General features: G+C 38.0%; 54 protein-coding genes, 2 tRNA genes and 2 rRNA genes. 57 read left to right on the top strand and 1 reads right to left on the bottom strand.

Annotation, left to right across the window (positions count from 1 at the left end; genetic code table 11):
- The 10 genes from rrf to rsmI form a co-directional block, all read left to right on the top strand.
- Positions 1-94, top strand: a 5S ribosomal RNA gene (rrf, locus tag HNQ85_RS16585); the annotation flags it as partial.
- Between the two features lie 243 nt (positions 95-337).
- The gene (locus HNQ85_RS16580) at positions 338-541 is read left to right on the top strand and encodes a sigma factor G inhibitor Gin (protein WP_181538823.1); all 204 of its coding nucleotides are present in this window, start codon (positions 338-340) and stop codon (positions 539-541) included.
- 74 nt (positions 542-615) lie between these two features.
- Positions 616-2,052: an aminotransferase class I/II-fold pyridoxal phosphate-dependent enzyme gene (locus HNQ85_RS16575; protein ID WP_181538822.1), complete on the top strand. Its 1,437-nt coding sequence runs from the start codon at positions 616-618 to the stop codon at positions 2,050-2,052.
- 39 nt (positions 2,053-2,091) lie between these two features.
- Positions 2,092-2,721 carry a dTMP kinase gene (tmk, locus tag HNQ85_RS16570; RefSeq protein ID WP_181538821.1) on the top strand — a complete coding sequence of 210 codons (630 nt, stop codon included), beginning with the start codon at positions 2,092-2,094 and terminating at the stop codon, positions 2,719-2,721.
- Positions 2,722-2,806: 85 nt separating this feature from the next.
- On the top strand, positions 2,807-3,808 hold the full coding sequence (holB, locus tag HNQ85_RS16565) for a DNA polymerase III subunit delta' (protein WP_181538827.1): 1,002 nt from the start codon (positions 2,807-2,809) through the stop codon (positions 3,806-3,808).
- Between the two features lie 3 nt (positions 3,809-3,811).
- Entirely contained in the window at positions 3,812-4,639 is an 828-nt protein-coding gene (locus tag HNQ85_RS16560) for a PSP1 domain-containing protein (RefSeq protein WP_181538820.1), read from the top strand.
- Between the two features lie 13 nt (positions 4,640-4,652).
- Complete coding sequence (yabA, locus tag HNQ85_RS16555) at positions 4,653-5,021, top strand: DNA replication initiation control protein YabA (RefSeq protein ID WP_181538819.1); 369 nt, start codon at positions 4,653-4,655, stop codon at positions 5,019-5,021.
- A gap of 75 nt (positions 5,022-5,096) precedes the next feature.
- Complete coding sequence (locus HNQ85_RS16550) at positions 5,097-5,837, top strand: tRNA1(Val) (adenine(37)-N6)-methyltransferase (protein WP_181538818.1); 741 nt, start codon at positions 5,097-5,099, stop codon at positions 5,835-5,837.
- Entirely contained in the window at positions 5,827-6,108 is a 282-nt protein-coding gene (locus HNQ85_RS16545; protein ID WP_181538817.1) for a GIY-YIG nuclease family protein, read from the top strand. The genes HNQ85_RS16550 and HNQ85_RS16545 overlap by 11 nt, the downstream gene beginning before the upstream one ends.
- Positions 6,083-6,958, top strand: a complete 876-nt coding sequence (gene rsmI / locus HNQ85_RS16540) for a 16S rRNA (cytidine(1402)-2'-O)-methyltransferase (protein ID WP_181538816.1) — start codon at positions 6,083-6,085, stop codon at positions 6,956-6,958. The genes HNQ85_RS16545 and rsmI overlap by 26 nt, the downstream gene beginning before the upstream one ends.
- 35 nt (positions 6,959-6,993) lie before the next feature.
- Here the strand turns inward: rsmI and HNQ85_RS16535 are convergent, their stop codons facing one another.
- On the bottom strand, positions 6,994-7,278 hold the full coding sequence (locus HNQ85_RS16535; RefSeq protein WP_181538815.1) for an AbrB/MazE/SpoVT family DNA-binding domain-containing protein: 285 nt from the start codon (positions 7,276-7,278) through the stop codon (positions 6,994-6,996).
- A gap of 496 nt (positions 7,279-7,774) precedes the next feature.
- Here HNQ85_RS16535 and metG point away from each other — a divergent pair, with 496 nt between their 5' ends.
- The 47 genes from metG to HNQ85_RS16300 form a co-directional block, all read left to right on the top strand.
- On the top strand, positions 7,775-9,724 hold the full coding sequence (gene metG / locus HNQ85_RS16530; RefSeq protein WP_181538814.1) for a methionine--tRNA ligase: 1,950 nt from the start codon (positions 7,775-7,777) through the stop codon (positions 9,722-9,724).
- A 245-nt stretch (positions 9,725-9,969) separates the two neighbouring features.
- Positions 9,970-10,740: a TatD family hydrolase gene (locus HNQ85_RS16525; RefSeq protein WP_181538813.1), complete on the top strand. Its 771-nt coding sequence runs from the start codon at positions 9,970-9,972 to the stop codon at positions 10,738-10,740.
- 235 nt (positions 10,741-10,975) lie between these two features.
- Positions 10,976-12,169, top strand: coding sequence for a G5 and 3D domain-containing protein (locus HNQ85_RS16520; RefSeq protein WP_181538812.1), 1,194 nt, complete (start codon positions 10,976-10,978; stop codon positions 12,167-12,169).
- Between the two features lie 120 nt (positions 12,170-12,289).
- Positions 12,290-12,853 carry a ribonuclease M5 gene (gene rnmV / locus HNQ85_RS16515; RefSeq protein ID WP_181538811.1) on the top strand — a complete coding sequence of 188 codons (564 nt, stop codon included), beginning with the start codon at positions 12,290-12,292 and terminating at the stop codon, positions 12,851-12,853.
- The gene (gene rsmA, locus HNQ85_RS16510; protein ID WP_181538810.1) at positions 12,846-13,730 is read left to right on the top strand and encodes a 16S rRNA (adenine(1518)-N(6)/adenine(1519)-N(6))-dimethyltransferase RsmA; all 885 of its coding nucleotides are present in this window, start codon (positions 12,846-12,848) and stop codon (positions 13,728-13,730) included. Before rnmV ends, rsmA begins: the two co-directional genes overlap by 8 nt.
- A 286-nt stretch (positions 13,731-14,016) precedes the next feature.
- Positions 14,017-14,907: a sporulation peptidase YabG gene (yabG, locus tag HNQ85_RS16505; RefSeq protein ID WP_181538809.1), complete on the top strand. Its 891-nt coding sequence runs from the start codon at positions 14,017-14,019 to the stop codon at positions 14,905-14,907.
- Between the two features lie 187 nt (positions 14,908-15,094).
- The gene (veg, locus tag HNQ85_RS16500; RefSeq protein ID WP_181538808.1) at positions 15,095-15,358 is read left to right on the top strand and encodes a biofilm formation stimulator Veg; all 264 of its coding nucleotides are present in this window, start codon (positions 15,095-15,097) and stop codon (positions 15,356-15,358) included.
- Positions 15,359-15,462: 104 nt separating this feature from the next.
- Positions 15,463-15,642, top strand: a complete 180-nt coding sequence (locus tag HNQ85_RS16495) for a small, acid-soluble spore protein, alpha/beta type (RefSeq protein ID WP_181538807.1) — start codon at positions 15,463-15,465, stop codon at positions 15,640-15,642.
- Between the two features lie 260 nt (positions 15,643-15,902).
- Positions 15,903-16,772: a 4-(cytidine 5'-diphospho)-2-C-methyl-D-erythritol kinase gene (gene ispE / locus HNQ85_RS16490; RefSeq protein WP_181538806.1), complete on the top strand. Its 870-nt coding sequence runs from the start codon at positions 15,903-15,905 to the stop codon at positions 16,770-16,772.
- Positions 16,773-16,827: 55 nt separating this feature from the next.
- A complete protein-coding gene (gene purR, locus HNQ85_RS16485; RefSeq protein WP_181538805.1) occupies positions 16,828-17,652 on the top strand; it encodes a pur operon repressor in 825 nt (274 codons plus the stop codon).
- Positions 17,653-17,685: 33 nt separating this feature from the next.
- Positions 17,686-18,060, top strand: a complete 375-nt coding sequence (gene ridA, locus HNQ85_RS16480) for a 2-iminobutanoate/2-iminopropanoate deaminase (RefSeq protein ID WP_181538804.1) — start codon at positions 17,686-17,688, stop codon at positions 18,058-18,060.
- Between the two features lie 127 nt (positions 18,061-18,187).
- Positions 18,188-18,478: a septation regulator SpoVG gene (gene spoVG, locus HNQ85_RS16475; protein ID WP_044895797.1), complete on the top strand. Its 291-nt coding sequence runs from the start codon at positions 18,188-18,190 to the stop codon at positions 18,476-18,478.
- Between the two features lie 190 nt (positions 18,479-18,668).
- Positions 18,669-20,048, top strand: a complete 1,380-nt coding sequence (glmU, locus tag HNQ85_RS16470; protein WP_181538826.1) for a bifunctional UDP-N-acetylglucosamine diphosphorylase/glucosamine-1-phosphate N-acetyltransferase GlmU — start codon at positions 18,669-18,671, stop codon at positions 20,046-20,048.
- A gap of 12 nt (positions 20,049-20,060) precedes the next feature.
- Positions 20,061-21,011, top strand: a complete 951-nt coding sequence (locus HNQ85_RS16465; RefSeq protein WP_181538803.1) for a ribose-phosphate diphosphokinase — start codon at positions 20,061-20,063, stop codon at positions 21,009-21,011.
- A gap of 74 nt (positions 21,012-21,085) precedes the next feature.
- Entirely contained in the window at positions 21,086-21,712 is a 627-nt protein-coding gene (locus tag HNQ85_RS16460; RefSeq protein ID WP_181538802.1) for a 50S ribosomal protein L25/general stress protein Ctc, read from the top strand.
- A 162-nt stretch (positions 21,713-21,874) separates the two neighbouring features.
- Positions 21,875-22,432 (top strand): aminoacyl-tRNA hydrolase, encoded by a 558-nt coding sequence (gene pth / locus HNQ85_RS16455; protein WP_181538801.1) that lies wholly within the window; start codon positions 21,875-21,877, stop codon positions 22,430-22,432.
- A 74-nt stretch (positions 22,433-22,506) separates the two neighbouring features.
- Entirely contained in the window at positions 22,507-22,737 is a 231-nt protein-coding gene (locus tag HNQ85_RS16450) for an anti-sigma-F factor Fin family protein (protein WP_181538800.1), read from the top strand.
- Between the two features lie 62 nt (positions 22,738-22,799).
- A complete protein-coding gene (gene mfd, locus HNQ85_RS16445; RefSeq protein WP_181538799.1) occupies positions 22,800-26,336 on the top strand; it encodes a transcription-repair coupling factor in 3,537 nt (1,178 codons plus the stop codon).
- Positions 26,337-26,529: 193 nt separating this feature from the next.
- Positions 26,530-27,066, top strand: coding sequence for a stage V sporulation protein T (spoVT, locus tag HNQ85_RS16440; RefSeq protein WP_181538798.1), 537 nt, complete (start codon positions 26,530-26,532; stop codon positions 27,064-27,066).
- Between the two features lie 276 nt (positions 27,067-27,342).
- A complete protein-coding gene (locus HNQ85_RS16435; protein ID WP_181538797.1) occupies positions 27,343-28,956 on the top strand; it encodes a putative polysaccharide biosynthesis protein in 1,614 nt (537 codons plus the stop codon).
- Between the two features lie 6 nt (positions 28,957-28,962).
- Positions 28,963-30,423 (top strand): bifunctional methyltransferase/pyrophosphohydrolase YabN, encoded by a 1,461-nt coding sequence (gene yabN / locus HNQ85_RS16430; protein WP_181538796.1) that lies wholly within the window; start codon positions 28,963-28,965, stop codon positions 30,421-30,423.
- Between the two features lie 12 nt (positions 30,424-30,435).
- Positions 30,436-30,702 (top strand): RNA-binding S4 domain-containing protein, encoded by a 267-nt coding sequence (locus tag HNQ85_RS16425; protein WP_181538795.1) that lies wholly within the window; start codon positions 30,436-30,438, stop codon positions 30,700-30,702.
- 99 nt (positions 30,703-30,801) lie between these two features.
- Complete coding sequence (yabP, locus tag HNQ85_RS16420; RefSeq protein WP_181538794.1) at positions 30,802-31,107, top strand: sporulation protein YabP; 306 nt, start codon at positions 30,802-30,804, stop codon at positions 31,105-31,107.
- Positions 31,104-31,736 (top strand): spore cortex biosynthesis protein YabQ, encoded by a 633-nt coding sequence (gene yabQ, locus HNQ85_RS16415; protein ID WP_181538793.1) that lies wholly within the window; start codon positions 31,104-31,106, stop codon positions 31,734-31,736. Before yabP ends, yabQ begins: the two co-directional genes overlap by 4 nt.
- Before the next feature lie 15 nt (positions 31,737-31,751).
- Positions 31,752-32,123, top strand: coding sequence for an FtsB family cell division protein (locus HNQ85_RS16410; protein WP_181538792.1), 372 nt, complete (start codon positions 31,752-31,754; stop codon positions 32,121-32,123).
- 89 nt (positions 32,124-32,212) lie between these two features.
- Positions 32,213-32,611: a S1 domain-containing RNA-binding protein gene (locus tag HNQ85_RS16405; protein ID WP_181538791.1), complete on the top strand. Its 399-nt coding sequence runs from the start codon at positions 32,213-32,215 to the stop codon at positions 32,609-32,611.
- A gap of 148 nt (positions 32,612-32,759) precedes the next feature.
- Positions 32,760-32,836 (top strand) — tRNA-Met (locus HNQ85_RS16400).
- A gap of 12 nt (positions 32,837-32,848) precedes the next feature.
- A tRNA-Glu gene (locus tag HNQ85_RS16395) sits at positions 32,849-32,920 on the top strand.
- A 171-nt stretch (positions 32,921-33,091) separates the two neighbouring features.
- Positions 33,092-35,563 carry a stage II sporulation protein E gene (spoIIE, locus tag HNQ85_RS16390; protein WP_181538790.1) on the top strand — a complete coding sequence of 824 codons (2,472 nt, stop codon included), beginning with the start codon at positions 33,092-33,094 and terminating at the stop codon, positions 35,561-35,563.
- A gap of 63 nt (positions 35,564-35,626) precedes the next feature.
- Entirely contained in the window at positions 35,627-36,364 is a 738-nt protein-coding gene (locus tag HNQ85_RS16385) for a VWA domain-containing protein (RefSeq protein WP_181538789.1), read from the top strand.
- Positions 36,330-37,307 carry a protein kinase domain-containing protein gene (locus HNQ85_RS16380; protein WP_181538788.1) on the top strand — a complete coding sequence of 326 codons (978 nt, stop codon included), beginning with the start codon at positions 36,330-36,332 and terminating at the stop codon, positions 37,305-37,307. Before HNQ85_RS16385 ends, HNQ85_RS16380 begins: the two co-directional genes overlap by 35 nt.
- An 86-nt stretch (positions 37,308-37,393) precedes the next feature.
- Complete coding sequence (gene tilS / locus HNQ85_RS16375; protein WP_181538787.1) at positions 37,394-38,779, top strand: tRNA lysidine(34) synthetase TilS; 1,386 nt, start codon at positions 37,394-37,396, stop codon at positions 38,777-38,779.
- 21 nt (positions 38,780-38,800) lie between these two features.
- Entirely contained in the window at positions 38,801-39,346 is a 546-nt protein-coding gene (gene hpt / locus HNQ85_RS16370) for a hypoxanthine phosphoribosyltransferase (protein WP_181538786.1), read from the top strand.
- Positions 39,347-39,452: 106 nt separating this feature from the next.
- Positions 39,453-41,351, top strand: coding sequence for an ATP-dependent zinc metalloprotease FtsH (gene ftsH / locus HNQ85_RS16365; protein ID WP_181538785.1), 1,899 nt, complete (start codon positions 39,453-39,455; stop codon positions 41,349-41,351).
- A gap of 209 nt (positions 41,352-41,560) precedes the next feature.
- Positions 41,561-42,346, top strand: a complete 786-nt coding sequence (locus HNQ85_RS16360) for a type III pantothenate kinase (protein ID WP_181538784.1) — start codon at positions 41,561-41,563, stop codon at positions 42,344-42,346.
- 9 nt (positions 42,347-42,355) lie between these two features.
- A complete protein-coding gene (gene hslO, locus HNQ85_RS16355) occupies positions 42,356-43,246 on the top strand; it encodes an Hsp33 family molecular chaperone HslO (RefSeq protein ID WP_181538783.1) in 891 nt (296 codons plus the stop codon).
- A gap of 87 nt (positions 43,247-43,333) precedes the next feature.
- The gene (gene cysK / locus HNQ85_RS16350; RefSeq protein WP_181538782.1) at positions 43,334-44,260 is read left to right on the top strand and encodes a cysteine synthase A; all 927 of its coding nucleotides are present in this window, start codon (positions 43,334-43,336) and stop codon (positions 44,258-44,260) included.
- Between the two features lie 179 nt (positions 44,261-44,439).
- Positions 44,440-45,864 (top strand): anthranilate synthase component I family protein, encoded by a 1,425-nt coding sequence (locus tag HNQ85_RS16345; RefSeq protein WP_181538825.1) that lies wholly within the window; start codon positions 44,440-44,442, stop codon positions 45,862-45,864.
- Positions 45,865-45,871: 7 nt separating this feature from the next.
- A complete protein-coding gene (gene pabA, locus HNQ85_RS16340; protein WP_181538781.1) occupies positions 45,872-46,450 on the top strand; it encodes an aminodeoxychorismate/anthranilate synthase component II in 579 nt (192 codons plus the stop codon).
- Positions 46,451-46,452: 2 nt separating this feature from the next.
- A complete protein-coding gene (pabC, locus tag HNQ85_RS16335) occupies positions 46,453-47,325 on the top strand; it encodes an aminodeoxychorismate lyase (RefSeq protein ID WP_181538824.1) in 873 nt (290 codons plus the stop codon).
- Complete coding sequence (gene folP / locus HNQ85_RS16330; RefSeq protein ID WP_181538780.1) at positions 47,325-48,164, top strand: dihydropteroate synthase; 840 nt, start codon at positions 47,325-47,327, stop codon at positions 48,162-48,164. The genes pabC and folP overlap by 1 nt, the downstream gene beginning before the upstream one ends.
- Positions 48,157-48,516 (top strand): dihydroneopterin aldolase, encoded by a 360-nt coding sequence (folB, locus tag HNQ85_RS16325; protein WP_343046569.1) that lies wholly within the window; start codon positions 48,157-48,159, stop codon positions 48,514-48,516. The genes folP and folB overlap by 8 nt, the downstream gene beginning before the upstream one ends.
- Complete coding sequence (gene folK, locus HNQ85_RS16320; protein ID WP_181538778.1) at positions 48,517-49,044, top strand: 2-amino-4-hydroxy-6-hydroxymethyldihydropteridine diphosphokinase; 528 nt, start codon at positions 48,517-48,519, stop codon at positions 49,042-49,044.
- Complete coding sequence (locus tag HNQ85_RS16315) at positions 48,996-49,211, top strand: helix-turn-helix domain-containing protein (protein ID WP_181538777.1); 216 nt, start codon at positions 48,996-48,998, stop codon at positions 49,209-49,211. Before folK ends, HNQ85_RS16315 begins: the two co-directional genes overlap by 49 nt.
- A gap of 27 nt (positions 49,212-49,238) precedes the next feature.
- Positions 49,239-50,240 carry a tRNA dihydrouridine synthase DusB gene (dusB, locus tag HNQ85_RS16310; RefSeq protein WP_181538776.1) on the top strand — a complete coding sequence of 334 codons (1,002 nt, stop codon included), beginning with the start codon at positions 49,239-49,241 and terminating at the stop codon, positions 50,238-50,240.
- 78 nt (positions 50,241-50,318) lie between these two features.
- The gene (gene lysS / locus HNQ85_RS16305; RefSeq protein ID WP_181538775.1) at positions 50,319-51,803 is read left to right on the top strand and encodes a lysine--tRNA ligase; all 1,485 of its coding nucleotides are present in this window, start codon (positions 50,319-50,321) and stop codon (positions 51,801-51,803) included.
- Between the two features lie 352 nt (positions 51,804-52,155).
- Positions 52,156-52,248, top strand: a 16S ribosomal RNA gene (locus tag HNQ85_RS16300); the annotation flags it as partial.

The raw sequence follows: 52,248 nt of genomic DNA, 5'->3' as shown, positions 1-52,248 counted from the left end.
CACACCCGTTCCCATCCCGAACACGGAAGTTAAGCTCTCCAGCGCCGATGGTAGTTGGGGCCAGCGCCCCTGCGAGAGTAGGACGTTGCCAGGCGAATGAAAAAACAGAGGTTAAAACGATTTCGTTTTAACCTCTGTTTTTTTTCTCACTCTATCATTCTTGTTCTAACTGTTCCGTTCGTAAGAACTCCATGTAAAGGGGCGGATACTGGGGAATAGAAGTGCTATTTGTTTATTAATAATAAAGATGGGCAAACACGGACGTAAGATCAAAAACATATTTTATGAGTATATAAACTTAAAAATTTGGAAAATATGATGGGTGGGAGGTGGAGAAATGCATTCGTCTACAACTAATCGATTCGTTGAGGAGACATGCATCATATGTGAGCAGCCGAAATTGAAAGGGATTCATTTATATACAAAATTTATTTGTTCTGATTGTGAAAAAGATATGATACAAACGGATACAGATAACCCAAAATATCGTTTTTATTTACAGCAACTAAAAAAAATTAGAAACAAAGAGATATATTCATGATGCATAAGGTCCTGCCATTAAGGACCTTTTTATTTTAATATATTAATTGAAAAATAAACGAAGGATGAGAAAATATGAATAGACAACAAAAGACACCTTTATACACAGCTTTAAAACATCACTCTTTATCAAATCCCGTTTCATTTCATGTTCCTGGTCATAAATATGGAACAGTGTTTACAGACATGGGGAAAGAAGACTACAATTGCTTATTACATATAGATGTAACCGAGCTGAACGGTTTAGATGATTTGCATCAACCAGAATCCATTATTGCCGAAGCACAAATGTTAGCGGCTGAATTTTTTGGAGTACAAAAAACATTTTTTTTAGTGAATGGTTCAACTTCTGGAAATTTGGCAATGATTTTTGCTGTTTGTGAAGAAAATAAGAAAGTAATTGTCCAGCGAAATTGTCATAAATCCATTATTAATGGATTGCAGCTAGTTGGTGCGGAGCCTATTTTTATTTCTCCAGAATTTGATCGTGATGTTTGTGTCGCTTCATATATTTCTTATAATACTGTTAAAGAAACATTAGAGCGTCATCCAGATGCCACTGCTTTAATTTTAACGAATCCAAATTACTATGGAATGGCTATCGATCTAACGGAAATTGTCAAATTAGCCCATTCTTATCGCATACCTGTCCTCGTTGATGAGGCACATGGGGCTCATTTTGCTTTAGGAACTCCTTTTCCGAAAACGGCAGTTGCGTGCGGTGCCGATCTAGTCGTTCAATCGGCACATAAAACATTGCCAGCAATGACAATGGGTTCTTATTTGCATTTTAACAGCGAACTAGTAGATGAAGAGAAGGTAAAGTATTTTTTACAAGTTTTCCAATCTAGCAGCCCTTCATATCCGATTATGGCATCGCTAGATTTAGCGAGAAACTATTTAGCTAACTTATCGCGGGAAGATATAAATCAGATTAGTGAAGAAATTGAGTGTTTTAAAGGATTGTTAAAAGAGATAGAGTGTATTACAGTAGTAGAATCAACAGATCCGGTTGTTGCAACAGATTTATTGAAAATAACAGTGCAGACAAGAAGCCCTTTATCTGGCTATCAATTACAGTCGTTGTTGGAAAAAGAGGGAATATTTACGGAATTAGCTGATCCTTTTAATGTACTCTTTGTTTATCCTTTGGCGTTATTAAAAAATTTAGGAGAGGTAAGTAAAAAAATAAAACGGGCTTTACGAGGAATTCAATATGATCCGGATTATATCAATTTATTGCTACCATATGCTTTGCCAATAGTTTCTCAGTCATATTCCTATAAAAAGTTGAAAAATCTACCTACAAGAGTTGTCTCTTTAGAAAAGGCAGAAGGATTGGTAGCTGCGGAAATGCTCATTCCTTATCCGCCAGGGATTCCGATTTTATTTATAGGAGAAATGATTACGAAAGAACATATTGAGCTAATTAACTATCTAAAGAATAGCGGTTCCCGATTCCAAGGGGGAAAACTTTTGTCGTTTAATCAATTAGAAGTATTTGAAATGTGAAAGTATTGTTAGTTTAGAGCTGAAGGGAGATTTGTAATTATGACAGGCTACTTTTTTTCATTTGAAGGACCGGATGGAGCGGGGAAAACAACGATTATACAATTAGTAGAGAAATTTTTAACTGAACAAGGCTTTGAAGTTATTTCAACTCGCGAACCGGGAGGAATTGAAATCGCTGAGAAGATCCGGGCTGTTATTTTAAATCCTGAGCATAAAAGCATGGATGCGCGCACAGAGGCACTGCTTTATGCTGCGGCGAGAAGACAGCATTTAGTCGAAAGAGTCGTACCAGCGCTTAACGAGGGAAAAATTGTTTTATGTGATCGTTTCATTGATAGCTCTCTTGCTTATCAAGGATTTGCAAGGGGATTAGGTATAGACGAGGTGTTAGCGATTAATGAGTTTGCAATTAGCGGATGCATGCCTTTATTAACCATTTATTTTGATTTGGATCCAAAAATTGGTTTAGAGCGGATTAATAAAAATAAATTGCGCGAAATCAATCGGCTTGATATGGAAAGTTTTTCATTTCATTATAAAGTTCGTGAAGGGTATTTGCAGTTAGTGAAGCGGTTTAAAGATAGAATTATTCAAGTTGATGCCAATCGAACTATTAATGAGGTATTTGAAGAAACAGTAAAGATTATTATGCAAAGAATTCAATCCTAGCTAGGAAGAAGAGATTCTTCCATTAAACATAAAATGATGAGCAAATGAAAACGTGTTAAAATAAAGAATAAATGATAAGAGAGTGATGAGAGTGTCTATTGTTTGGGAGCAACTTGAACAATATCAGCCTACGGTGTTAAAAATGATTGCAAAGATCGTTCAAAAAGGACGGGTTGCTCACGCTTATTTATTTGAAGGACAACGCGGTACCGGAAAGAAAGATGTCAGCATTTTATTTGCAAAGAGTTTATTTTGTATAAATCGTAACGGATATAAGCCTTGCAATGACTGTATCAATTGCCGAAGAATTGACTCTGGGAACCATCCGGATGTTCATATTATTGAGCCGGATGGTCAATCGATTAAGAAAGCGCAGATCGAAGCTTTACAAGCAGAGTTTTCAAAGACAGGTGTCGAATCTAACAAAAAGCTTTATATTATTGAACATGCTGATCGGATGACGGTTAATGCAGCGAATAGCTTATTGAAGTTTTTAGAGGAACCTAACTCCGAAACAGTGGCTATTCTATTAACTGAACAGTATCATCGTATGTTGAACACCATTGTTTCTCGATGCCAAGTTTTATCTTTCAAACCACTGCCACCAAACGCCATTGCGGATTATTTGAAAGAGCAACATATCCCATCTCACTTTGCACTCCTTGCTGCTTATGTCACTAACAATCGAGAACATGCTCTCGAACTAAGTCGAGATGATTGGTTTGCACAAGCCCGAAAAATAGTGTTACAATTATATGAAGCGTTGCACAAAAATTATTTGCAAGCCCTTTTTATTGTTCAGGAACAATGGATTCAACATTTTGTGGAAAAGCAACAAATAGATTTGGGATTAGACTTGTTATTATATCTTTATAAAGATTTAATATATATTCAATTAGGGGAAACGGAAAAAGTGGTTTATAAGGACCAGATTAGTTATTTAAATCAATTAGCTCTTACTTTGTCACAGAAGCGGATTGCAGAAAATATGACGGCAATTTTACAAGCAAAAGCACGTTTAAATACAAATATGAATCCACAGCTTTTGATGGAGCAATTAGTGTTAAAATTGCAGGAGGGGGATTGACGTTTGTATGATGTAGTCGGTGTCCGCTTCAAAAAGGCGGGGAAAATTTATTATTTTGATCCAGGGGATTTAACGATTCCTAACGGTGAATATGTCATTGTTGAAACGGTTCGAGGAATTGAGTACGGAAAGGTAGTTATTAATAAAAAGCAAGTTGATGAAAATGATGTTGTTTTGCCATTAAAAAAAGTCATTCGTATTGCCGAACCGAAAGACAAACTCATTGTGGAAGAGAACAAAAAAGCAGCTCAAGAAGCATACGAAATTTGTTTAAAAAAGGTTGAAGAACACGGCCTCGATATGAAGCTTGTCGATGTAGAATATACATTTGACCGCAATAAAGTTATTTTTTATTTCACGGCTGATGGTCGAGTTGATTTTAGGGAGTTAGTTAAAGATTTAGCAGCTATTTTCCGTACTCGTATTGAATTACGGCAAATTGGTGTGCGCGATGAAGCAAAAATGTTAGGCGGTATTGGCCCTTGCGGACGAATGCTTTGTTGTTCTACATTTTTAGGAGACTTTGATCCTGTATCAATAAAAATGGCGAAAGACCAAAATTTATCTTTAAATCCGACGAAAATTTCTGGTCTTTGTGGTCGGTTAATGTGTTGTTTAAAATATGAAAATGATGAGTACGAAACTGCGAAAGAACAGCTTCCAGATCTCGGTGAATATATTGAAACTCCGCATGGGCTTGGAAGAGTAGTTGGTTTGAATATTTTAGAGAGAGTTTTACAAGTGGAATTGACAGAGCGTGAGCGTGTGGTGGAATACACAATTGATGAATTAATTAAAGAAGGAGTCCTATCGATTCAAGCCACAGATTAATGAGGTGGATTACGTGGATAAGAAAGAGATATTTCAATCGGTAGCAAGTATGGAAGAACAAATTAGTCATTTGTATCGCCAGCTTGGTGAGCTGAAAGAACATCTTGCGCAGCTGCTTGAGGAGAATCAACATTTACAAATTGAAAATGAGCATTTACGCCGTCGGCTTGAACAAACTTTGGGAGAAACGAAGGCATCAAAAAGAAAAGGAAAAAATAGCAAAAATAAGAAGGAAAAAAAGCAAGTAGATATTGGAGAAGGATACGATAATCTGGCGCGCCTTTATCAAGAAGGATTTCACATTTGTCATGTTCACTATGGAAGTGTAAGAAAAGAAGGAGATTGTTTGTTTTGTTTATCTTTTTTAAATAAAAATAATTAACAGTTTCTATAGCCTTTCCAAAGCGGGAGAGGCTCTTTTCTTGAATGGAGAATCTAAGCAGAGAGGTTATCGGAAATGGTTGAATTGTATAATGATGAGCGACTTGATTATCTTTTAGGTGAGGACTTGCGTATTATTCAAAGTCCGTCAGTATTTGCTTTTTCACTAGATGCTGTACTGTTGGCTAATTTCGCTTATATGCCGATTCAAAAAGGAAACATCGTTGATTTATGTACGGGAAATGGAGTCATTCCATTGTTGTTGAGCAAGAGGACAAAGGGGAATATTATTGGTATTGAAATCCAAGAAAGAATTTATAGTATGGCAAAAAGAAGTGTCGAATACAACAATCTTGAAAAACAAATTGAAATTATTCACGGAGATATAAAGGATGCACCTCGTCAGTTAGGCTATAGTAAATACGATGTCGTAACTTGTAATCCACCATATTTTCCGACACCGAGCGCAGAAGAAATTAACAAAAACGAACATTTGGCCATTGCACGCCATGAGATTTATTGTACATTAGAAGATGTGATTAGAATTAGCAGCCAATTGTTGAAGCAAGGCGGAAAAGCGGCATTTGTTCATCGGCCGGGGCGTTTGCTTGATATTGTTACATTAATGCGGCAATATCGATTAGAGCCAAAGCGGCTTCGTTTTGTCTATCCAAAATTAGGAAGAGAAGCTAATACGATCTTAATTGAAGGAATAAAAGATGGCAACCCGGATTTAAAAGTCTTGCCACCGCTTATTGTGTATAATGACAATAATGAATATACGGAGGAAATAAAGCGAATTCTTTATGGAGAATGATTACTATTTCTACATTGTTGAATGTTCTGACGGTAGTTACTATGCTGGATATACAAATAACTTAACGGCACGCATTCGCAAGCATAATGAAGGAAAAGGAGCTAAATATACAAGAAGTCGTACTCCAGTAAAGCTAATATTTTCTAGGAAATATCAAACGAAGCGAGAGGCATTACAAGCAGAGTATCGTTTTAAACAATTATCACGAAAAGAAAAGGAAGAATTTATTAAAAAGGAGCAAAAAGATGTTTTCGCAGCAGAAAAGCTTTGAAGAAAATCACGTTACCGGGAAGCTTTATATTGTCCCTACCCCAATTGGAAATTTAGAAGATATTACATTTCGTGCTTTGCGCGTGTTGAAAGAAGTTGATGTAATTGCAGCAGAAGATACAAGACAGACAAAAAAATTATTGAATCACTTTGAAATTGCAACGCCAGTTGTCAGCTATCATGAACATAACAAAATGACGAGCGGAAAAAAAATTATGGAATGGTTACTTGAAGGGAAACAGATTGCATTAGTAAGCGATGCAGGGATACCAGCTATTTCTGACCCTGGCTATGAGCTAGTTGTCGATGCAATAAGAGCAAACTGTATCGTTATTCCTCTTCCAGGAGCAAATGCTGCATTAACTGCATTGATTGCTTCTGGATTGCCAACAGAGCACTTTTACTTTTTTGGTTTTCTTAATCGTAATAAAAAGGAAAAAAGAAAGCAGTTGGAGTCGTTAGTACACATTCGTGATACAATGATTTTTTACGAAGCGCCTCACCGTTTAAAAGAAACGTTGGAAATGATGTATGAAGTTTTAGGAAATAGACGAGCGGTTTTATCTCGTGAGTTAACAAAACGATTTGAAGAATTCATTCGTGGTGATATTGAAAGCATTTTACAATGGACAAAAGAAAACGAAATTCGTGGCGAATTTTGTGTTCTTGTCGAAGGGACAAGAGAAGAAAGTCAAAGTAAAGAAGAATGGTGGCAAAACTTTTCGCTCATTGAACATGTGGATTATTATATAAACGAAAAACAATTAACGTCAAAGGAAGCGATTAAACAAACTGCAAGGGACAGAAACATGACTAAGCGTGAAGTATATCAGGAATATCATGGAAAATAAAAAAGTTTCTCTAGAAAAAATCTAGAGAAACTTTTTTATTTTGTTGATTGTAAATGAGTTTGAATTTCTTTAAGAAGCTGTTCAGCACCTTCACGGCTTAAAATGATTTTGCCGTCAGCCAACTTAAGGTTATCATCAGAAACTTCGCCAGTTACTTGACATGCCATATTTGGTTTATATTTCTTTAAAATAATAAGATCATCATCAACATAAATTTCTAATGCATCTTTTTCATTAATACCTAATGTACGACGTAATTCAATAGGAATAACAACGCGACCTAATTCGTCAACTTTACGAACAATCCCTGTAGATTTCATATAATAATCTCCTCTCTATGATAATTTGTTATTTTTTTCGTCAATATTCGACAAAACTTCATGGATTAATCATATCAATCTTTCCATTAAACGTCAATCCTTTTATATGTAAAATTTTAAAAAAATGTATATTGGTATCCAAAAACTATTGATATAAAAGGCTTTTTCATTAAGCACTAAATAAAAATTGTTATACCAATTCTATCTTTTTTTCAAATCGATAAAAGTATTATAGTGATAATTCGACAAAAATCGGCTAATTTTCGACGTGTTTTGCATTTTTCTACACATCCCCTTATAATATTCGTACAAAAATGAATCATTATGTCTCAAAACAAACAAATTGACAGTAGAAATCATTTTTATGTATATTTTGTTAAAATAAGAGAAATAGATGTTTTTATAAGACGAAAAAAATATGTAAAATAGTAATATAATCGCTCTCGTCCTTTGGGCGAGGGCTTTTCTTCTAATTTAAAATAGAGGAGGGAAAATCATGGAGAAACAAAGAAAAACATTTTATCTTACCACACCTATTTATTATCCAAGTGGAAAATTACATATTGGCCATGCATACACGACGGTAGCTGGTGATGCAATGGCCCGCTATAAGCGTCTTCGTGGTTATGATGTAATGTATTTGACAGGAACGGATGAGCATGGTCAAAAAATTCAACGAAAAGCAGAGGAAAAAGGTGTTACTCCGCAAGAGTATGTTGACGAAATTGTCGCTGGTATTCAAGAGCTATGGAAAAAACTCGATATTTCTTACGATGATTTCATTCGTACAACGCAAGAGCGACATAAAGAAGTTGTCGAAAAAATTTTCGCGCGTCTCCTTGAGCAAGGTGATATTTATTTAGATGAGTATGAAGGCTGGTATTGTACGCCATGTGAGTCTTTCTATACAGAGAGACAGATTGTAGACGGAAATTGTCCTGACTGCGGTCGTCCTGTTGAAAAAGTAAAAGAAGAATCTTACTTTTTCCGAATGGGCAAATATGTTGAGCGTTTGCTCCAATATTACGAAGAGAATCCAGAGTTCATTCAGCCGGAATCCCGCAAAAATGAAATGATTAATAATTTTATAAAACCTGGATTAGAAGATTTAGCCGTGTCTCGTACAACATTCGACTGGGGTATTAAAGTTCCAGGAGATCCGAAACATGTAATTTATGTATGGATTGATGCTTTAACGAACTATATTACAGCATTAGGATACGGCACAGAAAATGATGAAAAATACTTAAAATATTGGCCGGCAGATGTGCATTTGGTCGGAAAAGAAATTGTTCGCTTCCATACGATTTATTGGCCGATTATGTTAATGGCTTTAGGTCTGCCGCTTCCGAAAAAGGTATTTGCTCATGGCTGGTTGTTAATGAAAGACGGTAAAATGTCGAAATCAAAGGGGAATGTTGTCGACCCAGTAACGTTAATTGATCGCTACGGTTTAGATGCGTTGCGTTACTACTTGCTTCGCGAAGTACCGTTCGGTTCTGACGGCGTTTTTACTCCTGAAGGTTTTGTAGAACGTATTAACTATGATTTAGCAAATGATTTAGGAAACCTTCTAAACCGTACAGTAGCAATGATTGAAAAATATTTTGATGGTGTCATTCCAACTTATGAAGGAAGTAAAACAGAGTTTGACGATCAGATTGTCGAAATGTCGAAGAAAACAGTTAAAGATTATGAAGAAGCGATGGAAAAAATGGAGTTTTCTGTTGCTTTGACAGCTGTATGGCAATTAATCAGCCGGACAAATAAATATATTGATGAGACACAACCTTGGGTGTTAGCGAAAGATGAGTCACAGAAAGACAAATTAGCATCTGTGATGGTTCATTTAGCCGAATCGCTTCGACATATTGCAATTCTTTTGCAACCGTTCTTAACGCGAACTCCAGCAAAAATCTTTGCACAACTTGGTATTACAGAAAATGAGTTAAAACAATGGGATAGTTTGTATGAATTTGGTCTCATCAAAGAAGGAACAAAAGTGGTAAAAGGTGAACCGTTATTCCCGCGCTTAGAGATGTCTAAAGAAATCGAATATATTAAAGCACAGATGCAAGGAACAATACCAAACCAAGAAGAAAAAAAGGAAGTTCCAAAAGTGGATGAGATTACAATTGATGATTTCATGAAAGTTGATTTACGTGTTGCGCAAGTTCTTCATGCTGAACCGGTAAAAAATGCTGACAAGTTGCTAAAATTACAGCTTGACCTTGGTTATGAAAAACGACAAGTTGTATCAGGAATTGCGAAATTTTACAAGCCGGAAGAGTTAATTGGAAAAAAAGTTATTTGTGTGACAAATTTAAAACCTGTTAAACTTCGCGGTGAATTATCGCAAGGAATGATTTTGGCAGGTGAAGAAAACGGCGTACTTTCTTTAGCAACTGTTGATGAAACATTGCCAAATGGGGCAAAAGTAAAATAACAGTTAAATACAGGAGGTGAAGAGGCTGACTCAAGATTTAATGGTCAGACCTCACAACACAATATATAGGACATTACATTGGATAAATGGACTATATATTGTGAAATGTACGTGAGGTCAGACACTTATGGGTCAGCCCCGACACCTCTTTGTTGTTGTTTTGTAATGTAATTGTTAAGATTCTGTGATATATGTAATGATTTTATGTGTTACACTTAGCATCAAACTGGAGAAGGAGTATGGTTATGTTATTTGATACACATGCTCATTTAAATGCAATACAATACAACGATGATTTGCAAGAAGTGATTAACCGTGCTCTTGAAGAAGGAGTTTCTAATATTGTTGTTGTTGGTTTTGACCGGCCGACGATTTCCCGCGCGATTGAATTAGCGGAACAATATCCATTTATTTATGCTGCGGTTGGCTGGCACCCGGTCGATGCCATTGATATGACCGAAGAAGATTTACAAATGATTGAGCAGCTTGCAGCACACCCGAAAGTAGTTGCTCTTGGCGAGATGGGATTGGATTATTATTGGGATAAATCGCCTAAAGAGGTGCAAAAAGAAGTATTCCGTAAGCAAATTGCCTTAGCGAAAAAGGTCAAATTGCCAATTATTATCCATAACCGTGAGGCGACAGCGGACATTATTGAAATTTTAAAAGAAGAAAATGCCGCTGAAGTTGGCGGGGTTATGCATTGTTTCACCGGCAGCGTAGAAGTAGCAAAACAATGTATTGACATGAATTTTTATATTTCTTTTGGTGGCCCAGTTACATTTAAAAACGCAAAAAAACCAAAAGAAGTAGCAAAGGAAATTCCGTTAGAGCATTTATTAATTGAAACCGATTGTCCTTATTTGACGCCTCATCCTTTTCGCGGCAAAAGAAACGAGCCAAGTTACGTCAAGTATGTTGCGGAAGCGATTGCTGAACTAAAAGGGATTTCATTTGAAGAAGTGGCACAAAAAACATCCGACAATGCAAAAAAATTATTCGGCATCACTCGATAAAAAAACGTGTCGCTTTTTTGGGAAGCTTGTCTGACAAAATCTTAAACAGAAAAAGTTCTACAATTTCAGCAACAAGCATAGGATAGACTTGTCGACAAGTCTTCCTTTCCTTTTAACAGAATTTTCTGCATAATAGAGTGTGCGTTGAGCGTAAAAATTCAAATTAGGAAGGGAAGGTTGACAACTAAAAGAGAGCTCTATGCAATCTCTGCAGATAAAGGAGGCGTTTTTTATCATGTTGAATAACATGAAAGATCTGTTTTCCGGGTCATTGAAAAAAAATTTAGCTGTAACGGCTGGTAGTTTAATAGCTTTTTCAACAACGACTGGTGTTGCCGCATATGAATTAACAAAAGAGAGCGTGACGCTCACATTAAATGGGCAAAAACAAGAAATTCGAACGCATGCTGATACAGTAGCTGACGTTCTAGCTGAGCACAATATTCAGGTACGTTCCGAAGATTATTTGTTTCCCTCGAAAAACACACCGGTTACTGATGATTTAAAAATTGTTTGGGAAGCAAGTAAACCTGTAAAGCTTACTGTAAACGGAACAGCCAAAAAAGTATGGACAACTGCAAAAACAGTAAGAGATTTGCTTATGACTCAGCAAATTACAATCAATGAACATGACCGAGTTTCTCCATCGCTGGATGCAAAAATACAAAAAAACATGGACATTACGTTTGATAAGGCTTTCCAAGTCAAATTGAATGTCGGCGGTCAAGAACAACAAGTGTGGGCAACTTCGACTACTGTCGCTGACTTTTTAAAACAACAGAAAATTACATTGAATAAACTAGATCGTGTTGAGCCATCCGTAAATGAGATGGTGAAAGAGAATACTGTTGTCAAAGTTACAAGAGTTGAAAAAGTCACCGATGTAGTGGAAGAACCCGTTAATTTTGCAGTTGTTACAAAGAAAGACCCTCAGTTGCCAAAAGGAGAACAGGAAGTAATTAACCCGGGAGAAAAAGGACTCGTATCTAAACAGTACGAAGTTATTTTAGAAAACGGAAAAGAAGTTTCCCGTAAACTAGTGAAAACGGAAACGATTAAACAAAGTGAAGATCGTATAGTCGCTGTCGGTACAAAAGTAAACAGTCCGCAAATTGTGTCGCGCGGCAAAGAAACAGCTTCGCAGGAATTTTATGTTACAGCAACGGCTTATACGGCTTATTGTGATGGCTGTTCCGGGCGAACGAGAACGGGGATTAATTTGCGTTCAAATCCTAATATGAAAGTCATCGCAGTGGACCCAAGCATTATTCCGCTTGGTTCAAAAGTATATGTCGAGGGTTATGGATATGCCATTGCCGCAGACACAGGTTCAGCGATTCATGGCTATAAAATTGACGTATTTTTCCCAGAGGAATCATCAGCTTTTTACTGGGGAAGAAAAAGAGTTAAAGTAAAAATTATTAAATAATGTAAAGTGACAGAGGATTTCCCTATCCTCTGTTTTTTTCGTTATAATGGAGAAAGATTTTCTATCTACTATATATAGACGTAGGAATGTTAATAAAGTTTCAACTTTTTGGAGGCTGTTATGAAAATTAAAGAAATTATTGTTGTAGAAGGAAGAGATGACACAATAGCGATTCAGCGTGCTGTTGAAGCGGATACAATTGAAACAAATGGTTCAGCTATTAACGATGAAATATTAGAACGAATTAAAATTGCGAAAGAAAAGCGAGGTGTGATTATTTTTACAGACCCAGATTTTCCGGGAGAAAAAATTCGCAAAACCATTTCTACGTGTATCCCTGGGTGTAAACATGCCTTTTTGCCCAAGGAAGAAGCGCTTGAAAAGAACGGCAAGGGCGTGGGGGTAGAGCATGCTTCTGTTGAAGCGATCCGAAAAGCTTTAGAGCATGTATATGAAGAAACAATTGAGCTGAAAGAAGAGATTACTTTTGATGATTTGATTGATGCCGGCTTAATCGGCGGTTCTTTGGCAAAAGCACGCCGCAATCGTTTAGGGCAACTGCTTAAAATAGGATATACAAACGGAAAGCAACTTCATAAACGTTTGCAAATGTTCCAAATTTCAAAAGAAGCGTTTATGAACGCTTTAGAGCAAGTGCTTCAGGAGGAAAAGCGAAATGTATAAAGATATTGCCACACCTAATCGCACGAAGGAAATTTTAGAAAAATACGGCTTTTCATTTAAAAAAAGTCTTGGACAAAATTTTTTAATCGATACAAATATTCTTCGCCGCATTGTTGATTTTGCTGAGCTTTCTGATGAGACAGGAGTAATTGAAATCGGACCGGGAATAGGAGCGTTAACAGAACAGCTTGCCCGGCGTGCCAAAAAAGTAGTCGCATTTGAAATTGACCAACGCCTTTTGCCGATTTTAGCAGAGACGTTATCCTCTTATTCAAATGTGCGTATCATCCATCAAGATGTTTTAAAAGCAGATGTGCGAAAAGTCATCGACGAAGAATTTGCTGGAATCAAAGATATGATGGTCGTTGCGAACCTGCCTTACTATGTAACGACACCGATTGTTATGAAGTTGTTAACAGACAATTTGCCGCTTCGAGGAATTGTTATTATGTTGCAAAAGGAAGTGGCCGAGCGAATGGCTGCTAAACCAGGCACAAAAGATTACGGCTCATTATCGATTGCCGTTCAATATTATACAAAAGCGGAAACGGTTATGACGGTACCAAGAACTGTATTCGTACCGCAGCCAAATGTTGACTCTGCCGTTATTCGTTTAACTAAATTATCTCAGCCTGCTGTTTTTGTTGAGAATGAAGCATTTTTCTTTGAAGTGGTTCGTGCGAGCTTTGGACAGCGACGAAAAACGATTTTGAATAATTTAACAAGCAATTTACCGAATGGAAAAATGTTTAAAGAAACAATTGAACAAGTATTGCATGAAGTGAATATTGACCCGCGCCGCAGGGGAGAGACATTAACGATTGCTGAATTTGCTATCCTCAGCGACCGATTGTTGCAGGTATTTCAAAAAAGCTGATGAATAAGAGCCGGATTCTCTCTGTCATCACAATAGTGATGATATAAAAAGAATCTGGCTCTTTTGCTTTCATGAAGACTTTCTATTCGTTTTTGGAGTACCTTTCTGAATTTCCAGAAAGAGTGCTCCAGCGCATCGGACAGGTGGTTATGTCGGAAAATTAATCTGAATCTATATACATCGAATGGAAGTCCTGCTTTTCGAAAAATAATTATTATTTTCACGTATTTAGAATGTATGCATATTTTACATAATAAATAACTGTTATAGTCTTGGAGTTGATTTTATGGATATTAAGATTGGAGATATTGTTGGGCGTAAATCATATAAGTGTGATTTATTGTTTCGCGTTATTGATATTAAGGAGAAAAATGAAGAAAAAGAAGCGATTCTCCATGGAGAGGACGTACGGTTAATTGCCGATGCTCCTTTTGCTGATTTAGTGATTATCGATGAGAGTGAACAACAAAAACGCCAGAAAAAAGAAAAGGAATTAATTGAACAATCATATAAGCTGTTAAGGCAGGATTACAATCTAATAAGGCAAAAAAATGAGTACAATGCGACAGGGGGATATAGGACAGAACAGGATTTTTTTCAAATTCCAGGGCGTGTCCTCCACTTGGATGGTGATCCTTTGTATTTACGAAAATGTTTAGATTTATACGAAAAAATTGGAGTGCCTGTTCACGGAGTTTATTGCAATGAAAAAGAAATGCCGGAAAAAGTGGGAAGCTTAATTGAACAAGTTCGTCCTGATATTCTAGTCATTACTGGTCATGATTCATATTCAAAGGCAAAAGGAAAAGTTACGGATATTAAAGCATATCGTCATTCCAAATATTTTGTACAAACGGTGCGAGAGGCGAGAAAAAAAATCCCCCATTTAGACCAGCTTGTTATTTTTGCCGGCGCATGTCAATCTCATTTCGAATCGTTAATTCGCGCCGGCGCTAACTTTGCCAGCTCTCCAGCGCGGGTCAACATTCATGCTCTTGACCCCGTATATATTGTATCGAGAATTAGCTTTACCCCATTTATGGAAAGAGTAAATGTATGGGATGTATTAAGGAATACACTTACAGGTGAGAAGGGGCTCGGTGGTGTAGAAACAAAAGGTGTATTGCGTACAGGTATGCCTTTTCGTACTATTGTTGATTTTGCAAGAGACCGCTAATGTAAATTTTCATTAGGCGGTTTTGTTTATACATAATTTTACATTCAATGTGCATAATACGTTATAATGATAAAAAATATGTAGAAAAAATAGATATTGACATTCATTGTGTTGTGTTGGTAAAATAATTGTTTTTTGACTTTTGGTGAAAATTTTGTTACAATTGCATTAGTGAGGTGGATAGCGAATGGCAAAAACACTGGCCGACATTAAAAAAGCGTTGGATTCAAACCTTGGCAGACGGCTAACGCTGAAAGCAAATGGTGGAAGAAGAAAAACGATTGAGCGATGCGGCGTTTTAGCGGAAACATACCCTTCTGTGTTCGTTATTGAACTTGACCAGGAAGAAAATGCTTTTGAACGTGTGTCTTACAGCTATGCAGATATTCTTACAGAGACTGTACAGCTAACCTTCTTAGACGATGACAATATGGCAATTAGTGGGCAGTAGACATTTGTTTGCTGCTTTTTATTTTGTGACTTTTTGGAAACATAAATCTCCCCTTGTCTTACAATAATAAAATTGTCGCGGTTTTTGAAAGGAGTTGCTTGTGTTTGGGTAGACGTCGAGGCATTATGTCAGAACGCTTTAAAGAAGAGCTTGCTAAAGAGCTAGGATTTTACGATGTTGTGCAAAAAGAAGGATGGGGAGCTATTCGCGCACGTGATGCAGGAAATATGGTCAAATTGGCGATACAAATGGCCGAGCAACATTTAGCAGAAAGAACGAAGTAACTCAGCATCATATTCATATGGACCGCGACAGACAGCTGTCTCAAAAAAGAATTCGACTCCTCAATTACCATGATTTATGGAGGAATGTCCATAAACATTTGTAAACGGTTGGGGGAGTCAGTCTTGAGACAGCTACTTTTTTACATAGTTGAATAATGGACTTCTTTATTTCATAATGTGTCGAAATATAGGATAATTGTAAATGACTTTTATGTTAAAATGTTGGTATAGGTTTGAAGTCGTAAAAGTAGGTGGAAAGTTTGAAATTGTTAGTAAAGGCTCCAGCAAAAATTAATTTATCTTTAGATGTATTACATAAACGTCCTGATGGTTATCATGAAGTAAAAATGGTTATGACAACTATCGATCTTGCTGATCGAATTGAATTAACCCCGCTTCCTTCTGACACGATACGAATCGTGTCTCATAATCGTTTTGTTCCCGATGATCACCGGAATCTTGCCTATCAGGCGGCAAAACTGTTAAAAGAACGATTCAAAGTTCGAGATGGTGTCGCTATTTCGATTACTAAAACGATTCCAGTGGCAGCGGGATTAGCAGGAGGAAGCAGCGATGCAGCTGCGACATTGAGAGGTTTAAATAAACTTTGGAATTTAGGTTTGACGCTTGATGAATTGGCAGAGCTTGGAGCGGAAATTGGCTCAGATGTATCGTTTTGCGTATATGGAGGAACGGCAATTGCAACAGGGCGCGGTGAAAAGATTGAGCATATTCCAGCTCCTCCACAATGTTGGGTCATTCTTGCTAAGCCGACAATCGGTGTATCAACTGCTGAAGTTTATCGTAATCTAAATTTAGCTTCTATTGTTCATCCAGATGTTGATGCGATGGTAAAGGCTATAAAGGAACAAGATTACGAGGGAATTTGCTCTCTTGTAGGAAATGTTTTAGAGGAAGTTACATTGAAGAGGTATCCGGAAGTGGCTCAGATTAAAGAGCAAATGAAACGCTTTGGAGCAGATGCCGTATTGATGAGTGGAAGTGGTCCAACTGTTTTTGGATTGGTACGGCACGATTCGCGACTGCATCGAATTTACAACGGTTTGCGCGGTTTTTGTGACCAAGTATTTGCGGTGCGGCTATTAGGAGAGCGGAATTCGCTTGATTAAACCCGTATATTAATGTTATATTTATCTTAAAACATTCGGGTTTAGGAGGTCTTTTATGAAATTAAGGCGAAGTAGCCGTTTAGTTGATATGACGCACTATCTCCTTGAACATCCTCATCAATTAGTTCCGCTCACTTTTTTTGCTGAACGTTATCAATCCGCTAAATCATCCATTAGTGAAGATTTAGCGATTATTAAACAAACATTTGAACATCAGGGAATCGGAACGTTGCAAACTCTTCCAGGAGCTGCAGGGGGAGTTCAATATATTCCTAAAATTTCTCATGAAGAAGCGAAGGAAACGATTGATTATTTGTGTGAAATGTTAGCAAATCCTGAACGATTATTACCGGGCGGATATTTATACATGACCGATATTCTTGGTGATCCTCGGATTGTCAATAAAATTGGACGATTATATGCTTCCGTTTTTGCTGATCGGAAAGTTGATGTTGTCATGACAGTTGCTACGAAAGGAATACCATTAGCTTATGCGGTCGCTAATTTCTTAAATGTTCCGGTTGTCATTGTACGTCGCGACAACAAAGTAACGGAAGGTTCAATGGTGAGCATTAATTATGTTTCTGGTTCATCGAAGCGGATTCAAACGATGGTGCTTGCAAAGCGCAGCTTAGCAGAAGGATCAAACGTCTTGATTATTGATGATTTTATGAAAGCGGGCGGAACAGTTAACGGGATGATTAGCTTGTTAGAGGAATTCAACGCAAATGTACAGGGGATTGGCGTTCTTGTTGAATCTGAAGAGACGGAAGAACGGCTTGTTGATGAGTATATTTCCCTTGTAAAATTATCTTCGGTAGATGTAAAAGAAAAACAAATTACCGTTAAGGAAGGAAATTACTTTAAATTTGTCAAGTAACAGTATGAAGGAATCGAAAGGAGAACAAGAACGATGAGAAAAGTAGAAACAAAAAAAGCACCGCAGGCAATTGGTCCATATTCACAAGGTATTATTGTCAATAATATGTTCTATAGTTCAGGACAAATCGCTTTAACACCTGAAGGGGAAATGGTCCAAGGTGATGTAAAAGCACAAACTCACCAAGTGTTTAAAAATTTACAAGCTGTTTTAGAAGCAGCAGGAGCGTCTTTAGAAACAGTCGTCAAAGCAACTGTATTTATTAAAAATATGGATGATTTTGCAGCAGTTAACGAAGTGTACGGAGAGTATTTTAAAGAACATAAACCGGCGCGCTCTTTAGTTGAAGTAGCTCGCTTGCCAAAAGATGCGCTTGTCGAAATTGAAGTTGTTGCCCTTGTGAAATAACAATAAAATTAAAGTTTCCATCTGTTCACAAAATTTTCTAAAAAATTTTTAAAAAAAGAAGGAAAATAAGAAAAAATGTGGAATAAATTTAGTTAAGTTCTTATATAGGGAAAAGGTGGTGAACAGAATGGAAGTAACTGACGTAAGATTACGCCGCGTGAATACCGAAGGACGTATGAGAGCGATTGCTTCTATTACGCTGGATAACGAATTCGTCGTTCATGATATCCGCGTGATTGAAGGCAATAATGGCTTGTTTGTTGCCATGCCAAGTAAGCGTACTCCTGACGGGGAATTCCGTGATATTGCGCATCCGATTAACTCGACAACCCGCGGGAAAATTCAAGATGCAGTATTAGCAGAGTATCACCGTTTAGGTGAACTTGAAGAAGAATTTGAAGAAGCTGGTGCTTCATAAAAAAATAAATTGTTAGAAAAGGGCCTGTTCCGATCTTTGGACAGGCTCTTTTTCATTTTTTGTAAGAACCAGCTTTATATTAGCAAATAAACTACATTTTCCTAAATATTTGGTAAAATAGAATGTTTCCTTGAAATGCATAGTTAATTGAGATATATTCAATATGGATAAAAAGGTAATTGGAGGCCCTATTATGAAACGATATGCAATAATATTGGCTGCGGGACAGGGAACACGGATGAAGTCAAAACTATACAAAGTTTTGCACCCTGTTTGCGGCAAGCCAATGGTTGAGCATGTAGTCGATCAAGTATCAAAGCTTAATCTTGAAAAGCTTGTAACAATTGTTGGATTTGGTGCTGAACAGGTAAAAGCACAAATTGGTGGAAAAAGTGAATTTGCTCTTCAAGAAGAGCAGCTTGGAACAGCACATGCTGTCATGCAAGCAGCGTCTCATTTAGGAGATAAAGAAGGAGTAACTCTTGTTATTTGCGGGGATACGCCGTTAATTACCGCAGACACAATGAAAGCGCTCTTAGAGCATCATTCAAAAACAAATGCCAAAGCTACCATTTTAACAGCTATTGCAGAAGATCCAACTGGTTATGGTAGAATTATCCGCAATGATGAAGGTCATGTTGAAAAAATCGTCGAACATAAAGATGCGACAGAAGAGGAGCGGAAAGTTAAGGAAATTAACACAGGGACGTATTGCTTTGACAACAAGTTACTGTTTGAAGCGCTTACAAAAGTCTCAAACGAAAATGCACAAGGTGAATACTATTTGCCTGATGTGATTGAAATTTTGAAAAAGCAGGGAGAAATTGTTTCTGCTTATCAAACAGAGGTGTTTGAAGAAACATTAGGTGTGAATGACCGCGTTGCCCTTTCTCAAGCGGAAAAAATTATGCGTGCGCGTATTAACCGTACACACATGATGAATGGCGTGACAATTATTGATCCTGAGCATACGTATATTTCAGCTGATGCGGAAATCGGGCGAGATACGGTCATTTATCCAGGGACGATCATCGAAGGGAAAACAGTAATTGGCGAAGACTGTGTGATTGGACCTAATTCAGAAATTAAAAATTGTGTTATTGGCAATCGTACAACGATTCGCCACTCCGTTGCACATGACAGCGAAATTGGCAACGATGTCACAATTGGTCCTTTTGCGCATATTCGTCCATCGTCAAAAATTAGCGATGAGGTTCGGATTGGAAACTTTGTTGAAGTGAAGAAATCGACATTTGGAAAAGGAAGCAAAGCCTCTCATTTAAGTTATATCGGTGATGCTGAAGTTGGTGCGGATGTTAATTTAGGATGCGGCTCCATTACCGTTAATTACGATGGGAAACATAAACATTTAACAAAAATTGAGGACGGCGCTTTTATTGGCTGTAATGCAAACTTAATTGCTCCTGTAACAATTGGGAAAGGAGCTTATGTTGCAGCTGGTTCTACCATTACAGAAGATGTCCCAGGAAACGCTTTATCGATAGCCCGAGCTCGTCAAGTAAACAAAGAAAATTACGTTGAACGTATGAATGCCAAGAAAAATTCTTAATGGAGGTTTACCATGTCTCAATATCTTGATTCTAACTTAAAGTTATTTGCTTTAAATTCCAATATGCAATTAGCTCAGGAAATTGCAAAAGTAATCGGTGTCGAGTTAGGAAAGTGCTCCGTTTCTCGCTTTAGCGATGGCGAAATTCAAATTAACATTGAAGAAAGCATCCGCGGTGGCGATGTGTTTGTTATTCAGTCAACGAGTGCACCGGTAAACGAGCATTTAATGGAACTATTAATTATGATTGATGCGTTAAAACGCGCTTCCGCAAAGACGATTAATATTGTTATGCCTTATTATGGATATGCCCGCCAGGATCGTAAAGCACGCTCTCGTGAACCGATTACTGCGAAATTAGTGGCAAACCTTTTAGAAACAGCTGGAGCTTCCCGCGTAATCATGCTTGATTTGCACGCTCCACAAATCCAAGGATTCTTCGATATTCCGATCGACCATTTAATGGGAGTGCCAATTTTAGCTGAATACTTTAAAAACAAGAATCTTGAGGATATTGTTATTGTGTCTCCGGACCATGGCGGTGTAACACGCGCGCGTAAAATGGCAGATCGTTTAAAAGCGCCAATTGCCATTATTGATAAACGCCGTCCGAAGCCGAACGTGGCAGAAGTAATGAACATCGTTGGTCAAGTAGAAGGAAAAACGGCAATCTTAATTGATGACATTATCGACACTGCAGGGACGATTACACTTGCGGCCAATGCGCTTATTGAAAATGGTGCAGTTGAAGTATATGCATGTTGTACGCATCCTGTCTTATCTGGACCAGCGATTGAACGCATTCAAAATTCAAAAATTAAAGAACTTGTTGTTACAAATACTATTGCATTACCTGAAGAGAAGAAGATCGATAAAATTGTTCAATTGTCTGTTGCTCCACTGATTGGTGAAGCAATTATTCGCGTTTACGAAGAACAATCCATCAGCGCATTATTTGATTAATTGAAAAAGATGTTTAGTCCTTTCTGTTTTAGGAGAAATTAATCCATAGATTCTAAAACAGGAAGGTGAACTTTGTGGCTTTATTACAAGCTCAAGAACGCACAGAAGAACAACATTCTACGATTCGTAAAATCCGTGAAGAAGGCAATATTCCGGCTGTTCTATACGGAAAAAATGTCAAAAGCAAAGCCATTTTTGTCAATGTTGCTGATTTTATGAAGACACTTCGCGAGAACGGACGGAATAGCCTTATTACACTGAAAGTAAATGGTGAAGAGTATTCTGTTATGCTTCGTGATATTCAAAAGGACTCGCTTCGCAATGAAATTATTCATGCTGATTTTCACGCTGTTGACATGAAAACAGAAGTAGAAGTAAACGTAGATGTTCATTTAGTCGGCGAAGCTTCAGGCGTGAAAGATGGCGGGGTTTTACAACAATCATTACATCAATTATCGATTCGGGCATTGCCAACTCATATACCATCGTCTATTGAAGTGGATATCTCCAATTTACAAGTTGGACAAACGATTACGGTAGCAGATATTCAAACCAATGGCGAATACGAGATTAATCATGAGCTAACAGAAGTGATTGCGTCTATTTTACCGCCGAAGCAAGAAGAAGAAATTCATAGCGGTGAACAGCAAGAACCTGGACAACCGGAAGCAATGGAAGGCCGCGAAACAACTCCAGAATAATTGATTAGACGTAGCCATTTTGTGGTTACGTCTTATTTGTAATACTTATTGTTGAAATTGAAAAATGTTATGTGGCGAGAAAACTTTGTTTATTGGGAAATTTCCCTTGTTCACTTTTCAACAAATACAAATGATGCAAAATAGATGAGAGGAGTTCTACCATTGAAGTTATTTGTTGGGTTAGGAAATCCTGGAAAAGAATATGAAAATACAAGGCATAACGTCGGTTTCATGGTTATTGATGAATTAGCAAGACAGTTAAATATTACGTTAGATAAAGCAAAATTTAATGGCATTTTTGGAATGGGAGTTATATCAGGAGAAAAAGTAATATTATGTAAACCTTTAACATATATGAATTTATCAGGGGAATGCGTACGCCCTCTTATTGACTACTATAATATCGATATAGAGGATTTAATTGTTATTTATGATGATCTAGACCTTCCTACTGGAAGAGTTCGTCTGCGCATGAAAGGAAGTGCGGGTGGGCATAACGGTATTAAGTCTTTAATTCAACATTTAGGCACACAAGAGTTTAAGCGAATTCGTGTCGGAATTGACCGCCCTAAAAATGGAATGAAAGTGACGGATTATGTATTAGGGCATTTTACTGAAGATGAAAAGCCGTTTATTAACGAAGCTATCTTAAAATCAGCGGAAGCTTGTAAGAAATGGATTTCTACTCCGTTTTTACAAGTAATGAATGAGTTCAATTAACCGTCATTTTTCGTGAATATTTCCCTTCTAAATGGTCAAAAATGTATGTGATAAGACCATTAGGAGGTTTTTCAATGGCGTTGCACTATTATTGTCGGCATTGTGGAATAAAAGTAGGGACGATTGATAGAATGTCAGTATATAGTGAACAGCTTGGCTTTCATCATTTAACGGATGAGGAACGGTTAGAGATGATTTCATATCTCCCAAATGGAGATATTCATGTAAAAACGATTTGCGAAGATTGCCAAGAAGCACTCGAACGAAATCCAGAATATCATCTGCATGAAAAATTCATACAATAGAACGCTTTGGTTATACCAAAGCATTTTTGTATTTAGTTTACAGAATGAGAGGAGGGGCATACGTGCTATCCTTACATCATTATTTTATTGAAAATCAGGATATACAATCAATTATAGATGGCGTGGAAGCAGGGTTGAAAGAACAGCTTGTTACCGGATTATCTGGTTCGGCACGTTCTGTTTTTCTTGCTTCTCTTTATAAGGAGACGGGAAAGTCGCTGTTAATTGTGACACACAACTTATTTCAAGCACAAAAAGTGTACGACGATCTTGTACAGCTTTTAGGGATGGAAGAGGTGTTCCTATATCCTGTTAACGAGCTTATCGCTGCGGAGTTAGCTATTGCCAGCCCAGAGCTAAAAGGACAGCGTCTCGAAGTAATGAATTATTGGAGCCAAAACAAAAAAGGAATTGTCGTCGCTCCAATTGCTGGATTACGAAGACTATTACCTCCAAAATCGTTATGGCAACAAAATCAGCTTTTATTTAAAGTGAAAGAGGACATTGATGTTGATGCATATATTAGTCAATTAGTAAAAATGGGATATGAACGTGTCTCCATGGTTTCTACTCCAGGCGAGTTCAGTGTTCGCGGCGGCATCATTGATATATATCCGCTGACTGCGGAACTTCCTTACCGGATTGAACTGTTCGATACAGAAATAGAATCAATTCGTACTTTTACAATCGATGATCAGCGCTCCCGTGAGGAAATAAACGAAGTGGTCATCGGTCCTGCAGATGAAATGCTTGTATATGGGGAACATTTAGAGAGAGGAATTCAACAAATCGAAAAAGGATTATCTGCAAGCATCAAAAAATTAAAGGACGACAAAGTAAAAGAGTTATTGCTTGAACATATTTCTTTTGAACTTGAAAAACTAAGAAATGGGCATCCAATTGAACAAAAATATAAATATTTAGCTCTATTCTATGAGAATCCTGCTAGTTTACTAGACTATATGCCAGAAAATGGACTTCTACTCCTTGATGAGATCAGCAGGGTACAGGAAATGGCAGAGAGCCTGGATAAAGAGGAAGCAGAATGGTACACAAGTTTGTTAGGTGAGGGAAAAATTATTCACGATATCCCTATTTCGCACAAATATCCAGACCTATTACAAAAAAATAAAAGACCAATTATTTACTTATCACTGTTTTTACGCCATGTCCCGCATACCCACCCGCAAAATATTGTAAATATATCATGCAAACAAATGCAAAACTTTCATGGACAGATGCATCTTTTAAAAGCTGAGTTAGAGCGGTGGAAAAAGGCGAAGTACGCGGTTGTGTTCTTAGCTCCGAACGCAGAAAGAGTAAAAAGGTTGCAAAGTGTTTTAGAAGACTATGAAATTGACGTCCTTCCGTTAGATGACCACGTTATGTTGATGCATGAGAAGTTTCAAATTATCCAAGGAGATTTAAATACAGGATTTGAACTTCCAATGCAAAAGTTAGCGGTCATTACAGAAGAGGAGTTATTTAAAAAACGTGCGAAAAAGCCGATTCGCCGGCAAAAATTATCAAATGCTGAACGCATAAAAAGTTATTCAGAGCTGCAAGTCGGTGACTATGTCGTCCATGTCAATCATGGAATTGGAAAATATTTAGGAATTGTAACATTAGAAATTAACGGAATTCATAAAGACTACATCCATATCCAGTACCAAGGAAGCGACACATTATATGTTCCTGTCGAACAAATTGACCAAGTTCAAAAATATGTAGGTTCTGAAGGAAAAGAACCGAAAATCTACAAACTTGGTGGTTCAGAATGGAAAAAAGTGAAGAAAAAGGTTGAATCTTCCGTTCAAGATATTGCGGAAGATTTAATCAAGCTTTATGCCGAGCGTGAGGCAAGCAAAGGCTATGCTTTCTCTCCGGATGGAGAAATGCAACGCGAATTTGAAGCGGCATTTCCTTATCAAGAAACGGAAGATCAGCTTCGCTCTATTAATGAAATTAAGAGGGACATGGAGAGCGAACGGCCAATGGACCGGCTTCTCTGCGGTGATGTTGGTTACGGCAAAACGGAAGTGGCGATTCGTGCCGCTTTTAAAGCAATTATGGATGGAAAACAAGTTGCTTTCCTTGTGCCGACAACCATTTTAGCTCAGCAACATTATCAAACGATTCGTGAGCGTTTTCAAGGTTACCCAATCAACATAGGATTATTAAGCAGATTTCGGACGCGAAAGCAGCAAGCCGAAACGATTAAAGGATTGAAGGATGGAACAATTGATATTGTCATTGGCACACACCGCTTACTTTCTAAGGACGTTTCTTTTAAAGATTTAGGATTATTAATTATCGATGAAGAGCAGCGTTTTGGTGTCACCCATAAAGAAAAAATTAAACAAATGAAAACAAATATCGATGTCCTTACATTAACGGCAACACCGATTCCGCGAACGTTGCATATGTCAATGATTGGGGTACGCGACTTATCGGTGATTGAAACACCTCCGGAAAACCGTTTCCCAGTTCAAACATATGTAATGGAATATAGTCCAGAGCTCGTACGCGAAGCGATTGAACGGGAATTAGCCCGCGGTGGACAAGTGTTTTTCCTTTATAACCGCGTTGAAGATATTGACCGTAAGGCGGAAGAAATCTCGATGCTTGTTCCGGATGCCCGTGTGACATATGCTCATGGAAAGATGTCAGAGAATGAGCTAGAATCAGTAATGCTTTCATTTTTAGAGGGACAATACGATGTGTTAGTGAGTACAACGATTATTGAAACAGGTGTCGATATACCGAATGTGAATACACTTATTGTATATGATGCTGACCGCATGGGCCTTTCACAATTGTACCAATTAAGAGGGCGTGTTGGTCGCTCTAATCGTGTTGCATATGCGTATTTTACGTATCGTAAAGATAAAGTATTAAATGAAGTGGCAGAAAAGCGTCTACAGGCCATTAAGGAATTTACAGAGCTTGGTTCCGGATTTAAAATCGCCATGCGCGATTTATCCATCCGCGGAGCAGGTAATTTATTAGGCGCTGAACAGCACGGATTTATTGATTCTGTTGGATTCGATTTATATTCACAAATGCTGAAAGAGGCGATAGAAAAGCGAAAAGGAATCAAGCAAGTTGAGGAAAAATTTGAAGTGGAAATTGACCTTGAAGTGGATGCCTATATTCCTGATGCCTACATTTCTGATGGAAGACTAAAAATTGACATGTATAAGCGTTTTAAAGCGATTGATACCATGGAAGATGTAGAAGAGCTTCAAGAAGAAATGATCGACCGCTTTGGAGAATATCCAGATGAAGTTGCTTATTTATTCCAAATTGCAGAAATAAAAGTATATGCCAAACAAAACCGTGTCGAGTCGATTAAGCAAAATAAACAACAAGTTGATATTTTATTTAATGAAGCTGCTTCAAAAGATGTCCAAATTCAACGTTTGGCAAAATTAGGTGATAAGTATGGACGTGTTTATGGTTTTGGCATGGAAGGAGAAAAATTGAAAATCGTTCTTTATATTAAAGGGCTTAAACTGCAGGAGTGGCTAATGATTTTATTGGAAACGCTAAAAGAACTAAGCAATGCAAAAAAAGATGAGAAATCGGTAACTGCCTAGAATTGCAACGTTTAAGTTTAAATCTAACTGTCCATGATGATGCTGGAGAAATTTCTCTTTAATTGAAAAAATCACTTTCATCATGCATAGAAGTTGTGTTGTGAAGGATACTAATCACAACAATGGTGAATTCTTCATTACAGAATTCAACCATTATTCTTCAATCATCAGATGAAAGTGAGGGGCATCTAAGATGAAAGCAACAGGTATTGTTCGGCGGATTGATGATTTAGGAAGGGTAGTTATTCCAAAAGAAATTCGCAGAACATTGCGTATTCGTGAAGGCGATCCACTTGAAATATTTGTAGACCGTGATGGAGAGGTCATTTTGAAAAAATATTCACCGATTAGTGAGTTAGGTGATTTTGCGAAAGAGTATGCAGAGGCATTATTTGACAGCTTAGGTCATCCGGTTTTAATCTGTGACCGCGATGTATTTATTGCGGTAGCAGGTGTATCGAAAAAAGAGTATTTGAATAAAAACGTTAGTTCATTAATTGAAAAAACAATGGAAGAGCGTAACTCTGTGCTTCAGACAGAGGAAAGTGATATTGAAATTGTTGATGGGAACACAGAAAGATTTAAATCGTACACAGTCGGCCCGATTGTTGCCAATGGCGACCCAATTGGTGCAGTTGTGATTTTGTCGAAGGACAAGGCGTTAGGTGAAGTAGAGCATAAAGCTGCTGAGACAGCTGCCGGATTTTTAGCAAGACAAATGGAGCAATAAAGAAAAACGGAGGCACCGTGATTAGCTCTCAAAGCCAAATGTTCTTCACTCGCAGAAGTGCCTAACACTTCGAGAGTGAAGGTTATTTGGCACAGAGAGCTAGGTGCCGGAGCTAGACATTCCGAAAAGCTGAAGCTAGACATCACTGAAAAGCGGAGGAAACAGATACTTTTGTAAAAAGGTAGCTTTGTGCTGCCTTTTTCTTTTGTCGAAAAATCTCAATAAAGGAGTTTATGATATAATGTGAACGTTAATTTATAGTGGAAGGTGAAAAAAATGGCTCTTGAATCAGAGTCACGAACAAAAGGAATATGGCGGGGAGCGCTTGCTCTTACTATTGCCGCTTTTGTAACGAAAATATTGAGTGCATTTTATCGCATTCCTTATCAAAACATTGCCGGTGATATCGGATTTTATATTTATCAGCAAGTCTATCCTTTTTACGGAATCGTTATTGCCCTTGCCACTTATGGTTACCCAGTTGTCATTTCAAAAATGATTGCTGAACGCGATGTCGAACAAGATGAAGAGGGAATTACATACATTTTAAAAATCTCTTTATATTTTCTGTTAATAATAGGTATGATTGGGTTTAGTATTTTGTATATTGGTGCAGACTGGATTGCCCGATTGATGGGGGACAAGGAATTAGCTTTGCTTATCCAAATTATTTCGTTTTCTTTTTTACTTTTTCCTTTTATTTCTATATTGAGAGGTTATTTTCAAGGCAAAAACAATATGGTGCCGACAGCTGTTTCTCAAATAGCTGAGCAGTTTGTTCGCGTAGTAACGATTTTGCTCTCAGTATATGTGCTACTAAAAAGCGGTCACACCATATACGAAGCGGGAGCCGGAGCTATCTTTGGTTCTCTGGCAGGCGGGTTTGCCGCATTGCTTTTCTTAACTGCTTATTGGTTTAAAAAAGGTACGAGATGGAAGAAAACAATTATAAAAAAGACGAAGGTAGATGCAAAAAAAATCATTTTTATGTTGTTTGTTCAAGGTTTTACCATTTGTATGGCAAACATGATGCTCATATTAATACAGTTTGTCGATGCGCTTTCCCTTTTTTCATTGTTAGTATCAGCAGGTATGGAAGAACAGATGGCAAAAGTATCGAAAGGAATATATGACCGGGGACAACCGCTTATTCAACTTGGAACGGTCATTGCCACTGCGTTTTCTTTAACACTTGTTCCGTTAATTTCTGGAGCAAGGAAGCGGGGAGACGAACTGTTTATTAAGGAGAAAATTCGACTTTCTTTTCGTGTTTGCATTGTCATTGGATTAGGTGCGGCAGCAGGACTTGCTTGCATTATTAAACCAACTAATATTATGTTATTTAAAGATGATTCTGGTTCCCTTGAATTAGCAATTTTAAGCGGATCCATTTTATTTACATCGCTGGCTTTAACCATAGTAGCCATTTTGCAAGGCTTAGAGCATCAATGGGCTCCTGTTTTCGCATTGTTAATCGGAGTACTTATGAAGTGGCTACTTAATATATGGCTTGTACCAATGTATCAAATCATTGGTGCAGCTATAGCAACAATGATTTCTTACATGACTGTTTTTGCTTTTTTATACTATACCTTAAGAAAGAATATAAAAAGTTCTTTAATAAGCAAAGAAATTATCTTTCGGATTGTAGTAGCATCGGTAGCGATGGTTGTTTTATTACAATTTTATTTATGGATAAGCAGTAAGTTCGCTTTTGGCTGGCAGGGAACCCGCTTATTTGCCTCTATGCAGGCGTTAGTCGGTGTTGCTGTTGGCGGCTGTTTTTACATCATAGCCGTTTTGAAAGGAAAAGTGTTTTCAAAACAAGAACTGTCCCTTCTCCCATTTGGAGAGAAGGCAATAAAGTTTTTATTTAAAAATGATAGGTGATGAATCATGAATACTATTTTTGTATTAGGTTTAGGTGCTGGTGATTTAGAACAATTACCACTTGGAATTTATCGCAAATTACAAAAAGCATCGCCGCTTTTTTTAAGAACGAAGGAACATCCTGCTGTATATGGATTAATAGAAGAAGGAATTCAGTTCCAAGCATTTGATGATGTATATGAAAAGCATGATTCTTTTGAAAAGGTTTATGAGGAAATTGTCGACATTTTATTGGAACAAGCAAAAGCATCGAATGTATTTTATGCTGTTCCTGGTCACCCTCTTGTTGCGGAACGGACGGTACAGTTGCTTTTAGAGGCAGAAAACAAAAATTTATGTAAAGTGGTGATAGAAGGCGGGCAAAGCTTTTTAGATGCTTTGTTTGCATCCTTAAAAATTGACCCGATTGAAGGGTTTCAATTCATTGATGCAACCCATTTTCGCGGCGATGAACTACAACTGACACAGCATGTGGTTTTTTGCCAAGTATATGACCAATTTATTGCTTCTGATGTAAAGCTTTCCTTGATGGAAGAGCTGCCTGATGAATATGAAGTATATGTGGTGACGGCTGCCGGAAGCAAAGATGAAAAAATTAAGAAAGTTCCTTTATATGAATTAGATCGGGTAACGGAACTGAATAATTTAACAAGCGTCTATGTGCCGCCGGTTAGAGATGAAACGTTGCTTTATCATCGCTTTGGAACATTGCGTCGCGTTATTGCGATATTGAGAGGACCAAACGGTTGTCCATGGGACCGCAAACAGACGCATGAATCATTAAAAAAATATTTAATCGAAGAGGCATATGAGCTGTTGGATGCCATTGACAGGCAAGATGATGATAACATAATTGAAGAATTAGGAGATGTGCTTTTGCAAGTCATGTTGCATGCACAAATTGGCGAAGATGAAGGAATATTTTCGATTAATGATGTTATTCATAGTATTACTGAAAAAATGATTCGCCGTCATCCTCACGTATTTGGCGATGTAGCTGTAGAAAATGCTGATGAAGTTGTTCGCAACTGGGAAAGTATTAAAGCGGAGGAAAAAAGGGAGAAAACGACCTTTTTGCTTGACGAGGTGGCGAAAAGTTTACCAGGTTTATTAAAAGCATATGAATTTCAAGCCAAAGCAGCGAAAGTTGGTTTTGATTGGCCGGATGTTCAACCGATGTGGGAGAAAGTAAACGAAGAAATAGCTGAATTTCAACAAGAGGCTGAGGAAGGTAAGCATCGTCAAAGATTGATTAGCGAGTTTGGCGATTTACTATTTGCACTTGTCAATATTGCAAGATTCTACAAAATCAATCCAGAAGAAGCCTTAGCCATGACAAATGAAAAATTTTATCGTCGTTTTACGTATATAGAGGAACAAGTGAAAGCAAACGGATGGGATATTACGACATTAACATTGGAACAATTAGATAAGTTTTGGGAAGAAGCGAAAGAAAAAGGTTTATAAGGGGGAAATGGAATGCGTCTAGATAAATTTTTAAAAGTCTCACGTTTAATTAAACGTCGCACTTTAGCAAAAGAAGTAGCTGATCAAGGGCGGATTACTATTAATGGTGTGACGGCAAAAGCAAGCTCAAATGTAAAGGTAGGAGACGAATTAACGATTCAGTTTGGACAAAAGTTAGTCACTGTAAAAATCACAAATCTACAGGAAACGGCTCGGAAAGAAGATGCAGCAACTCTTTATGAGGTGATTAAAGAAGAACGAATTGAAGCGGAGATATGATGTATAGCTTGTTCTAAAAATCTTCCCGCATTCATACATATGTTACAAACATGAGAGGGATAAGCCCTCTTAGTTTAAATGTGAATGCGGGGGAATGGTATGAATCAACATTATGAATTCGGTTCTAATAATAAGGGGCCTATTCAGGACCATGATTTAATTATGCGCGGAAGGCGTCTTCTTGACATTACTGGGGTCAAACAGGTAGAAAGTTTCGATAATGAGGAATTTCTATTAGAAACAGTAATGGGGTTTTTATCGATTCGCGGCCAAAACTTACAAATGAAAAATTTAGACGTGGATAAAGGAGTCGTCTCGATTAAAGGAAGAGTTTTTGAAATTATATATTTAGACGACCAACATCCGGAGAAAGCTAAAGGTTTCTTTAGCAAGTTGTTCAAATGAGTTTAACGACCCAGTTTCTAACCATGCTGACGATGATTGGCATGGGAAGTTATCTTGGAGCGGCTGTTGACACTTATAGTCGCTTTTTGCAGAGGCAGAAACGAGCACATTGGGTTGTTTTTATCAATGATATTCTTTTCTGGGTGATTCAAGGCCTAATTGTATTCTATGTGTTATTGTCTGTAAATGAAGGTGAACTTCGATTTTATATTTTTTTAGCACTGTTATGCGGTTATGCTGCTTATCAAAGTTTATTTCGTGCTGTTTACCTAAAGATGCTCGAATTCGTTATTCAGACATGTGTAACCATGTACCGCTTTGTTGTAAGGACATGCTATTATGTAATTGTCCGCCCTCTTCAATTTATGTTTCAACTTTTACTTGCTTTATTAATGACAAGCGGACGAATATTATTTATGATGGCCAACATGTTATATAAACTTGTTAAAATGATATTGCGGATTACTTTTCTCCCAATAAAATGGCTGTTCCGCTTATTATGGCGGTTTATTCCAACCCATTGGCGAATCAACGTAGAAAAGTTTTTTAAGAAATTTGCAGGAGTTATTGCCAAAGGAAAGAATATGAAAAATATCGTACAAAAATGGTGGGGTAAACTCCGAAAATAAGATGGAGGTAGAAAGATGAGTGTATTACATAAAAACAAAGTGACAAAAATTCAGTCATCCTATGTGCTAGAGCAGGAAAGAAAAGAAAAAAGAGCTATGCAGAGACGACGTATAGCTATTATTCGCTTTACATTGCTCAGCGGCATTCTTTTAGCCCTATCTTCTGTTCTTTTGTATACACTCATCTCTCAATCTGCCAATATTGAGGCGAAAATAGAAGAAAAACAGAAGCTAGAACACAAACTGGAAAAACTTGAGAAAAAAGAGCGACAATTAAAAGAAGAAATTAAAAAGCTTAACGATGATGAATATATTACTGAACTGGCTCGTAAAAATTATTTTCTTTCTAAAGAGGGAGAAATTATTTTTACCGTTCCTGAAGAATGAGTGGGCGTTCAGCTTATTGACACTTGTTTTTTTCATTATGTATAATGAAGAAAATTGATTTTGAGATTTTAAGGAGGAGCACTTTTTTTATGTCAATTGAAGTAGGCAGCAAGTTACAAGGCAAAGTAACGGGCATTACGAAATTTGGAGCGTTTGTGGAGCTGCCAGAAGGCTCAACAGGTTTAGTTCACATTAGCGAAGTAGCGGATAACTATGTGAAGGATATTAACGACCACCTCAAAGTAGGCGATGTAGTTGAGGTAAAGGTAATTAATGTTGAGAAAGATGGCAAAATCGGCTTATCGATTAAAAAAGCAAAAGAACAGACTTCAGTACAACGCTCGCGTAATAAAGCAAACGATCGTTCTTCTAAAGAAAGTTTCGAACAAAAAATTAGTCGCTTTTTAAAGGAAAGCGAAGATCGTTTAGCATCCCTTAAACGTCACACTGAATCAAAGCGAGGAGGTCGTGGTGCAAGACGCGGTTAACTTGCTGCTGAACAATATAGATGGCAGGTTAGGTAAAGAGCGTTTTTACTAGCATCCATTCTAATGGATGCTTTTTCATTGAGAGAAAATGAATAAAAAGTATTGACGAACTGTGAAAAATGTATTAATATAATAACTGTCGTTACGTGGCGGCGTAGCTCAGCTGGCTAGAGCGTACGGTTCATACCCGTGAGGTCGGGGGTTCGATTCCCTCCGCCGCTACCATGCATGATAAATGGCCCGTTGGTCAAGTGGTTAAGACACCGCCCTTTCACGGCGGTAACACGGGTTCGAATCCCGTACGGGTCATCGATATAAAAACACCGATTTCGTGAAGAAATCGGTGTTTTTTGTTTTTTTATCTCATGTTACGGTGAATTTCGTCGAAGGGTTTTTTTTATTCTCCTCTTGTTTTGACAAAATTTTGATAATTCTAACTATATAATTAGAATCAATAGAAAAGCGGAGGAGTGAATAACTATGGAAAGAGTGGCAAGAAATTTAATGAATCAATTTTCGGACATGCCTCTGGAACAAACTCAGGCAGTATTTTTTCGCTGGACTCGTCGTCTTAGATTAAGAATGGAGCATCTTTTTCTGCATAAGGGGTTTATTTTGCTTATTATTGGCTTTTTGCTGGGACGAGCCCTTATTTTATCAAAAATTACTCCATTTGCTTTACCTTTTTTTGCTGCGGTTTATATCATGCAACGCGATAAAACTGGTTTAGCGTTTATTGCTTTGACAGCAGGAGCTTTAACATTATCATTTGAAGCAACTTTGTTCATTTTCACAAGCATGTTCGGATTCTTCATTTTCAATCATATCACCAAAAAATTTGTAAATGATTCTATTAAGGCTATGCCTTTCGTTGTTTTTTTTACATCTTTTTCAATTAAATTAACGATTATTTATTTTCTCTCAAACAATTGGACGGTATATGAAATCGTTATGGCATTAGTTGAATCAGGGCTTGGCTTTATTTTAACTCTCATCTTTTTACAAAGCGTTCCGCTTTTGACAGTGCATAAGCGGAAACAATTACTAAAACCAGAGGAAATTATTTCAATCATTATTCTTCTTGCTTCCATGTTAACTGGTACAATTGGTTGGTCATTTTATGATTTATCTTTAGAACATGTTATGTCACGTTATCTTGTATTATTACTCGCTTTTGTAGCTGGAGCGACGATTGGTTCAACGGTAGGAGTAGTCACTGGTTTAGTTTTGAGCTTAGCTAATGTCGATAGCTTATATCAAATGAGTTTACTGGCCTTTGCGGGGCTGTTGGGAGGATTATTAAAAGACGGGAAAAAAATCGGTGTTTCATTTGGTTTAATCGTTGCTACGTTGTTAATTGGTCTATATGGTGAGGGTAAGGCAGAAGTTATACCAACAGTTATCGAATCGGTGCTTGCAGTTCTATTATTTATAGGTACACCAAAAACGCTAACAGAAAAAATTGCAAAGCATATTCCTGGTACTGTTGAGTATGTGAACGAGCAACAGCAATATGTAAGAAAACTTCGCGATGTAACTGCGCATCGTGTCGCTCAATTTTCCCGAGTGTTTCAAGCGTTAGCTAACAGTTTTTCGAATTATGGATTAACTTCGGAAGATGACTATCAAGAAAGAGAAATCGATTATTTTTTGGGGGATATAGCTGGGAAAACATGTCAAACATGCTTTAAAAAAGAGCAATGCTGGTCTCAGCACTTTGATACAACTTATGAATACATGAAACAAATTATGCTTGAAGCGGATACAAAAAAGTTTGATCCTAAATTGTTACGTGAGTGGGATAAACATTGTATAAAATCGAAAAAAGTTGTTGAGCTAATGGAAAAAGAAGTTAGTTATTATCAAGCGAACAAAAAGCTGCGTAAACAAGTCAATGAAAGCAGAAAACTTGTTGCTGAACAATTAATGGGTGTTTCACAAGTCATGGAAGATTTTGCAAAAGAAATTCAAAGGGAGCGTGAAAATCATTATTTACAGGAAGAGCAAATTCTCGACGCATTACAAGAGTTCGGTATGGAAATCGGGCATGTTGATATTTACAGTTTAGAAAAAGGAAATGTTGACATAGAAATGAGCATTCCGTATTGTGATGGACGTGGTGAGTGCGAAAAGCTAATTGCGCCGATGCTTTCTGATATTTTAGGAGAAACGATTGTTGTAAAAAAAGAAGAGTGTGCAGCGTATCCTAATGGATATTGCCATGTTGCATTTGGTTCTGCAAAAGCATTTGTTATCGAAACAGGAGTTGCCCATGCGGCAAAAGGTGGAGGGTTAATATCTGGTGACAGTTACTCAATGATTGAACTTGGTGCTGGCAAATATGCAATTGCGATTAGCGATGGAATGGGAAATGGAGAGAGAGCTCACAATGAGAGTAATGAAACATTGAGGCTTTTACAGCAAATACTGCAAACAGGTATTGAAGAGAAGGTTGCCATTAAATCAATCAACTCGATTCTTTCATTAAGAACGACAGATGAAATTTTTTCAACGTTAGACTTAGCGATGATTGATTTACAAGATGCGTCAACAAATTTTTTGAAAATCGGTTCGACCCCAAGTTTTGTAAAACGAGGTGACAAAGTCATTAAAATCGAAGCGAGCAATTTACCGATCGGAATTATTAAAGAAGTTGAGTTTGAAGTAGTAAGCGAACAATTAAAAGCAGGAGATTTGTTAATTATGATGAGTGATGGTGTCTTTGAAGGGCCGGCTCATGTAGAAAATTATGATGTTTGGATGAAACGAAAAATTAAGGAAATAAAAACAAATGATCCGCAAGAAGTCGCTGACCTTATTATGGAAGAAGTCATTCGAACGTGCTCTGGAAGAATTGAGGATGATATGACGATTGTTGTCGCAAAAATTAAGCACAATACACCAAAATGGGCGACCATCCCTGCATATACTTACATGAAAAAGGCGCAATAAAAGTATAAAATCCTTTCATTCCGTCGATGATGGTAATACACAAATGTAGGAGGGGAATGAAAGGTGCGCAAAGGAACGTTAAAGCAAATTCTTTTAATTACAGACGGTTGTTCCAATCATGGCGAAGACCCAGTAGCGATGGCAGCATTGGCAAGAGAGCAGGGAATTACGGTAAATGTGATCGGAGTACTTGACCAAGATACAATTGATGAAAGTGGTTTGCGCGAAATTGAGGGAATTGCTATGGCAGGTGGAGGTGTCAGTCAAGTTGTTTATGCAACTCAGTTGTCGCAAACGGTTCAAATGGTAACGAGAAAAGCGATGACCCAAACATTACAAGGCGTTGTAAACAGGGAGTTAAAGCAAATTTTAGGCTCTGATGTGACAATGGAAGATTTGCCGCCGGAAAAGCGCGGTGAAGTAATGGAAGTCGTTGATGAACTTGGGGAAACCGCTGAATTAGAAGTTTTAATATTAGTAGATACAAGCGGAAGTATGAAAACCAAATTGCCCACTGTAAAAGAAGCTTTATTTGATTTATCGCTTAGCCTAAATGCCCGTATTGGAGATAATCATTTTGCGGTTTTTGTATTTCCAGGAAAACGGAGAGATGTTGAGAAAGTACTAGATTGGACACCGAAGCTTGAAGCGTTATCAACTGTTTTCCCTAAGCTTACATCAGGGGGACTTACCCCTACAGGCCCAGCATTGCGTGAAGCGTTGACTTATTTCAAGAAAAAGCGTTCATTAAGGAGCCTGATATCTAGTGATGAACAATACTTTGAAGAATCATCTATGTAAACTCCCATCAGGGTATATCATTGTTGGAAAATGGCACAAACATTCTTATAAAATGATAAAGCCGTTAGGTAAAGGAGCGAATGGAGTCGTTTACTTAGCCGAAAGTTCAAAAGGGCTTGTAGCAGTGAAATTAAGTGATAATAGTACGGCAATTACTTCAGAAGTAAATGTATTAAAGCATTTTTCCAAGGTCCAGGGAGTTGCCCTTGGACCTTCTTTGCTAGATGTTGATGATTGGTTTGACCCTTATAGTAAAAAGGTAGTTTGTTTTTATGTCATGGAATATATAAAAGGTGAAGATTTCCTTTCATTTATTCAAAAACGGGGAAAAGAGTGGATTGTCATTCTTATTTTGCAACTGCTTTCGGATTTAGAAAAACTTCATCAAGAAGGATGGGTGTTTGGTGATTTAAAGCCCGAAAATTTATTGGTCGTTGGCCAAGCTCCGAAAATTCGTTTGCTTGATGTTGGGGGAACAACTTTGAAAGGAAGAGCTATTAAAGAATTCACTGAATTTTATGACCGCGGTTATTGGGGAATGGGTTCGCGCAAGGCAGAACCATCGTATGATTTATTTTCCGTCGCCATGATCATGATCAATGCGTGTTATCTGAAACGGTTTGAAAAAAAGGAAAACGGACGCGAACAATTAATAAAAATGATTGGCGCCGATGAAACACTGCGAAAGTATCGAAAAGTGCTCGTGCGTGCTATTGATGGTAAATATGAGCATGCAAGGGAAATGCATCAAGAGTTAATGGCTGCCGTGATTGATGAATCCTCTAGCACGAAAACAAAAAGCCGTTCAAACCAAAGTAGAAAAAGATCCGTTCAAAAGAGGTATCAAAAGAGAAAAAAACGCAGCGGGGTTTTAGAAACAGCTCTTATTGTTATGTTTCTTCTTTTTATGTATGTGATGTATTTATATGGTGAATTATTGTAATTATAAACATTCTCTTTTGAGAAATTTTTTTGTTAGTGATACGATTAAGAAGGTGGATAGATAAAGTACAAAGAGGTATTTAACATATGTTAGAGAAAGTTCGTTTGTTTTTAAAAAAACACGATTTGCTTGCTCCTAACTCTACCGTAGTAATAGGCGTTTCCGGTGGTCCCGATTCGCTTGCTTTATTGCACATATTTTCAAAATTACGAAATGAATTCCAGCTTCATATTATCGCTGCTCATGTCGACCATATGTTTCGTGGTCAACAATCTGAAGAAGATATGAAGTTTGTGAAACATTTTTGCGCTGAGCTCGGTATTATATGTGAAGCGAAGCAAATTAATGTACCGGAGTTTCAAAAGCGTTCGCGGCTAAGTGCTCAAGCGGCAGCGCGTGAATGCCGGTATCACTTTTTTGAGGAAGTGATGAAAAAGTACTCTGCTCGTTATTTAGCACTTGGCCATCATGGAGATGACCAAATTGAAACGATTTTGATGAGGCTTGTGAGAGGAAGTATTGGAAGAGGATATGGAGGAATTCCGGTAAAACGAAAGTTTGGTCTAGGTTACATTATTCGTCCCCTTTTGTCTGTTAGCCGGGATGAAATAGAAGCGTATTGTGAGGAACATCAATTACAGCCTCGCTATGACCCGAGCAATGAGAAAAATAACTATACAAGAAATCGATTTCGTCATTACGTTGTTCCTTTATTAAAAAAAGAAAATCCAAATGTACATGAACGGTTTCAGCACTATAGCGAAATGGTAGCAGAAGATGAAGCTTTTTTAGAGGAATTAACTTTGCAGACGCTGAATAAGGTAATTAGAAGACAACAAGGAAAAATAACACTGCAAATTGAACCGTTCAAGACAATCCCTAAACCTTTACAAAGAAGAGGGATTCAACTAATATTAAACTATCTTTATAGGGATATTCCTCCTGATTTATCCTCTATACATATAAGCAGTTTATTAACTTTTTTAGATCGTAAATGTCCGTCAGGAAGGTTGGATTTTCCCAACGGCTTAAAAATTATTCGCTCGTATGATATTTGTACGTTTACGTTTCAAGAAGAGCGAATGGATACGTATCGCTTTAAAATTGAAGTTCCTTCCGTTTTGTCTCTCCCAAACGGATATGCAATCATTAGTGAAGTTTGGGAACACTATCCTAAGGAGCTTACAGGAAATGATGTATTTATTATCGATTCAGAGTCTGTATCGCTTCCGTTATACGTTCGAACAAGGCGTGCTGGCGACCGAATGACTTTAAAGGGGACAGACGGTACAAAAAAGATTAAAGATATTTTTATCGATGCGAAAATTCCTTTAGCGGAAAGAGAAAGATGGCCAATTGTTGAAGATGGAATTGGAAATATCCTATGGCTTCCTTGTTTAAAAAAATCAAGTTATGAAGCAACTGATATTACAAAAAAGCGCTATATTGTATTACACTATAAGGAGCAATGAACATCTGGGAGGAAAGTGAGTATGAGCATGAATCAAGATATTGAAAAAGTATTGATTACAGAGGAACAAATTCAACAAAAGGTAAAAGAATTAGGTCAATTGCTTACGAAAGAGTACGAGGGCCGTTTTCCATTGGCTGTCGGTGTATTAAAAGGTGCTATGCCGTTTATGGCTGATTTATTAAAGAATATTGATACATACTTAGAAATGGATTTTATGGACGTATCAAGCTATGGGAATGCTACAGTGTCATCTGGGGAAGTAAAAATTTTAAAGGATTTAAATACTTCTGTTGAGGGACGCGACATTCTTATCATTGAAGATATTATTGACAGCGGTTTGACATTGAGTTATTTGGCTGAACTATTCCGATATCGCAAGGCAAAATCAATTAAAATTGTCACTCTTTTAGATAAGCCGTCGGGACGTAAGGCCAATATTGAAGCTGACTATGTTGGATTTATTGTGCCTGACGAATTTGTTGTTGGATATGGACTAGATTACTGCGAGAAATACCGAAATCTTCCATATATTGGCGTGTTAAAACCGGAAGTGTACAGCAAATAATTTTTTATTGCAGATACTTTGCATAAGACAAGGCAATTTGTTGTGTTGGAATGATTTTCTATGATACTATTGAGTATAGCGTGTTTGATGTGGGAGGAGGTAAGAAATGAATCGGATCTTCCGTAATACGATATTTTATTTATTGATTTTTCTTGTTGTCATTGGCGTTGTTAGTTTCTTTAATGGAAGCAATCAACGGACTGAACCGATGACATATGATGCATTTATGACGCATTTGGAAAATGGCGATGTCAAATCGCTTTCAATGAAGCCAGAGCGAGGCGTGTATGAAATAAGAGGTCAATTAAAGACTTATGAAGAAGACCAATACTTCTCAACATATGTTGTTAATAGTGATAAAGTTCTTGATCGTATTGATGCAGCCGCTGAACGAGCAAGGGTAGAAGTGATGCCAGCGGACGAAACAAGCGGTTGGGTGACTTTCTTCACTTCCATTATCCCATTTGTCATCATTTTTATTTTGTTTTTCTTCCTGCTTAACCAGGCGCAAGGCGGCGGGAGCCGGGTAATGAATTTCGGTAAAAGCAGAGCGAAACTGTACAATGAAGAAAAGAAAAAGGTTCGCTTTAAAGACGTAGCTGGTGCGGATGAGGAAAAGCAAGAGCTTGTTGAAATTGTAGAGTTTTTAAAAGACCCACGCAAATTTGCCGAGCTTGGCGCACGTATTCCAAAGGGTGTTCTACTTGTTGGTCCGCCGGGTACAGGTAAAACGTTATTGGCACGTGCGGTTGCTGGAGAAGCGGGCGTTCCATTTTTCTCTATCAGTGGTTCTGATTTCGTTGAAATGTTTGTCGGTGTCGGTGCGTCACGTGTACGTGACTTATTCGAGACAGCGAAAAAGAATGCTCCGTGTATTATCTTTATTGATGAAATTGACGCAGTCGGTCGTCAACGTGGTGCAGGTCTTGGCGGCGGACATGATGAGCGCGAGCAAACATTAAACCAATTGCTTGTTGAAATGGATGGTTTCAGCGGCAATGAGGGAATTATTATTATTGCAGCGACAAACCGTCCGGATATTTTAGACCCTGCTTTATTGCGTCCGGGACGTTTTGACCGACAAATTACGGTTGACCGTCCAGATGTAAAGGGACGTGAAGAGGTATTAAGAGTTCATGCGCGCAACAAACCTTTAGATGAATCCGTTGACTTAAAAACGATTGCAATGAGAACACCTGGATTTTCAGGAGCTGACTTAGAGAATCTGCTTAATGAAGCAGCGCTCGTAGCAGCGCGTCAAAACAAGAAGAAAATTGACATGAGCGACATTGACGAGGCAACAGATCGCGTCATTGCTGGGCCAGCGAAAAAGAGCCGCGTCATTTCCGAAAAAGAGCGCAAAATTGTCGCTTACCATGAGGCGGGGCATACAGTTATTGGTATGGTGCTTGATGACGCCGATATGGTTCATAAAGTAACGATTGTACCGCGAGGACAAGCGGGCGGTTATGCTGTGATGCTTCCGAAAGAAGACCGTTACTTTATGACAAAACCGGAGCTTTTAGATAAAATTACTGGTCTGTTAGGCGGCCGCGTTGCCGAGGAAATTGTGTTTGGTGAAGTAAGTACTGGGGCACACAATGACTTCCAACGTGCAACAAGTATTGCTCGCCGTATGGTAACAGAGTTTGGAATGAGCGAAAAGCTTGGACCGATGCAGTTCGGTCAGTCTCACGGTCATGTCTTTTTAGGTCGGGACCTTCATAATGAACAAAATTACAGCGATCAAATCGCTTATGAAATTGATTTAGAAATTCAACGCATTATTAAAGAATGCTATGAAAGAGCAAAACAAATTTTAACAGAGCAGCGTGATAAGCTTGAGTTAATTGCGAAAACGCTGTTAGAGGTAGAAACATTGAATGCAGAGCAAATTAAACACTTATTTGAGCATGGTACGCTTCCTAACTATGGAGCAAACGGCTCTGATCAAAATGTGGATGATGTCAAAGTAAACATTCATACGAAGAAAGACGAAGAATAAGAGGCTGACCCTAAGCGAAGTGTCAGACCCCACAACCACAATATATAGTATATAACAATGGAAAAAATACACTATATATCATGAGTTGTGCGTGAGGTCAGACACTTTTGGGGTCAGCCCCTTTTTTTCAATCTAATTGTTTGTCTTGTTCATGATCACTTATGATATGATGAAAAAAGCAAAAATTTGTGAAAAGTGGGGATGAAGCAATGATTTTTGTTTTGGATGTAGGGAATACAAACACGGTTTTAGGGGTATATGAAGGAGAAGAGCTAAAGCATCATTGGCGCATCGAGACAAGCCGCAGCAAAACTGAAGACGAGTATGGCATGATAATTAAATCGTTACTAAATCATGTCGGTCTTAATTTTTCCGACATTGATGGCATCATTATTTCTTCTGTTGTGCCACCGATTATGTTTGCGCTTGAGCGCATGTGTTTGAAATATTTCCATATCAAGCCGCTTATCGTCGGACCTGGAATTAAAACAGGATTAAATATTAAATATGACAATCCAAAAGAAGTAGGTGCAGACCGAATTGTAAATGCTGTTGCCGGCATACATTTATACGGAAGTCCGCTTATTATTGTTGATTTTGGCACCGCTACTACGTATTGTTACATAAATGAGCATAAACAATATATGGGCGGAGCGATTGCACCTGGAATTACAATTTCTACGGAAGCATTATATTCTCGTGCTGCGAAATTGCCGCGTATTGAAATCGCTCGCCCTGATGATATTATCGGCAAAAATACGGTTAGTGCGATGCAAGCGGGAATATTATACGGCTACGTCGGACAAGTGGAAGGTATTGTGTCACGAATGAAGGCGCAAAGTCCGGTTCCGCCTAAAGTGATTGCAACGGGTGGGTTAGCTCCTCTTATTGCGGAAGAGTCAAAAGTCATCGATATTGTTGATCCATTTTTAACATTAAAAGGACTACAGCTTTTATATGCAAAAAACGTCGAGAAAAAATATGATGAAAGGTGAGTTTACAACATGTCAGACTATTTAGTGAAAGCATTGGCATATGATGGACAAGTAAGAGCATATGCAGTACGTACAACCGCAACAATTAATGAAGCGCAACGCCGTCATCAAACATGGCCGACCGCTTCAGCGGCTCTTGGTCGGGCGATGACCGCAGGTGTCATGATGGGAGCGATGCTGAAAGGGGATAGTAAACTAACGATTAAAATTGAAGGCGGCGGTCCAATTGGTACGATTCTCGTTGATAGTAACGCTAAAGGTGAGGTAAGAGGATATGTTTCTAACCCCCAAGTCCATTTTGAGTTAAATCAATATGGAAAGCTTGACGTTGCTAGAGCAGTTGGGACAGCGGGTACATTAACTGTTGTAAAAGATTTAGGTTTACGCGATTATTTTACTGGTCAAGTACCGATTGTTTCTGGTGAATTAGGGGAAGATTTTACTTATTATTTCGTTTCCTCCGAACAAACGCCTTCTTCTGTCGGTGTTGGTGTGCTCGTCAATCCTGATAATACGATTCTTGCTGCGGGTGGCTTTATTCTTCAATTAATGCCGGGGACAGAGGAGAAAACGATTGATGAAATAGAGAAAAGATTAAAGTCGATTCCACCTGTTTCCAAGATGATTGAGAAAGGATTAACACCAGAAGAAATACTATATGAGTTGTTAGGAAAAGATAATGTGAAAATTCTCGAGACACTTCCTGTTGCTTTCGTGTGCCGTTGCTCAAAAGAGAGAATTGCTGATGCAATTATTAGCCTTGGGGCCAAAGAAATTCAAGAAATCATTGAAGAGGAAGGACATGCTGAAGCATCATGTCACTTCTGTAATGAGACATATCATTTTACAAAAGAAGAATTAGAGGAATTGAAACGATTTGCTGAAGGGCGCTATGAATAAATTACGCAAAATGATTGACAATTTAGAAAATAACTGGTACATTTTTTACAAATTCTATAAAATTACTCGGGATTAGGGGTGGAGAATATGGCACACGTAGCAAATTCGATTACAGATTTAATCGGCCGAACGCCGGTTGTCAAACTAAATCGTCTTGTGGATGAGGATAGTGCAGAAGTATATTTAAAACTAGAGTTTATGAACCCAGGAAGCAGTGTAAAAGACCGAATTGCCTTGGCAATGATCGAAGCAGCAGAAAAAGCAGGAAAAATTAAGCCGGGAGATACAATTATCGAGCCGACAAGTGGAAACACAGGTATTGGTTTAGCGATGGTTGCTGCAGCAAAAGGATATAAGGCGATTCTTGTCATGCCTGATACGATGAGTTTAGAGCGCAGAAATTTATTGCGCGCTTATGGAGCGGAGCTTGTTTTGACTCCTGGGAGTGAAGGAATGCGTGGGGCAATTCGTAAGGCAGAAGAGCTTGCGAATGAACATGGCTACTTTATGCCGCAACAGTTTAAAAATGAAGCAAATCCAGAGATTCACCGTTTAACAACGGGTCCTGAAATTGTTGAGCAAATGGGAGATCAGCTTGATGCATTTGTTGCTGGTATTGGTACAGGGGGAACGATTACAGGTGCTGGTGAAGTGTTACGTGAAAAATATCCAAATATAAAAATTTATGCAGTAGAACCGGCTGATTCACCAGTGCTTTCCGGTGGCAAACCAGGACCGCATAAAATTCAAGGAATTGGCGCAGGATTCGTTCCAGACATTTTAGATACAAATATTTATGATGAAGTGATTACAGTAAAAACGGAAGAAGCATTTGAAGCCGCTCGTCGTGCTGCGCGCGAAGAAGGAATATTAGGCGGTATTTCTTCGGGGGCTGCTATTCATGCCGCGTTAAAAGTGGCAAAGCAGTTAGGAAAAGGGAAAAAAGTTTTAGCGATTATTCCAAGCAACGGTGAACGTTATTTAAGTACAGCACTATATCAATTTGAAGAATAAAACGGGGGAGTCGCCCTCTTTAAAACTAGCGTCTTTCATTTTGAAAATGCTGTTAGTTAGAACGGTATTACACGAATTCGACAGGGGTTGTTCCCTGTCGAAATTTTTTTATTAATGATATGTGCCTTCATTCATTGTACAATAGGCTTATGAGTAACAGCATTAGGAGAGTGACAACAATGTTGGGGCACGCGAGAATCGCAGCAGAGCGTAAAATTCCATATAAACAACAAGACTGGTTTCAACAATATAAACATTTAGCAAAAAACGAGCCGTACCATGTATTGTTGGAAAGTGGCCGCGATGGAAGATACAGCATTATGGCATTTCGGCCGGTTGGAATTGTTCAGGGGAAAGGGAATAAGCTTACCATTCGATATAAAGGACGAGAGGAACAACATGAGGGAAATCCGTTGCTTCTCATGAAGCAGTGGTTTGCTCAATTTCAGACAAAATCTCTTGTTGACGGTCCTGATTTTCAAGGTGGGGCAATCGGATATATCAGTTACGACTGCGCGCGCTATATTGAACGTTTACCTAATTGGGCCCAAGACAATTTACAAATTCCCGACTTATATTTTCTTATTTTTGATGATGTATTTATTTATAATCATCTTACTGAAACACTGCATATCATTACCCATTACATCGAAGGGGAAGAAGATGAAGCGCAAAAACGCCTATCCTTGTATGAATCATTATGGCTTGAACGTATAAGTGACCAAGAAGTGTTTCCGTTTGTTCCGACGAACGCAACCGAAGCGGTTTCCATGACAGAAACACAATTTATAGAGGCGGTTGAGAAAGTAAGAAATTATATTGCGCAAGGAGATGTGTTCCAAGTTAATTTATCGGTGCGACAATCGAAGCCGCTGTTCACTCATCCTTTTTCGATTTATGAAAAACTTCGTCTGCTTAATCCATCCCCATATATGGCGTATTTGCAATTCCCTGAATTTCAAATTGTCAGCGGTTCACCTGAGCTGCTTGTCAAGAAAAAAGGGGATAAAATCAGCACGAGACCTATTGCTGGTACACGTTCGCGAGGGAAAACGCTGCAGGAGGACATGGCAATTGCCAGTGAATTAATTAATAACGAGAAAGAGCGGGCGGAGCATATAATGTTAGTTGATTTGGAACGAAACGATTTAGGTCGTGTGTGCAAATACGGAACGGTGAAAGTAGATGAATTTATGACGATTGAAAAGTACTCTCATGTGATGCACATTGTTTCTCATGTATCGGGAGAATTAGCGGAAGGAAAAGATGCATTTGATGTCATTAAAGCAGTTTTTCCAGGCGGAACGATTACTGGAGCACCAAAGGTACGTACGATGGAAATTATTGAAGAATTGGAGCCAGTGCGTCGTGGTATTTATACAGGCTCCATCGGCTGGATTGGTTTTAACGGGGACATGGAACTCAATATTGTCATTCGCACGATGATCGCTAAAGATGGACTGGCACATGTTCAAGCAGGAGCTGGGATTGTCATTGATTCTCGTCCTGAATACGAATACAAAGAGTGTTTGAAAAAAGCATTTGCGCTTTGGAAAGCAAAAGAGCTGAGCGAAGCAGAGTACGAATCTATGAGCATGAGGTGAGAAAAAGATGATTTTAATGATTGATAATTACGATTCATTTACGTATAACTTAGTACAATATTTAGGGCAATTAGGAGAAGAATTAATTGTTAAACGAAATGATGAAATAACAATTAAGGAAATAGAAAAGCTGAGTCCGGAATTTTTAATGATTTCACCTGGTCCATGCAGCCCGAATGAGGCAGGAATTAGTATGTCAGCGATTGAGCATTTTGCTGGAAAGATACCGATTTTTGGAGTGTGCCTTGGTCATCAGTCGATTGCTCAAGTGTTTGGCGGAGATATTGTGCGGGCAGAGCGGTTAATGCACGGGAAAACATCGCAAATTTTTCACGATGGAAAAACGATTTTCACAGGCTTGCCTCAACCGTTTACCGCTACTCGTTATCATTCGCTCATTGTCAAAAAAGAAACACTGCCAGACTGCTTTGAAGTTTCTGCTTGGACAGATGCGGATGAAATTATGGCGATTCGCCATAAAACATTGCCGATTGAAGGTGTCCAATTCCATCCAGAATCGATTATGACAAGCCATGGATTAGAGATGTTAAAAAACTTTATTGATCAGTATAAAAGGGTTCGATAATGATGTACGTTTACGTAAATGGCAGCATTGTTAAAAAAGAAGAAGCACGTATTTCGCCATTTGACCATGGTTTTATGTATGGGCTTGGCTTATTTGAAACGTTTCGCACTTATGAAGGACATCCTTTTTTATTAGATGATCATCTTCAACGTTTAAACGATAGCTTGCGAGAGGTAAACATTAAATTGCAATTAAAGCGCGCTGAAATTATAGAAATCATTCATCAATTACTAGAAGCTAACAAAATGAAAGACGCTTATGTTCGCCTTAATGTTTCCGCAGGGATAGGCGATTTGGGATTACAGACGAATGAGTATGAAGAGCCAACGATGATTGTTTATATGAAGCCTGTTCCGCATTTTTCTTCCAATGAAAAGGTATGTAAGATTTTAAACACAAGGAGAAATAGTCCAGAGGGAGAAAAACGCTTAAAATCTCATCACTACTTAAATAACATTTTTGGCAAGAGAGAAATCGGGAATAATCCTAACATAGAGGGGATTTTTCTCACTGAAGCTGGTTTTGTAGCTGAAGGGATAGTTTCTAATATTTTTTGGGTAAAAAATGGTGTTGTTTATACTCCTTCGGTTGATACGGGAATTTTAAACGGTATTACAAGACAATTTGTGTTAACGCTGCTTTCCGTATTAGAAATTGAGTACGAAGAAGGATTGTATAAGCTTAATGAGTTAGAGCAGGCAGACGAAATATTTTTAACCAATTCGATTCAAGAAATTGTTCCCGTTCGGCAGTTCAATACCAGAGTGTATCCAGGGATTGAAGGTTCATTGAGTAAAATGTTAAAACAACAATATCAGCGTTTTACAACGTCTTTATGGACAAGATGTCAATTAAAAGAAAGGATCGAAAAGTAATGAGCAATTTTATCATCGATTGCGGTTCTTATCAGTTAAACCTACAACATAAAACGCTCATTATGGGCATTTTAAATGTGACCCCAGACTCCTTTTCCGATGGCGGTAAATTTAATGCGATTGACCTTGCAGTGGAACATGCAAAAAAGCTAGTCGCTGATGGGGCGGATATTATTGACATCGGTGGCGAATCAACGAGACCTGGGGCTGAGAAGGTACCGTTAGACGAAGAACTAAGACGCGTTATTCCTGTCATCAAGGCTGTGTCAGAAGCCGTTGATGTTCCAATTTCTGTAGATACGTATAAGGCAGAGGTCGCGAAACAGGCGATTGAAGCGGGAGCGCATATCATTAATGACGTATGGGGAGCAAAAGCCGATCCACAAATGGCGGAAGTAGCCGCTTATTATAACGTACCGATTATTCTTATGCATAATCGTCATAATCGAGATTATAAGAACCTGATACCTGATATGATTGCTGATTTGTTTGAAAGCATTTCAATCGTAAAAAAAGCGGGAGTCAAGGATGAGAAAATTATTTTAGACCCCGGCATTGGCTTTGCGAAAACATTTGAACATAACCTTGAAGTGATGCGAAATTTAGAGCAATTTACCAAATTAGGATATCCTGTTTTGCTGGGAACATCGCGGAAGTCGTTTATTGGGCATGTTCTAGATCTTCCTACAGACGAGCGCGTTGAAGGAACGGGAGCTACCGTTTGTCTTGGAATTGCGAAAGGTGTGCAAATTGTCCGTGTTCATGATGTGCTCCCAATTGCCCGAATGGCGAAAATGATGGATGCGATGCTCGGTAAAGGAGGGGAACATAATCGATAAAATTTATGTAAACCGGATGCAATTTTACGGTTATCACGGTGTATTTCCAGAAGAAAATAAATTGGGTCAAATGTTTTTGGTAGATTTGGTTATTGAAACGGATTTAAGAAAGGCTGGGCAAAACGATGATTTGAATTATACGATTAATTATGCAGAACTGTATCGTATCTGTCGGGAAATTGTTGAAGGAAAGCCATTTAAGCTGATTGAGACAGTAGCTGAGAAAATCGCTGACACCATCTTAGCCACTTTTCCCTCCATCTCTAATTGCAAAGTAAAAGTAATAAAGCCAAATCCGCCAATACGGGGACATTATGAGTCAGTGGCAGTAGAAATAGTAAGGGGTCGTTAAATGGTAAATAATGCATATATTGCTCTTGGATCAAATATTGGTAATCGCCTTCGGTATCTGCATGATGCAGTAAGAAAATTAGATGAACATGAGCAAATTTCTGTTGTTGATACATCTTCAATATATGAGACAGAACCAGTTGGCTACGTAGAACAAGATTATTTTTTAAATATGGTCATCCAAGTCAAAACCACCCTTTCTCCGTTTGCATTATTAGAAGTGACGCGAAAAATTGAAGATGATCTTGGAAGAAAACGGGAGATTCACTGGGGGCCAAGAACGTTAGACCTTGACATTTTATTGTATAATCAAGAAAATATTGAGACAGAGCAACTTATCATTCCGCATCCTCGCATGCTGGAGAGAGCATTTGTATTAGTGCCGCTTTTAGAGCTTAATCCTAATATTTGCATTCCTAACAATAAAAAAAATTTATTATTGATAATAGATGAACTACCGGACAAAGAAGGGATTTGTATATGGAAGCAGAAAAGTGGGGAAGACGTATTCGCGCTTTTCGAAAACTAAAAGGACATACACAGGAAAGCTTCGCTAAAGAATTGGGAGTATCTGTGTCTGTTTTAGGTGAAATAGAGCGTGGTAACCGCTTGCCAACAGAACAGTTTTTGCAGATGGTGGCTGAACGGTTAAATATCACAGTAGAAGAGCTTTCTCCACCAAAACATAATACCTAATACATTTTAAAAGAAGGAGGGTGGAACATGTTAAAAATCGGTGATATTGAAATGAAAAATCCTGTCGTATTGGCTCCGATGGCGGGGGTTTGTAATTCTGCATTTCGTTTAACAGTGAAAGAATTCGGAGCTGGCCTTGTTTGTGCGGAGATGGTTAGCGATAAGGCGATTTTATTTAATAACCAAAAAACGATGGGGATGTTATATATCGATGAGCGGGAGAAGCCGTTAAGTCTGCAAATTTTTGGCGGAGAAATAGAAACATTAGTTGAAGCAGCAAAATTTGTTGATAAAAATACAAATGCCGATATTATTGATATCAATATGGGATGCCCTGTTCCAAAAATTACAAAATGCGATGCTGGGGCGAAATGGTTGTTAGACCCTAACAAAATTTATGATGTAGTGGCTGCGGTTGTCGATGCAGTAGAAAAACCAGTTACAGTGAAAATGCGGATTGGCTGGGATGAAAATCACATTTATGCGGTCGAAAACGCCCAAGCTGTTGAGCGTGCCGGGGGTAAAGCGGTTGCTGTTCATGGAAGAACAAGAGCACAAATGTATGAAGGAAAAGCAGATTGGAATATTATTAAGCAAGTAAAAGAAGCGGTAAGTATTCCGGTTATTGGGAATGGGGATGTACAAACTCCACAAGACGCGAAAAGAATGCTGGAAGAAACAGGCGTAGATGGTGTAATGATTGGACGTGCAGCTCTTGGAAATCCATGGATGATTTATCGTACCGTACGTTATTTAGAAACAGGAGAGCTCATCCCTGAACCGTCTGTTCGAGAGAAGATTGATGTATGTATTTTACACTTAGATCGTTTAATCGCATTAAAAAATGAACATATTGCAGTAAAAGAAATGCGCAAACATGCTGCTTGGTATTTAAAAGGTATTCGAGGAAATGCGAAGATTCGCAATGCGATTAACGAATGTAATACACGTGAAGAACTTGTCTCACTTTTAACAAATTTTGCGGCAGAGGTAGAAGAAAAACAACAAAACAGCGCTCAAGCTGTATAATGAATTTGATTACCGACTGCCAGCTCTTTTGCTGGCAGTATTTCTTATAAATATAAAATGTACAATGGAGTGAATTACATGAGTCATGAAGAATTAAATGATCAATTGTTAGTTCGTCGGGAAAAGTTGAATAAATTAAGAGAAAAAGGCTTAGATCCATTTGGAAAACGTTTTGAACGCACGCATAAAGCACAAGAGCTATTCGAATTATATGGAAATTTATCAAAAGAAGAATTAGAAGAGAAACAAATTAAGGTTGCCGTTGCCGGTCGGATTATGACTAAACGCGGTAAAGGTAAAGCCGGATTTGCCCACATTCAAGATGTAACAGGACAAATCCAAATCTATGTTCGTAAAGATGATGTTGGTGAAGAGCAGTACCAGCTATTTGATACTTCCGATTTAGGTGATATTGTTGGCGTTCACGGCACGGTTTTCAAAACAAAAGTGGGTGAACTATCCATTAAAGTTTCATCTTATGAGCTATTAACAAAATCATTGCGTCCTCTTCCGGAAAAATATCATGGTTTAAAAGATATTGAACAACGCTATCGTCAACGTTACCTTGATTTAATTATGAATCCGGAAAGCAAAAATACGTTTATTACGCGCAGTTTAATTATTCAATCAATGCGTCGTTATCTAGATAGCCATGGTTATTTAGAAGTAGAAACACCGATGATGCATTCAATCGCTGGAGGTGCAGCGGCTCGTCCGTTTATCACTCACCATAATGCATTAGATATTCCGTTGTATATGCGTATTGCGATTGAATTGCATTTAAAACGTCTAATTGTTGGTGGATTAGAAAAAGTATACGAAATAGGCCGTGTGTTCCGTAATGAAGGTATTTCTACGCGTCACAATCCAGAGTTTACTATGCTTGAACTATATGAAGCTTATGCTGATTATAAAGACATTATGAAGCTTACTGAAAATATGATTGCTCATATTGCTCAAGAAGTGCTAGGTACAACGAAAATCCAATATGGAGAGCATACAGTTGATTTAACACCTGAGTGGAAGCGACTTCATATGGTGGACGCAATTAAAGAATATGTTGGGGTAGACTTCTGGAAGGAAATGAGCGATGAAGAAGCGAGAGCTTTAGCAAAAGAACACGGTGTAGAAATTGCTCCACATATGACATTTGGACATATTGTAAACGAGTTCTTTGAGCAAAAAGTAGAAGACAAGCTTATTCAGCCAACATTTATTTATGGTCATCCAGTAGAAATATCACCATTGGCAAAGAAAAATCCAGATGATCCACGGTTTACAGATCGTTTTGAGTTGTTTATTGTTGGTCGCGAACATGCAAACGCATTTACTGAACTAAATGATCCAATTGATCAAAGAGAACGTTTTGAAGCTCAGTTAAAAGAGAGAGAACAAGGTAACGATGAAGCGCACGAGATGGATGAAGATTTTATTGAAGCATTAGAATACGGTATGCCGCCAACAGGTGGTTTAGGTATTGGTATTGACCGTCTTGTCATGCTATTGACTAATTCTCCATCTATTCGTGATGTGTTATTATTCCCACAAATGCGTAATAAATAATAAATCTATAGTCGGGGCTACTCATAAGTGTCTGATCTCACATACATTTCATTTATATATTGTGATTGTGTTGTGGGATCTGGCGTTTGGCTTTTGGGTCAGCCTCGGCTTAAAAATTTTTATAAAATATTGTTGACTTATTTATATCATCGTGATATATTTAGAAGCGTCGCTTTTGAGATATGAAATTTGAGATATGAAAAATAAATATAAATTAAGAACAAAAAGTTGTTGACAATAAAAACTTAAAATGATATATTAAAAAAGTCGCTTGTGGGCGACGGAAACAAATGTTCTTTGAAAACTGAACAAAACGAAGCGTCCACGTCAATTTGCTAGGTATATAAACTTTTTATTGGAGAGTTTGATCCTGGCTCAGGACGAACGCTGGCGGCGTGCCTAATACATGCAAGTCGAGCGGACCACAAAGAAGCTTGCTTCTGAG

It is taken from the genome of [Anoxybacillus] calidus (assembly GCF_013760845.1).
Classification (GTDB): Bacteria; Bacillota; Bacilli; order Bacillales; family Anoxybacillaceae; genus Paranoxybacillus; species Paranoxybacillus calidus.
The sequence above is the reverse complement of the archived record's forward strand: the minus strand, read 5'-3'. Positions and strand labels throughout refer to the sequence as shown.

Coding starts and splice junctions, on each gene's coding strand:
- hslO (WP_181538783.1), top strand. CDS start 42,356: ATGTCAGACTATTTAGTGAAAGCATTGGCATATGATGGACAAGTAAGA.
- ridA (WP_181538804.1), top strand. CDS start 17,686: ATGAGAAAAGTAGAAACAAAAAAAGCACCGCAGGCAATTGGTCCATAT.
- lysS (WP_181538775.1), top strand. CDS start 50,319: ATGAGTCATGAAGAATTAAATGATCAATTGTTAGTTCGTCGGGAAAAG.
- spoIIE (WP_181538790.1), top strand. CDS start 33,092: ATGGAAAGAGTGGCAAGAAATTTAATGAATCAATTTTCGGACATGCCT.
- yabN (WP_181538796.1), top strand. CDS start 28,963: ATGAATACTATTTTTGTATTAGGTTTAGGTGCTGGTGATTTAGAACAA.
- HNQ85_RS16345 (WP_181538825.1), top strand. CDS start 44,440: ATGTTGGGGCACGCGAGAATCGCAGCAGAGCGTAAAATTCCATATAAA.
- tmk (WP_181538821.1), top strand. CDS start 2,092: ATGACAGGCTACTTTTTTTCATTTGAAGGACCGGATGGAGCGGGGAAA.
- rnmV (WP_181538811.1), top strand. CDS start 12,290: ATGAAAATTAAAGAAATTATTGTTGTAGAAGGAAGAGATGACACAATA.
- HNQ85_RS16465 (WP_181538803.1), top strand. CDS start 20,061: ATGTCTCAATATCTTGATTCTAACTTAAAGTTATTTGCTTTAAATTCC.
- purR (WP_181538805.1), top strand. CDS start 16,828: ATGAAATTAAGGCGAAGTAGCCGTTTAGTTGATATGACGCACTATCTC.
- yabP (WP_181538794.1), top strand. CDS start 30,802: ATGAATCAACATTATGAATTCGGTTCTAATAATAAGGGGCCTATTCAG.
- ftsH (WP_181538785.1), top strand. CDS start 39,453: ATGAATCGGATCTTCCGTAATACGATATTTTATTTATTGATTTTTCTT.
- HNQ85_RS16525 (WP_181538813.1), top strand. CDS start 9,970: ATGTTATTTGATACACATGCTCATTTAAATGCAATACAATACAACGAT.
- HNQ85_RS16315 (WP_181538777.1), top strand. CDS start 48,996: ATGGAAGCAGAAAAGTGGGGAAGACGTATTCGCGCTTTTCGAAAACTA.
- folP (WP_181538780.1), top strand. CDS start 47,325: ATGAGCAATTTTATCATCGATTGCGGTTCTTATCAGTTAAACCTACAA.
- rsmA (WP_181538810.1), top strand. CDS start 12,846: ATGTATAAAGATATTGCCACACCTAATCGCACGAAGGAAATTTTAGAA.
- HNQ85_RS16520 (WP_181538812.1), top strand. CDS start 10,976: ATGTTGAATAACATGAAAGATCTGTTTTCCGGGTCATTGAAAAAAAAT.
- pabA (WP_181538781.1), top strand. CDS start 45,872: ATGATTTTAATGATTGATAATTACGATTCATTTACGTATAACTTAGTA.
- HNQ85_RS16575 (WP_181538822.1), top strand. CDS start 616: ATGAATAGACAACAAAAGACACCTTTATACACAGCTTTAAAACATCAC.
- veg (WP_181538808.1), top strand. CDS start 15,095: ATGGCAAAAACACTGGCCGACATTAAAAAAGCGTTGGATTCAAACCTT.
- spoVG (WP_044895797.1), top strand. CDS start 18,188: ATGGAAGTAACTGACGTAAGATTACGCCGCGTGAATACCGAAGGACGT.
- HNQ85_RS16360 (WP_181538784.1), top strand. CDS start 41,561: ATGATTTTTGTTTTGGATGTAGGGAATACAAACACGGTTTTAGGGGTA.
- holB (WP_181538827.1), top strand. CDS start 2,807: ATGAGAGTGTCTATTGTTTGGGAGCAACTTGAACAATATCAGCCTACG.
- folK (WP_181538778.1), top strand. CDS start 48,517: ATGGTAAATAATGCATATATTGCTCTTGGATCAAATATTGGTAATCGC.
- hpt (WP_181538786.1), top strand. CDS start 38,801: ATGAGCATGAATCAAGATATTGAAAAAGTATTGATTACAGAGGAACAA.
- metG (WP_181538814.1), top strand. CDS start 7,775: ATGGAGAAACAAAGAAAAACATTTTATCTTACCACACCTATTTATTAT.
- tilS (WP_181538787.1), top strand. CDS start 37,394: ATGTTAGAGAAAGTTCGTTTGTTTTTAAAAAAACACGATTTGCTTGCT.
- cysK (WP_181538782.1), top strand. CDS start 43,334: ATGGCACACGTAGCAAATTCGATTACAGATTTAATCGGCCGAACGCCG.
- HNQ85_RS16405 (WP_181538791.1), top strand. CDS start 32,213: ATGTCAATTGAAGTAGGCAGCAAGTTACAAGGCAAAGTAACGGGCATT.
- rsmI (WP_181538816.1), top strand. CDS start 6,083: ATGTTTTCGCAGCAGAAAAGCTTTGAAGAAAATCACGTTACCGGGAAG.
- HNQ85_RS16410 (WP_181538792.1), top strand. CDS start 31,752: ATGAGTGTATTACATAAAAACAAAGTGACAAAAATTCAGTCATCCTAT.
- HNQ85_RS16425 (WP_181538795.1), top strand. CDS start 30,436: ATGCGTCTAGATAAATTTTTAAAAGTCTCACGTTTAATTAAACGTCGC.
- yabG (WP_181538809.1), top strand. CDS start 14,017: ATGGATATTAAGATTGGAGATATTGTTGGGCGTAAATCATATAAGTGT.
- dusB (WP_181538776.1), top strand. CDS start 49,239: ATGTTAAAAATCGGTGATATTGAAATGAAAAATCCTGTCGTATTGGCT.
- HNQ85_RS16435 (WP_181538797.1), top strand. CDS start 27,343: ATGGCTCTTGAATCAGAGTCACGAACAAAAGGAATATGGCGGGGAGCG.
- spoVT (WP_181538798.1), top strand. CDS start 26,530: ATGAAAGCAACAGGTATTGTTCGGCGGATTGATGATTTAGGAAGGGTA.
- HNQ85_RS16450 (WP_181538800.1), top strand. CDS start 22,507: ATGGCGTTGCACTATTATTGTCGGCATTGTGGAATAAAAGTAGGGACG.
- yabQ (WP_181538793.1), top strand. CDS start 31,104: ATGAGTTTAACGACCCAGTTTCTAACCATGCTGACGATGATTGGCATG.
- HNQ85_RS16545 (WP_181538817.1), top strand. CDS start 5,827: ATGGAGAATGATTACTATTTCTACATTGTTGAATGTTCTGACGGTAGT.
- pabC (WP_181538824.1), top strand. CDS start 46,453: ATGTACGTTTACGTAAATGGCAGCATTGTTAAAAAAGAAGAAGCACGT.
- HNQ85_RS16535 (WP_181538815.1), bottom strand. CDS start 7,278: ATGAAATCTACAGGGATTGTTCGTAAAGTTGACGAATTAGGTCGCGTT.
- HNQ85_RS16580 (WP_181538823.1), top strand. CDS start 338: ATGCATTCGTCTACAACTAATCGATTCGTTGAGGAGACATGCATCATA.
- HNQ85_RS16550 (WP_181538818.1), top strand. CDS start 5,097: ATGGTTGAATTGTATAATGATGAGCGACTTGATTATCTTTTAGGTGAG.